This window comes from Luteimonas soli (genome assembly GCF_042648865.1).
GTDB lineage: Bacteria > Pseudomonadota > Gammaproteobacteria > Xanthomonadales > Xanthomonadaceae > Luteimonas > Luteimonas soli.
In genome coordinates this window covers 744,740-802,410 of record NZ_JBHRYA010000003.1, presented here as the reverse complement: position 1 = coordinate 802,410, position 57,671 = coordinate 744,740, and the positions used below count along the sequence as shown (strand labels likewise).

The 57,671-nt window shown below is 67.6% G+C and carries 46 protein-coding genes; 18 read left to right on the top strand and 28 right to left on the bottom strand.

The genetic code is table 11. The features are described 5' to 3' along the window. Positions 1–43: 43 nt before the first annotated feature. From ACFONC_RS06900 to ACFONC_RS06885, 4 genes are all read right to left on the bottom strand, one after another. Positions 44–589, bottom strand: coding sequence for a 1,2-dihydroxy-3-keto-5-methylthiopentene dioxygenase (locus tag ACFONC_RS06900; protein ID WP_386742970.1), 546 nt, complete (start codon positions 587–589; stop codon positions 44–46). Positions 590–759: 170 nt separating this feature from the next. Beyond that, complete coding sequence (locus tag ACFONC_RS06895; protein ID WP_386742969.1) at positions 760–1,398, bottom strand: methylthioribulose 1-phosphate dehydratase; 639 nt, start codon at positions 1,396–1,398, stop codon at positions 760–762. 65 nt (positions 1,399–1,463) lie between these two features. Then, positions 1,464–2,759 carry an amino acid permease gene (locus ACFONC_RS06890; protein ID WP_386742968.1) on the bottom strand — a complete coding sequence of 432 codons (1,296 nt, stop codon included), beginning with the start codon at positions 2,757–2,759 and terminating at the stop codon, positions 1,464–1,466. A gap of 9 nt (positions 2,760–2,768) precedes the next feature. Further along, a complete protein-coding gene (locus tag ACFONC_RS06885) occupies positions 2,769–4,241 on the bottom strand; it encodes an amino acid permease (protein WP_386742967.1) in 1,473 nt (490 codons plus the stop codon). A gap of 159 nt (positions 4,242–4,400) precedes the next feature. On the opposite strand from ACFONC_RS06885, the gene ACFONC_RS06880 reads away from it, so the two are divergent. Beyond that, a complete protein-coding gene (locus ACFONC_RS06880; protein ID WP_386743081.1) occupies positions 4,401–4,994 on the top strand; it encodes an NUDIX hydrolase in 594 nt (197 codons plus the stop codon). A 206-nt stretch (positions 4,995–5,200) separates the two neighbouring features. Here the strand turns inward: ACFONC_RS06880 and serA are convergent, their stop codons facing one another. After that, entirely contained in the window at positions 5,201–6,436 is a 1,236-nt protein-coding gene (gene serA / locus ACFONC_RS06875; RefSeq protein WP_386742966.1) for a phosphoglycerate dehydrogenase, read from the bottom strand. Between the two features lie 234 nt (positions 6,437–6,670). On the opposite strand from serA, the gene ACFONC_RS06870 reads away from it, so the two are divergent. Next, positions 6,671–8,059 (top strand): FAD-binding oxidoreductase, encoded by a 1,389-nt coding sequence (locus ACFONC_RS06870; protein WP_386742965.1) that lies wholly within the window; start codon positions 6,671–6,673, stop codon positions 8,057–8,059. Between the two features lie 54 nt (positions 8,060–8,113). On the opposite strand, the gene yeiP is transcribed toward ACFONC_RS06870, so the two are convergent. Further along, positions 8,114–8,680: an elongation factor P-like protein YeiP gene (yeiP, locus tag ACFONC_RS06865; RefSeq protein ID WP_386742964.1), complete on the bottom strand. Its 567-nt coding sequence runs from the start codon at positions 8,678–8,680 to the stop codon at positions 8,114–8,116. A gap of 374 nt (positions 8,681–9,054) precedes the next feature. Here yeiP and ACFONC_RS06860 point away from each other — a divergent pair, with 374 nt between their 5' ends. Continuing rightward, on the top strand, positions 9,055–10,551 hold the full coding sequence (locus ACFONC_RS06860; RefSeq protein ID WP_386742963.1) for an alanine/glycine:cation symporter family protein: 1,497 nt from the start codon (positions 9,055–9,057) through the stop codon (positions 10,549–10,551). A 164-nt stretch (positions 10,552–10,715) separates the two neighbouring features. On the opposite strand, the gene ACFONC_RS06855 is transcribed toward ACFONC_RS06860, so the two are convergent. The 6 genes from ACFONC_RS06855 to ACFONC_RS06830 all read right to left on the bottom strand — a co-directional run bounded on the left by ACFONC_RS06855 (position 10,716) and on the right by ACFONC_RS06830 (position 18,384). Beyond that, positions 10,716–11,486 (bottom strand): SDR family oxidoreductase, encoded by a 771-nt coding sequence (locus tag ACFONC_RS06855; protein ID WP_386742962.1) that lies wholly within the window; start codon positions 11,484–11,486, stop codon positions 10,716–10,718. A 105-nt stretch (positions 11,487–11,591) separates the two neighbouring features. Next, positions 11,592–14,177, bottom strand: a complete 2,586-nt coding sequence (locus ACFONC_RS06850; RefSeq protein WP_386742961.1) for a sensor domain-containing protein — start codon at positions 14,175–14,177, stop codon at positions 11,592–11,594. Then, entirely contained in the window at positions 14,174–15,067 is an 894-nt protein-coding gene (locus ACFONC_RS06845) for a hydroxymethylglutaryl-CoA lyase (protein ID WP_386743080.1), read from the bottom strand. The genes ACFONC_RS06850 and ACFONC_RS06845 overlap by 4 nt, the downstream gene beginning before the upstream one ends. Positions 15,068–15,075: 8 nt before the next feature. Then, positions 15,076–17,082, bottom strand: coding sequence for an acetyl/propionyl/methylcrotonyl-CoA carboxylase subunit alpha (locus tag ACFONC_RS06840; RefSeq protein WP_386742960.1), 2,007 nt, complete (start codon positions 17,080–17,082; stop codon positions 15,076–15,078). Positions 17,083–17,110: 28 nt separating this feature from the next. Beyond that, entirely contained in the window at positions 17,111–17,500 is a 390-nt protein-coding gene (locus ACFONC_RS06835) for an endonuclease domain-containing protein (RefSeq protein WP_386742959.1), read from the bottom strand. A gap of 95 nt (positions 17,501–17,595) precedes the next feature. Next, positions 17,596–18,384 (bottom strand): enoyl-CoA hydratase-related protein, encoded by a 789-nt coding sequence (locus ACFONC_RS06830; RefSeq protein WP_386742958.1) that lies wholly within the window; start codon positions 18,382–18,384, stop codon positions 17,596–17,598. Between the two features lie 129 nt (positions 18,385–18,513). On the opposite strand from ACFONC_RS06830, the gene ACFONC_RS06825 reads away from it, so the two are divergent. Further along, on the top strand, positions 18,514–20,445 hold the full coding sequence (locus tag ACFONC_RS06825) for an FTR1 family protein (protein ID WP_386742957.1): 1,932 nt from the start codon (positions 18,514–18,516) through the stop codon (positions 20,443–20,445). A 522-nt stretch (positions 20,446–20,967) separates the two neighbouring features. On the opposite strand, the gene ACFONC_RS06820 is transcribed toward ACFONC_RS06825, so the two are convergent. From ACFONC_RS06820 to ACFONC_RS06780, 9 genes are all read right to left on the bottom strand, one after another. Next, entirely contained in the window at positions 20,968–21,339 is a 372-nt protein-coding gene (locus ACFONC_RS06820) for a hypothetical protein (protein WP_386742956.1), read from the bottom strand. Continuing rightward, on the bottom strand, positions 21,336–21,881 hold the full coding sequence (locus ACFONC_RS06815) for a bactofilin family protein (RefSeq protein ID WP_386742955.1): 546 nt from the start codon (positions 21,879–21,881) through the stop codon (positions 21,336–21,338). The genes ACFONC_RS06820 and ACFONC_RS06815 overlap by 4 nt, the downstream gene beginning before the upstream one ends. A gap of 171 nt (positions 21,882–22,052) precedes the next feature. Next, a complete protein-coding gene (locus ACFONC_RS06810; protein ID WP_386742954.1) occupies positions 22,053–23,660 on the bottom strand; it encodes a carboxyl transferase domain-containing protein in 1,608 nt (535 codons plus the stop codon). Between the two features lie 120 nt (positions 23,661–23,780). After that, entirely contained in the window at positions 23,781–24,197 is a 417-nt protein-coding gene (locus ACFONC_RS06805) for a hypothetical protein (RefSeq protein WP_386742953.1), read from the bottom strand. A 137-nt stretch (positions 24,198–24,334) separates the two neighbouring features. Next, a complete protein-coding gene (locus tag ACFONC_RS06800; RefSeq protein WP_386742952.1) occupies positions 24,335–24,676 on the bottom strand; it encodes a hypothetical protein in 342 nt (113 codons plus the stop codon). A 127-nt stretch (positions 24,677–24,803) separates the two neighbouring features. Then, positions 24,804–25,979, bottom strand: coding sequence for a thiolase family protein (locus ACFONC_RS06795; RefSeq protein WP_386742951.1), 1,176 nt, complete (start codon positions 25,977–25,979; stop codon positions 24,804–24,806). A gap of 263 nt (positions 25,980–26,242) precedes the next feature. Continuing rightward, a complete protein-coding gene (locus ACFONC_RS06790; protein ID WP_386742950.1) occupies positions 26,243–27,400 on the bottom strand; it encodes an isovaleryl-CoA dehydrogenase in 1,158 nt (385 codons plus the stop codon). A gap of 81 nt (positions 27,401–27,481) precedes the next feature. Beyond that, positions 27,482–28,585, bottom strand: a complete 1,104-nt coding sequence (locus ACFONC_RS06785; protein WP_386742949.1) for a Glu/Leu/Phe/Val dehydrogenase dimerization domain-containing protein — start codon at positions 28,583–28,585, stop codon at positions 27,482–27,484. A gap of 475 nt (positions 28,586–29,060) precedes the next feature. Beyond that, positions 29,061–30,617, bottom strand: a complete 1,557-nt coding sequence (locus ACFONC_RS06780) for a phospholipase D family protein (protein WP_386742948.1) — start codon at positions 30,615–30,617, stop codon at positions 29,061–29,063. Positions 30,618–30,852: 235 nt separating this feature from the next. Here ACFONC_RS06780 and ACFONC_RS06775 point away from each other — a divergent pair, with 235 nt between their 5' ends. The 4 genes from ACFONC_RS06775 (at position 30,853) to ACFONC_RS06760 (ending at position 39,195) form a co-directional block, all read left to right on the top strand. After that, positions 30,853–32,955, top strand: coding sequence for a C1 family peptidase (locus tag ACFONC_RS06775; RefSeq protein ID WP_386742947.1), 2,103 nt, complete (start codon positions 30,853–30,855; stop codon positions 32,953–32,955). A gap of 308 nt (positions 32,956–33,263) precedes the next feature. Continuing rightward, entirely contained in the window at positions 33,264–37,109 is a 3,846-nt protein-coding gene (locus ACFONC_RS06770) for a methylmalonyl-CoA mutase family protein (RefSeq protein WP_386742946.1), read from the top strand. Between the two features lie 63 nt (positions 37,110–37,172). Next, positions 37,173–37,970: a ParA family protein gene (locus ACFONC_RS06765; protein ID WP_386742945.1), complete on the top strand. Its 798-nt coding sequence runs from the start codon at positions 37,173–37,175 to the stop codon at positions 37,968–37,970. 505 nt (positions 37,971–38,475) lie between these two features. Further along, the gene (locus ACFONC_RS06760; protein WP_386742944.1) at positions 38,476–39,195 is read left to right on the top strand and encodes a hypothetical protein; all 720 of its coding nucleotides are present in this window, start codon (positions 38,476–38,478) and stop codon (positions 39,193–39,195) included. A 374-nt stretch (positions 39,196–39,569) separates the two neighbouring features. Here ACFONC_RS06760 and ACFONC_RS06755 read toward each other — a convergent pair whose 3' ends face one another. Further along, entirely contained in the window at positions 39,570–40,568 is a 999-nt protein-coding gene (locus tag ACFONC_RS06755; RefSeq protein ID WP_386742943.1) for a transposase, read from the bottom strand. Positions 40,569–40,838: 270 nt separating this feature from the next. Between ACFONC_RS06755 and ACFONC_RS06750 the strand changes: the two genes are divergently transcribed. Beyond that, positions 40,839–41,321 (top strand): hypothetical protein, encoded by a 483-nt coding sequence (locus tag ACFONC_RS06750; RefSeq protein WP_386742942.1) that lies wholly within the window; start codon positions 40,839–40,841, stop codon positions 41,319–41,321. A 562-nt stretch (positions 41,322–41,883) separates the two neighbouring features. On the opposite strand, the gene ACFONC_RS06745 is transcribed toward ACFONC_RS06750, so the two are convergent. After that, positions 41,884–42,786 carry a LysR family transcriptional regulator gene (locus ACFONC_RS06745; RefSeq protein ID WP_386742941.1) on the bottom strand — a complete coding sequence of 301 codons (903 nt, stop codon included), beginning with the start codon at positions 42,784–42,786 and terminating at the stop codon, positions 41,884–41,886. A 112-nt stretch (positions 42,787–42,898) separates the two neighbouring features. On the opposite strand from ACFONC_RS06745, the gene ACFONC_RS06740 reads away from it, so the two are divergent. After that, positions 42,899–43,663: an SDR family NAD(P)-dependent oxidoreductase gene (locus tag ACFONC_RS06740; protein ID WP_386742940.1), complete on the top strand. Its 765-nt coding sequence runs from the start codon at positions 42,899–42,901 to the stop codon at positions 43,661–43,663. Between the two features lie 111 nt (positions 43,664–43,774). Next, positions 43,775–44,092, top strand: coding sequence for a YciI family protein (locus tag ACFONC_RS06735; protein ID WP_386742939.1), 318 nt, complete (start codon positions 43,775–43,777; stop codon positions 44,090–44,092). A 188-nt stretch (positions 44,093–44,280) separates the two neighbouring features. Here the strand turns inward: ACFONC_RS06735 and ACFONC_RS06730 are convergent, their stop codons facing one another. Beyond that, positions 44,281–45,903 (bottom strand): M20/M25/M40 family metallo-hydrolase, encoded by a 1,623-nt coding sequence (locus ACFONC_RS06730; protein WP_386742938.1) that lies wholly within the window; start codon positions 45,901–45,903, stop codon positions 44,281–44,283. Positions 45,904–46,119: 216 nt separating this feature from the next. Between ACFONC_RS06730 and ACFONC_RS06725 the strand changes: the two genes are divergently transcribed. The 3 genes from ACFONC_RS06725 (at position 46,120) to ACFONC_RS06715 (ending at position 47,563) form a co-directional block, all read left to right on the top strand. Beyond that, positions 46,120–46,389, top strand: coding sequence for a hypothetical protein (locus tag ACFONC_RS06725; RefSeq protein WP_386742937.1), 270 nt, complete (start codon positions 46,120–46,122; stop codon positions 46,387–46,389). Positions 46,390–46,534: 145 nt separating this feature from the next. After that, the gene (locus ACFONC_RS06720; RefSeq protein WP_386743079.1) at positions 46,535–47,164 is read left to right on the top strand and encodes a hypothetical protein; all 630 of its coding nucleotides are present in this window, start codon (positions 46,535–46,537) and stop codon (positions 47,162–47,164) included. 9 nt (positions 47,165–47,173) lie between these two features. Further along, positions 47,174–47,563 carry a cupin domain-containing protein gene (locus ACFONC_RS06715; protein WP_386742936.1) on the top strand — a complete coding sequence of 130 codons (390 nt, stop codon included), beginning with the start codon at positions 47,174–47,176 and terminating at the stop codon, positions 47,561–47,563. A gap of 134 nt (positions 47,564–47,697) precedes the next feature. Here ACFONC_RS06715 and ACFONC_RS06710 read toward each other — a convergent pair whose 3' ends face one another. Together ACFONC_RS06710 and ACFONC_RS06705 are read right to left on the bottom strand one after the other, a co-directional pair. Further along, a complete protein-coding gene (locus tag ACFONC_RS06710) occupies positions 47,698–48,075 on the bottom strand; it encodes a VOC family protein (protein WP_386742935.1) in 378 nt (125 codons plus the stop codon). Between the two features lie 312 nt (positions 48,076–48,387). Next, positions 48,388–50,376 (bottom strand): S9 family peptidase, encoded by a 1,989-nt coding sequence (locus tag ACFONC_RS06705; protein WP_386742934.1) that lies wholly within the window; start codon positions 50,374–50,376, stop codon positions 48,388–48,390. A gap of 213 nt (positions 50,377–50,589) precedes the next feature. On the opposite strand from ACFONC_RS06705, the gene ACFONC_RS06700 reads away from it, so the two are divergent. Together ACFONC_RS06700 and ACFONC_RS06695 are read left to right on the top strand one after the other, a co-directional pair. Next, positions 50,590–51,009 (top strand): VOC family protein, encoded by a 420-nt coding sequence (locus ACFONC_RS06700; RefSeq protein ID WP_386742933.1) that lies wholly within the window; start codon positions 50,590–50,592, stop codon positions 51,007–51,009. 77 nt (positions 51,010–51,086) lie between these two features. Beyond that, a complete protein-coding gene (locus tag ACFONC_RS06695) occupies positions 51,087–51,656 on the top strand; it encodes a DUF6151 family protein (protein ID WP_386742932.1) in 570 nt (189 codons plus the stop codon). A gap of 68 nt (positions 51,657–51,724) precedes the next feature. Here ACFONC_RS06695 and ACFONC_RS06690 read toward each other — a convergent pair whose 3' ends face one another. Next, complete coding sequence (locus ACFONC_RS06690; protein WP_386742931.1) at positions 51,725–53,749, bottom strand: serine hydrolase domain-containing protein; 2,025 nt, start codon at positions 53,747–53,749, stop codon at positions 51,725–51,727. Positions 53,750–54,127: 378 nt separating this feature from the next. Here ACFONC_RS06690 and ACFONC_RS06685 point away from each other — a divergent pair, with 378 nt between their 5' ends. Together ACFONC_RS06685 and ACFONC_RS06680 are read left to right on the top strand one after the other, a co-directional pair. Further along, positions 54,128–54,559 carry a YciI family protein gene (locus ACFONC_RS06685; RefSeq protein ID WP_386742930.1) on the top strand — a complete coding sequence of 144 codons (432 nt, stop codon included), beginning with the start codon at positions 54,128–54,130 and terminating at the stop codon, positions 54,557–54,559. A 175-nt stretch (positions 54,560–54,734) separates the two neighbouring features. Beyond that, complete coding sequence (locus ACFONC_RS06680; protein WP_386742929.1) at positions 54,735–56,027, top strand: MFS transporter; 1,293 nt, start codon at positions 54,735–54,737, stop codon at positions 56,025–56,027. Positions 56,028–56,042: 15 nt separating this feature from the next. On the opposite strand, the gene ACFONC_RS06675 is transcribed toward ACFONC_RS06680, so the two are convergent. Further along, positions 56,043–57,488, bottom strand: coding sequence for a tyrosinase family protein (locus tag ACFONC_RS06675; protein ID WP_386742928.1), 1,446 nt, complete (start codon positions 57,486–57,488; stop codon positions 56,043–56,045). Between the last annotated feature and the right edge of the window lie 183 nt (positions 57,489–57,671).

Below are 57,671 nucleotides of genomic sequence, written 5' to 3'. Positions count from 1 at the left end.
AAGCTGGAGACGGGCGGGGCGTGGATACCGCTCTTCCGAATCCCTAATCCCCGTACCGCGGGAAGCGCTGCGCGATGTCGGTGCCGGTGAAGTGGCCGACCCAGCCATCGGGCTCGGTGAAGAACCGGATCGCCACGAAGCTCGGCTCCTGGCCCATGTCGAACCAGTGCGTGGTGCCGTCCGGCACGGCGATCAGGTCGTCCTTCACGCATTCGATCTCGTAGACCTTGTCGTCCACGTGCAGGGTGAACAGCCCGGAGCCGGCCACGAAGAAGCGTACTTCGTCCTCCTTGTGGAAATGCTCGTCGAGGAACTTGGCGCGCATTTCCTCGCGCTTGGGATTGTCGGGGGCGATGCTGACCACGTCGACGCTCTTGAAACCGCGCTCGGCGACAAGGCGGTCGATGTCGGTGCGGTAGGCGTCCATCACTTCCTCGGGACTTGCGCCGGGCGCGATCGGCTGCGCCGCCTGCCAGCGTTCGAAGGTGACGCCGATCTTCGCCAGCTCGCGGGCGATGGCATCGCCGTCGCTGGTGCTGGACTCGGGCGTGTCGGGAGTGTTGTCGGCGAAGATGCGCAGGCGGCTCATGGCGGTGGCTTCAGGCGGGGAGATCCAGCCTACCAAGGCGCGACGGCGCTGGCACGCGCACGGCGGAAACGCTGAGGTGCGCGTAGGTCGGGGCTACGCCCCCGACGCCCCGCGCGCCCAAGCTGTGTGCCGGCGACCGACGTCAGCGGGCAGTCGGTGGCGCAGCCGGCCTACGCGCCGAGTTTGCGCAGTTCCAGTTCGCAGCCGAGCAGGAACTCGAAGGCCTCCAGGTGGCGCCGCGCCTCGGCCATGTCGCGGCCCCAGGCGTAGAGGCCGTGGCCGTCGATCAGGTAGCCCCACATGTCGCCGCGGTCGAGCAACGCGTCGACCTGCGCTGCCAGCGACGGCATGTCCTGGGTGTTGGGCAGCACCGGCAGGTCGAGTTCGATCTCGTGCGTGGTGTTGCCGCTGAAGGCCTTGAGCAGTTCGTAGCCTTCCAGCCGCACGTGGCCGGCGCCTGCAAACAGCCGTGAAGCCACGGTCTGCACCTGCGAGTGGGTATGCAGCACGCAGCCGACGTCGCCGAAGCGCCGGTACAGCTGGGTATGCAACAGGGTTTCGGCCGAAGGGCGATGGTCGCTGCCGACCGCCTTTCCGTCGAAGTCGACGACCATGATGTCGGCTTCGCGCAGCTTGCCCTTGTCGCGGCCGGAGACGGTGATCGCAGCAAAGCGGTCGTCGAGGCGGCGCGAGAAGTTGCTGCTGGTCGCCGGCGTCCAGCCGAGCGCGGCCAGTTCGCGGACGTTGACGATGATCTCGCCGGCCAGTTCGCACAGGCGATGGTGGTCGTAGGGCAGGGGGGTGTTCATGGCGCAAGTGTAGGGCGGGTTCCAGCCCGCCGCATCATTGTGCCGATGGCGGGTTCAAACCCGCCCTACGATGCTGTTCCCGGGGCCTTGCGGCCGAAGACCCGGTACAGGATCCAGGCCAGCACCACCATCCCGGCGGCGCCCAGCATCATCTGCACCGACGAGGACGCGAACAGCAGTGCGCATGCCACCAGGGCGCCGATGCCGAGCAGCCGGTCGCGCAGGGTCGGGCGACGCTCGCGGGTGCCCAGCACCAGGCTGAGGCCGGCCGCGGCATAGGCCAGCACGACCAGGTTGACGACGATGCTGATGATCACGCCAAACTGTTCGGACACTTGGGGCGCCAGGGTGATGAATGCGATCACCGACATCGCCGAGGCGACGATCAGCAAACCCCAGGCCGCGGCGCCGCGGCTGTTCAGCCTGCCGAAGATCGCTGGCAGGTAGCCGTGCTGCGCGGCCCGGGCGCCGGTTTCGCCGGTCACCAGCATCCAGCCGCCGAGGGTGCCGCTGGCTTTCAGCGCGGCGGCGGCGGCAATCGCGATCGCCGCCCACGGGCCGAAGATCTCCGCCGCGACCAGCGCGAACGGCGCGCTCGATGCCTCCAGCTCGGCGGCGGGGACGATGCCCATCACCAGCACCGACGACACGATGTAGACGATGCCCGCGATCAGCACGCCGCCCAGCGTCGCGCGCGGGATGTCGCGGTCCGGGTCGCGTACCAGGCCGGCGATCATCGCGCCGGTTTCCAGCCCGACGAAGGCCCAGAACACCGGCGCCAGCGATCCGAACACCACCGCAGCGTCCGATTCGCCGGAGACGTTCCATGCCGCGTTGTAGACATCGCCGTCGAAGCTGCCCCAGCCGAATACCAGGACCAGCGCCACCGGTGCCAGTCCGAACACCACGCACAGCGACTGGAACTTCGCCACAGGCTTGGGCCCGAGCAGGTTGATCGCGAACATCAGCCAGATCAGTACGACCTGGCCGGCGACCTGCACGTGCGGGTCGCCGCCGTCCAGCGGCAGCAGGGTCACCAGGTAGCCGAAGGCTGCGACGGCGATCGCGTTGTTGCCGATCCACGAGGAGACCCAGTACAGGGTCGAGGCGAGGAAGCTGGCGTCGCGGCCCAGCGACGGGCGCACGTAGTCGTCCGCCGAAGACAGGTCCGGATAGTCGCGTGCCAGTCGCGCGAACGCCCCGCCCAGCACCAGAGCCAGCATGGTGCCGGCGATCCAGCTGAAGACGGTGATCGCGCCCGAGGCCGCCAGGCTGGCCGGCAGCAGGAAGAAGCCCGAGCCGATCATGTTGTTGGCGACCACGAAGGTCGCCAGGACCGGTCCGATCTTGCGGGCGCTCATCGCAGCCGCTTACCCGTTGCCGTTGCGAAGCTTGCTGTGGCGGTAGCCGTAGAGCGCGTAGACCACCGCGCCGATGGCGATCCAGCCGATCAGCAGGTGCCAGTGCTCGCGGAACACCTGCCAGAACAGGTACATGCACGACAGGAAGCCGAGCGGGCAGATCAGCAGGAAGAACGGCACCCGGAACGGACGCGACAGGCCCGGGCGGGTGTAGCGCAGGACGAGGACGCCCAGGCTCACCACGGCGAACGCGAGCAGGGTGCCCATCGAGACGATGTCGCCGAGGAAGCCGACCGGCAGCAGGCCGGCCAGCACCGCCGCGACCACGCCCACGATCACCGTCCCCACGTGCGGGGTGCGGTGCTTCGGGTGCACCTTGGCGAACAGCTTCGGCAGCAGGCCGTCCTGCGACATCGAGTAGAAGATGCGCGGCTGCGCCATCAGCATGACCAGGATCACCGAGGCCAGGCCCGCGATCGCCGCGATCTCCACCAGCGTCTGCAGCCAGCCCAGGGCCGGATAGTTGTTCAGCGCGGTCGACACCGGTTCGGCGGTGCCGAGCAGGGCGTACGGCATCATGCCGGTGAGCACCGCGCTCATCAGGATGTACAGCAGCGTGCAGACCGCCAGCGAGCCGAGGATGCCGATCGGCATGTCGCGCTGCGGGTTTTTCGCCTCGCCGGCCGCGGTCGAGACCGCGTCGAAGCCGATGTAGGCGAAGAACACCACCGCCGAGGCCCGGATCACGCCTTCCATGCCGTACCGGGTGCCGCCTTCGTTGGCCGGGATGAAGGGCTGCCAGTTCGACGGATCGACGTACTGCAGCCCGAAGCCGATGAACAGCACGATCACGGCGACCTTGACCGCGACGATGATCGAGTTCACGAACGCCGACTGGGTGATGCCCGCGTAGCCGACCGCGCTGACCGCGGCGATGATCAGCACTGCCGGAAGGTTGATGATCTCGCCGGTGGCGACGAACTTGCCGCCCTCGTAGACATAGGGCGCCTGGGCCAGCGCGTTGGGCAGCGCGGCGCCGAAGTTGTCGAGGAAGGCGTTGAGGTAGCCCGACCAGCCGACCGCCACGGTCGAGGCCGCGAACAGGTACTCGAGCACCAGGCACCAACCGATGAACCACGCCACGCCCTCGCCGAGGGTGGCGTACGAATAGGAGTAGGCGCTGCCCGAAACCGGCAGCATGGCCGCGAACTCGGCGTAGCACAGGCCAGCGAAGGCGCAGGCGATGCCGGCGAAGACGAAGCTGAGCATCACGGCCGGCCCCGCGTACTCGGCCGCGGCCTGGCCGGTCAGCACGAAGATCCCGGCGCCGATCACCGCGCCGATGCCGAGCATGATCAACTGGGTGCCGGTGAGGGTGCGTTTGAGCGTGGGTTCGCCTTCCAGGCTGCCCTCGAACGGCTCGCCGGCATCGACGTGGCCCGTCGGCTGGACCGACTTGGTGGCGAAAAGCTGCTTGAACATCCGATTCCCCAGTTGGTTGACGGCCCGCGTTCGACGCGAGGATGCACGCCGCCGGGTGGCGCGGCGAGTGGCGGGCCACCTTACCCCACACATAATTCGGGCGGCAAGGTCCGGTCGGCACGGGGTACATGCACGCGCGACCAGCATGCGATGCCGGATATGCTTGCCGGCCCCGCTTGCCCCAGGTACGTACGACGACGCATGGAAACCACGAGTGAACCCGATGGCCTTCGCGATGAACTGGTCGATTACGCCGCGCGCCATGCCGACCAATCCGCGCTCGCTGCCGCGTTCATCGAACTGCTCGACGACCCCGATGCCTTCGAACGACGACGCCTGGCGGGCCACTTCACCGCCTCGGCCTGGCTGGTCGACGGCGCCGGGCAACGCGTGCTGCTGACCCACCACCGCAAGCTCGGTCGCTGGCTCCAGCTCGGCGGCCACGCCGACGGCGACCGCGACCTGGCGCGCAGTGCCCTGCGCGAGGCGGAGGAGGAATCGGGGCTGACCGGCTTGCGCGTGGTGCCCGGCATCTTCGACCTGGACCGCCACATGATCCCCGAGCACAAGGGCGTGCCCGCGCACTGGCATTACGACGTGCGCTACGTCGTGGTCGCCGCGGACGGCAGGGATTTCGTCGTCAGCGAAGAATCGCTCGACCTGGCCTGGCGCGACATCGCCGCCGTTGCCGAAGACACGGCCGCTGACGAATCGCTGCGGCGGATGGCCGCCAAGTGGCTCGCCCGAGCCTGACAACATCCTGTGGGAGCGGCTTCAGCCGCGAGCTTTTGGCTCCCTCCCCTGCGAAGGCAGGGGAGGGTTGGGGAGGGGTGTCTTTGGGGTCATTGCGAACCGTGAGCACCCCCTCCCAGCCTCCCCCTGCCTTCGCAGGGGGAGGGGCCAAAGCCAAAGCTCGCGGCTGAAGCTGCTCCCACAAGAGCCAATCGGTACGATGTGGCTCAGTACAGAACCCGCGTACGCAGCGTGCCCGGGATCGCCGCCAGCGCCGCGCGCAGGTCCGCCGCCTGGCGTTCTTCCGCGTCCACGTCGATCACCACGTAGCCCACGTTCGCATCCGTGCGCAGGTACTGGCCGTCGATGTTGACGCTGTGCCGGCCGAAGACTTCGTTCACCTGCGACAGCACGCCCGGCACGTTGCGGTGGATGTGCAGCAGGCGCCGGCTGCCGGCGTGGCCGGGCAGGGTGACCTCGGGGAAGTTCACCGCCGACAGCGTGCTGCCGTTGTCGCTGTAGCGCACCAGCTTGGCCGCGACCTCGACGCCGATATTGTCCTGTGCCTCCAGCGTGCTGCCGCCGACGTGCGGGGTGAGGATGACGTTGTCCAGCCCCAGCAGCGGTGATTCGAACGGGTCCTCGTTGCCCTTGGGCTCGCTGGGGAACACGTCCACGGCCGCGCCCGCCAAGTGCCCCGAGCGCAGCGCATCGGCCAACGCGTCGATGTCGACCACGCTGCCGCGCGAGGCGTTGATCAGGTGCGTGCCCGGACGCATGCGCGCGATCTGCGGCGTGCCGAACATCAGCTTCGTGGCCGGCGTTTCCGGCACGTGCAGCGTCACCACGTCGCTGCGCGCGAGCAGGTCGTCCAGGCCGGTGGCCGCGCGCGCGTTGCCCAGCGAGAGCTTGGTTTCGATGTCGTGGAACAGCACGTGCATGCCCAGCGCCTCGGCCAGCACGCCGACCTGGGTGCCGATGTGCCCGTAGCCGATGATGCCGATGGTCTTGCCGCGCGCCTCGTGGCTGCCGGCGGCGGACTTCGACCAGCCGCCGCGGTGGCACTGCGCGTTTTTCTGCGGCACGCCGCGCAGCAGCATGATCGCCTGCGCGAGCACCAGCTCGGCGACGCTGCGGGTATTGGAGTAGGGCGCGTTGAACACCGGGATGCCGGCCAGCTGTGCGGCCTCGGTGTCGACCTGGTTGGTGCCGATGCAGAAGCAGCCCACGGCGAGCAGGCGCCGCGCATCGGCCAGGACTTCGGCGGTGAGCTGGGTGCGCGAGCGGATGCCGATGAAGTGCGCGTCGGCGATGCGTTGCCGCAGTTCGTCTTCGGGCAGCGACTTGGCGTGCAGGTCGATGTTGGTGTAGCCGGCGTCGCGGAACGTGTCCACCGCGGTCTGGCTGACGCCTTCGAGCAGGAGCACGCGGATGTCCTGGCGGGGGTACGAGGTCTTCTTCATCGCTTGTGGCGGGGTGGGGACGATCCAGTGTGCCAGCAAACTGGGGAAGTTTGCTGCACTGCCGCACTGGACGGGGTGCGGCGTGGCTGGCAGGCTTCTGCTAATGCGAACCGTGGTTGCCCCCGATGCTGTCATTCTCGCGAAAGCGGGAACCCAGCGACTTTCTCCCGGCGCGCCGCGGGTGGAGCAGAGTCACTGGGTTCCCGCTTTCGCGGGAATGACGCGGAATCATTCATGACCCACCCCCAGCTTGAAGTTCTGCGCCGCAACATCCCCGGCCTGCGCCTGGAAGCCGACCCGGCCGAGCTAGAGCATTACGGCCGCGACTGGACCCGGCGCTGGACGCCGGCGCCGCTGGCGATCGCGCTGCCGGCGGACGTGGAACAGGTGCAGGCCGTCGTCCGCTGGGCCGGAGCGAACAGCGTGGCGATCGTGCCGTCGGGCGGCCGCACCGGACTGTCCGGCGGCGCCGTCGCGGCCAACGGCGAGCTGGTTCTGAGCCTTGCGCGCATGAACCGCGTGCTCGGCTTCGATCCCATCGACCGCACGCTGACGGTGCAGCCGGGCATCACCCTGCAGGCCGTGCACGAGGCGGCGGCCGGACATGGGCTGGCCTACCCGGTCGACTTCGCCGCGCGCGGCTCCTGCAGCATCGGCGGCAACATCGCCACCAACGCCGGCGGCATCCGCGTGCTGCGCCACGGCAACACCCGCGAGTGGATCGCAGGGTTGAAACTGGTTACCGGTACCGGCGAGTTGCTCGACCTCGGCCGCGGCCTGGTGAAGAATTCCAGCGGCTACGACCTGCGCCACCTGGCGATCGGCTCGGAGGGCACGCTGGGCGTGGTGGTCGAGGCCACGTTGAAACTTGCCGACCCGCCGCCGCCGACGCAGGTGATGCTGCTCGCGCTGCCGTCATTCGGCGTGTTGATGGAGGTGTTTGCGGAGCTGCGGCGGCGTTTGCGGCTGGAGGCCTTCGAGTTCTTCACCGACCGCGCGCTGCACCACGTGCTGGCGCACGGCGGGCAGGCTCCGTTTTCCGACGTGCATCCGTACTACGTGGTCGCCGAGTTCGCGATGCGCGGCGAGGCTGACGAGGTGGCGATGCTGGCCGCGTTCGAGCATTGCACCGAGCGCGCCTGGGTGGCCGACGGCGTCATTGCCCAGGGCGAGGCCCAGGCCGCACAGCTGTGGCGGCTGCGCGAGGGGATCACCGAAAGCCTGGCGCGCCATGCGCCGTACAAGAACGACGTGTCGGTGCGGGTGTCGGCGATGCCCGCGTTCCTCGCCGAGGCGCAGGCCTTGCTCGGACGCGAATACCCGGAGTTCGACGTGGTCTGGTTCGGCCACGTCGGCGACGGCAACCTGCACATCAACGTGCTGCGGCCCGGTGGCATGGACGGCGCGGAGTTCGTCGGCCGGTGCGAGCAGGTCACCAGGCTGCTGGCCGAAACGCTGCAGCGCCACGGCGGCAGCATCTCCGCCGAACACGGCATCGGGCTGGTGAAGAAGCCCTGGTTGCCATCGACGCGCAGTGAAGCGGAGATCGAGGTGATGCGCGGGATCCGGCGGGTGCTGGACCCGCGCGGGATCATGAATCCGGGGAAGCTGTTCGATCCCTGAACCCCCATGTTTGAAAGCCCTCCCCTTGAAGGGGAAGGGGAAAAACCGATCCACTCAATCGGCGCGGCCGCCGAACTCGCCCGTCGTGGTATTCACCCACACCCGCTCGCCGTTGCCGACGTATTCGGGCACCTGGATCTCGATGCCGGTGCTCAGCTTCGCCGGCTTCGGGCGCTTGGTCGCGGTGCCGCCCTTGAGCTCGGGCGGCGTGTCGACCACTTCAAGCGCCACGCTCTGCGGCAGCTGCAGCGCGACAGGCTGCTCGTCGATGATCTGCACGTAACACTCGGCCAGGCCGTCGCTGATGTAGCCGGCCGCGTCGCCGACGACGTCGGCGTCGAGCGTGTAGGGCGTGTAGTCCTCGTCGTCCATGAACACGAACGCATCGCCGTCCTTGTACGAGAACGTCACCTGCCGGCGCGTCAGCTCGACTTCCTTCAGCTCGTCGTCGCCGCCGAGGCTGAGGTCGAACTTGTTGCCGCCGGGCACCGAGTACAGGGTGAAGCGGAACTTGACGTTGCCGCCGCGGCCCTGGGGCGAGCTGCGCTCGATGTCACGCACCTGGTAGACGGTACCGCTGTGCTCGACCACGTTTCCCTTCTTGACGTCGTAGGCTTTCATGCTGGCTGGGTGGCTCCCGTGGAGTAATGGCCGTCACCGGATCGATTACGGCCGAGGTCAGGTGGAATGCTGGCGGCCTGCGCTTGAAAGCCCTCCCCTTCAAGGGGAGGGTTGGGTGGGGATGGGTTTCCGCCGCGCGGGCAACGACGCTGATTTTCCCGGTTGCGCGGCCAGTGCGCCATCCCCTGGCGGGTGACTTGCATGGGCCGCCGCTGCCGCCCCGATGGCACAGCGATGCCCCCCGATGCCTCCGCCCCGCGATTCGAGACCGGTTTTGCTGTTAGTCTCGACCCCTTGCGCAGCCCACTTTGCAGCCATCGGACACGACCGGCGCGGTGGGCTTTCTTCCGGGGCAAGAAGAAGGATCACGATACGTGGATGCATTCCTGAATTCGCTCAACGACATCATCTGGAGCATGGCGCTGGTCGGGCTGTGCCTCGGCCTGGGTCTGTATTTTTCGATCCGCACCCGCTTCATGCAGGTCTGGGGCGTGCCGGAAATGCTGCGGCTGATGTTCAACAACAAGTCGTCGAACTCGGGCGTTTCCTCGTTCCAGGCGCTGGCCGTCTCGCTTGCCGGGCGGGTGGGCACCGGCAACATCGCCGGCGTCGCCACCGCGATCGCGTTTGGCGGCCCGGGCGCGGTGTTCTGGATGTGGGCGATGGCCTTCTTCGGCGCCTCGACGTCCTACATCGAATGCACCCTGGCGCAGATCTACAAGGAGAAGGACGACCAGGGCCGTTACCGCGGCGGGCCGGCCTACTACATCGAGAAGGCGATGGGGCTGAAGTGGTACGCGTGGATATTCGCGGTGGTCACCGTGTTCGCCTGCGGCCTGCTGCTGCCGGTGGTGCAGGTCAACACCCTGGCCAGCAGCATGAACAATGCATTCGAACTGCCGCCGCTGCTGATCGCGGGCGGGATCGCGCTGCCGCTGGCGCTGATCATCTTCGGCGGCATCAAGCGCATCGCCAGCTTCGCCGAGATGGCGGTGCCGTTCATGGCCATCGCCTACATCCTCGTTGCGCTGGTGATCATGGCCCTCAACTACGAGCGCCTGCCGGCGATGTTCGAACTGATCGTGAGCAGCGCGTTCGGCCTCCACGCCGGGTTCGGCGCGATGCTCGGTCTTGCGGTGGAGTGGGGCGTGAAGCGCGGGATCTACTCCAACGAGGCCGGGCAGGGCACCGGCCCGCACGCGGCCGCTGCGGCCGAGGTGCAGCATCCGGCGCAGCAGGGCTTCGTGCAGGCGTTCGCGGTTTACGTCGACACGCTGCTCGTGTGCTCGGCAACGGCGTTCATGATCCTGGCGACCGGCATGTACAACATTCCCGACCCGTCCGCGGCGGGCGGTTTCCTGTACCAGGCGCTGCCTGGCGCCGTGGCGGGGCCGGACTTCTCGCAGGCCGCGGTGGATTCGAACTTCCCGGGCTGGGGCGCCGGCTTCGTCGCCATCGCACTGCTGTTCTTCGTGTTCACCACGGTGATGGCCTACTACTACATGGCCGAGACCAACATCGCCTACATCAACCGCAAGGTGCACCGGCCGTGGCTGATCCTGGTGCTGCGGCTGACGATGATCGGTGCGGTGTTCCTGGGCGTGCTGCGCACGACCGGTGGTGCGTGGGCGCTGGGCGACGTCGGCGTGGGGCTGATGGCCTGGCTCAACCTGGTCGCGATCGTGATCCTGCAGAAGCCGGCGCTGGCAGCGCTGCGCGACTACCAGCGGCAGCGGAAGGCAAAAGTGGCCGATTACGATTTCGATCCCGTGGCGCTTGGCATTCGTAATGCGCACTACTGGGAGCGGCGCAAGGCCGGGCTGGAGCCTGACCTGCCGAAGCCCGACGCGCCCGCGGCTGGCGATCGCTGAAGTACCCGGACGAGGCGGGGGACATCCGGGATCCACGCTGGCACAGCGGTCCCGGATGCTTTGCTTGTCCGGACCATGCGGCCCGGAAGCGGACCGGGGTTCAGGCCGGGCAGGCGATCGCCTTCGCGAATCCCCAATCCCGAATCCCCAATCCCGGCTTCACTTCACTTCGGCGCCAGCCGCACCGCGCCATCGAGGCGGATGGTCTCGCCGTTGACGTAGCGGTTGCCGAGCAGGTACGCGACCAGGTCGGCGAACTCCTCTGGCTTGCCCAGGCGCGAGGGGAACGGGATCGACGCCGACAGCGACTGCTGCACCTCGTCCGGCATGCCGTCGACCATCGGCGTCCAGAAGATGCCGGGCGCGATGGTGTTGACGCGGATGCCGAAGCGGGCCAGTTCGCGCGCCATCGGCAGGGTCATGCCGACTACGCCTCCCTTCGACGCCGAGTACGCGGCCTGGCCGATCTGGCCTTCGTAGGCGGCGACCGACGCGGTGTTGACGATCGCGCCGCGCTCGCCGTCCTCGCCCGCCTCGTTGTGCTGCATCTGCGCCGCGGCGGCCTTGGCGACGTTGAAGCTGCCGACCAGGTTGACCATCACCGTGGCCGAGAAATTCTTCAGCGGCATCGGCGCCTCGCGGCCGAGCACGCGGCCGGCGCCGAGGATGCCGGCGCAGTTGATGGTGGCGTTGAGCCCGCCGAGGAACTCCTTCGCCGCGGCGACGTTGGCGACCACGCCGTCCTCGTCGGTGACGTCGGTCCTGAAATAGCGGGCGTTGGCCTCGCCCAGCGCGGCGACGGCCGCCGCGCCCTTGTCGTCGTTGACGTCGAACAACGCGACCTTGCCGCCGTCGGCGACGATGCGCGTGGCCACGGCCAGGCCGAGGCCGGAGACGCCGCCGGTGACGACGGCACGGATCGAATCGGGTTGCATGCGGAATCCCGGAAAGCGGAAACCGGGGATTTTAACCGTGATGGCCACGTGTCCGGGCGAGGTCCTCGGGATTCCGGGTTCTTCGTGGGAGCGGATGGCCCCGGCTTACGTCGTGTCGCCGACGGGCTGGTTGGACTTCAGGCGGCGCGCGAACTCGTCCGGCCGCAGGCCCGGTGCGAACAGGAAGCCCTGGCCGACCGGGACGCCCAGCTCCAGCAGGAACCGGCGCTGCTGCTCGGACTCCACGCCCTCGGCCACCAGCCCCAGCCCGAGGCTGCGGGCGATGCCGGCGACGGCCTGGCAGACTGCGACGTCGGACTTGTTGTCCGGCACGCCCTCGACGAACAGCTGGCTCAGCTTCAGGCCGTGGATCGGCAGCCGCCGCAGGTAGTTGAGCGCGCTGTAGCCTTCGCCGAAATCGTCGATGGTCAGCACCACGCCCTGTTCGCGCAGGCGCGCGAAGGTGCGCAGCGTGTCCGGCGCGTCCTCGATCAGCACGCGTTCGGTGAACTCCAGTTCCAGCGCGGTGCCGGGCAGGTCGAACTCGGCCAGCACGCCGTGCACGTTGTCGGCCAGGTCGTCACCGAGGAACTGGCGGTAGGACACGTTGACCGCCACGCGCACGATGCCCAGCCCTTCGTCGCGCCACTGCGCCGCCTGCCTGCAGGCTTCGCGCAGTACCCAGCTGCCGATGCGCACGATGTCGCCGGTGGTCTCGGCGTGGCCGATGAAGTGGTCGGGCCGCATCTCACCCAGCTGCCGGTTCTGCCAGCGGATCAGGGCCTCGGCGGCGATGATGCGGCCGCCCTTGAGGTCGACTTGCGGCTGGTAGACCAGGTGGAACTCGTTGTTGTCGGTGGCCCGGCGCAGGTGGGTCTCGACGCGAAGCCGGTCCTGCTGCGTCTGCGCCAGCGCCGGCGTGAATACCTGCCAGCCGTTGCGGATGCGGCGCTTGCTGTCGTACATCGCCGCGTCGGCGCTGTGGATCAGGGTCTGCGGCCGCTCGCCATGCTCGGGCGCGCGCGCGATGCCGATGCTGGCGGTGATCGCGAATTCCTCCTTCTCGAACCGGAAGCTGTCGCTGAAGGCGTCGAGGATCGAGTCGGCGACGCGCTCGGGCCGATCCTCGTCATCCTCGGTGCTGCACACGACCAGGAATTCGTCGCCGCCGAAGCGCGCGATCAGGCCCTCGGTGCCCACCGCGCGCACGATCCGGCGCGCGGCATTCATCAGCAGCTCGTCGCCGGCGTTGTGGCCGAGCACGTCGTTGACCACCTTGAAGCGGTCCAGGTCGATGTAGAGCACGGCCACGCGCGATTGCGCCGGATCGGCCAGGCGCGCGCTGATCTCGCCGAGGATCGCGTCCCGGTTCATCAGCCCGGTGAGCGGGTCGCTGCGCGCCTGCACGCGCAGCGTTTCCTCGCCGTGCTTGAGCTCGGTGATGTCCTGCAGGGTGCCGGTCAGGTGCGAGGTGGCCGGGTCGCCCGGCACGCCGCCGCCGATCACGCGCACCCAGAATGCATGGCCGTCGGCGCGCGCGCCCTGCAGCTCGAGGTCGAAGTCGCGGCCTTCCCGGATCACGTGGTCCAGCGCCGCGCGCATGCGCAGGCGGTCGCCGGGGGCAAGGCAGTCGATCATCCCCGGCATCGTCGCCGGCGGCGTGTCCTGGGCGAGGATGCGCGCCGATTCGTCGGTGAGGTAGAGCTGGTCGCTGGTGCAGTCCCACTCCCAGCCGCCGATGTGCGCCAGCGCCTGCACGCGGTCGAACAGGGCGCTGTCGCGCTTGAGTTCGGTGACGTCGCTGAACATCGACAGCACCTGGTGCGGGCGGTCGGCGTCGGCCGCGTACTGCGGCACCACCGTGACCGACAGCCAGCTCAGCTGGCGCCGCTGGCGGTGGTAGAGGCCGAGCAGGGTGCTCTCGATGATCCTGCCGTCGCGCATCGCGCGTACCGCCGGGTACTCGGTTTCGGGCATCACCGTGCCGTCCTCGCGGACCAGCATCCAGGCCTCCAGCCGCATCGCGTCGTCGAGCGATTCGTCGCCGCCGACGCCCAGCAGGCGTAGCGCGGCCGAGTTGCCGTAGGTGAAGTTCAGGTGTTCGTCCTGGACCACGATGCCCTTGTCGATCACCTCCATCAGCTCGCGGTAGCGCAGCTCGGCGTCGTGGCGGCCGCTGAGGTCGCGCGCCACCGCCACCAGGCACTTGCGGCCGTCGTGCTGGAAACCCGCCGAATGCACCTCGACCGGGAACCGGGTGCCGTCGGCGCGCATGTTGGTCACTTCGATGACGTAGGTGCGGCCACGGTTGATGGTGTCCCAGACCGGGCCGAGGTGGCCCTTGGGCAGGTCCGGGTTCAGCACTTCGATCGGCTGGCCGATGATCTCCTCGCGCGGGCGCCGGTAGGCAGCCATGCCGGCCTTGTTGAGGTCGAGCACGATGCCGCGCTCGTCGAGGATGCTGACCGGGTCGGGCACCGCGTCGAACAGGGCGTGATAGCGCAGGCGCGCGGTTTCCGCATCGCTGCTGGCCGCGTGCAGCGCGTCGCGGGCCTGGGCGAGCAGGAGGCGGACGTCCGGGGCGAGCGACGGGTCGCTGCTGGCCGCGTCCAGGGCCGTGGCGATCTGCGCAGTGCCATCGTTGGCCGACAGCCGCGAGGTTTCCTCCGGCAGCCGTCGGCTGGTGCTCATGAGGCGGCGCGCGCCCGGGTGACCTTGCTGCCGGTGTCGCGGCTCAGGAGCGCCGCCAGCCAGCGGCCGGTATCGCTGAGCGCGTCCAGGTCGATGCCGGTCTCGATGCCCATGCCGCGCAGCATATACGCCACGTCCTCGCTGGCAACGTTGCCGGTCGCACCTTTCGCATACGGGCAGCCGCCGGTGCCGGAGACGGCCGCGTCGACCACCGCCACGCCTTCCTCCAGGCAGGCCAGGATGTTCGCCAGCGCCTGGCCGTAGGTGTCGTGGAAGTGCACTGCCAGCGCCGGCATCGGGATCGCCTCGGCCACCGCCAGCAGCATCGCGCGCGCCTTGCCAGGCGTGCCGACGCCGATCGTGTCGCCCAGCGAGATCTCGTAGCAGCCCATCTGGTGCAACGCACGCGCCACGTGCACCACGCCGGCGACCGGCACCTCGCCCTGGTAGGGGCAGCCGAGCACGGTGGAGACGTAGCCGCGCACCGGTACGCCGTCGGCCTTCGCGCGTTCGAGCACCGGTGCGAAGCGCTCCAGCGACTCGTCGATGCTCGCGTTGATGTTGGCCTTGTTGAACGCCTCCGACGCCGCGGTGAACACCGCGACCTCGTCCGCGCCTGCAGCGCGCGCGCGTTCGTAGCCGCGTTCGTTGGGCACCAGCACCGGGTAGCGCACGCCCGGCCTGCGCGCGATGCCGGCGTAGACTTCGGCGGCATCGGCCAGCTGCGGCACCCACTTCGGGCTGACGAAGCTGGTGGCTTCGACCGTCCGCAAACCGGTGGCCGAGAGGCGGTCGATCAGCTCGATCTTCGCCGCGGTGGGAATGATGGCCTTCTCGTTCTGCAGGCCATCGCGGGGACCGACTTCGACGATGCGGACGCTGGAGGGCAGGGCCATGCTCAGGTTTCCAGCGTGACCAGGCTGGCGTCTGCGTCGACGAACTCGCCTTCCGCCGCGCGCACCTGCGCGACCACGCCGTCGCGCGGGGCCTTCAGGGAAAGCTCCATCTTCATCGCTTCCATCACCAGCAATTCCTGCCCCTGTTCCACGCTGTCGCCACCGGCCACGCGGACCAGCACGATGCGGCCCGGCATTGGCGCGACCAGCTGGTCGCCGCTGCCGTCCGCGCCCGCATGTTCGGCCTGGTAGGCCGGCACGCGCTCGTAGCGCCAGCGCCGTTCACCGTCGTGCAACAAAATCCGGCGCGCATCGGCATCGATGCGGAAACGCCAGCCCCGTTCGTCGAAACGGGCGCTGAGGCCGGTTTCGGCCAGATGCGGGCCTGCCAGGCGGGCGCCGGCCACCACCGTGGCGTTGCCGTCGTGCTCGATGCGGTACTCGCCACCGGCGCCGTGCGCGGTGATGTCGTGGCGGGTGTCGGCCCGGCGCAGTACCAGCCGGCGCTGTCCGGCGTGGCCCAGGCGCCAGCCGTCGGCGATGCCCCAGGGCGAAGACGGGTCGCCGCTGCGCGCGGTGGCGTCGCGCGTGGCGGCCTCTTCCTGCAGCAGGGCGACGGCGGCCGCGGCGGCGATCGGGCCGGCGTCGTCGCCGCTGCCGATGAAGTCGTCGAGGTGGCGGTCGAGGTAGCCGGTGTCGATGCTGGCTTCGACGATGGCCGGATGCCGCACCAGGCGCTCAAGGAAGGCGATGTTGGACTTCGGTCCTTCGATCGAGCACTGCGCCAGCGCCTCGCGCAGTCGGGCGAGGGCGCGTGGGCGGTCTTCGTCCCACACGATCAGCTTGGCGATCATCGGGTCGTAGAAGATCGTCACCGTGTCGCCCTCGACCACGCCCGAGTCGATGCGCACGTGCGCCGAAGGCGGCGGCAGCCGCAGGCGTTCGAGCCGGCCCGAGCCGGGCAGGAAGCCCGCGTCGGGGTCCTCCGCGTACAGCCGTACCTCGATGGCGTGGCCGTTGCGCGCGATGTCGTCCTGCGCCAGTGGCAGCGGCTGGCCGGCGGCGATGCGCAGCTGCCATTCGACCAGGTCCAGGCCGGTCACGCATTCGGTGACCGGGTGTTCCACCTGCAGCCGGGTGTTGATCTCCATGAAGAAGAACTCGCCCGACGGCGCGACGATGAACTCCACCGTGCCCGCATTGGCGTAGTCGATCGCATGCGCGGCCTGCACCGCGGCGGCGCCCATCGCCGCGCGCAGCTCCGGCGTGACGAAGGGCGAGGGCGATTCCTCCAGCACCTTCTGGTAGCGGCGCTGCGCCGAGCACTCGCGTTCGCCCAGGTGGATGGCATTGCCGTGGCTGTCGCCGAAGACCTGGATCTCGATGTGGCGCGGGGATTCGATGTAGCGTTCGAGCAGCACGCGGTCGCGGCCGAATGCGCTTTTCGCCTCGCGCTGGCAGCTTTCGAGGTTGGGCAGGAACTCCCCGGCGCTGCGCACGATGCGCATGCCCTTGCCACCGCCGCCGTGCGCGGCCTTGATCATCAGCGGGAAGCCGATGCGCTCCGCCTCGCGGGCGAGCAGGTCGGGCGACTGGTCTTCGCCGGTGTAGCCGGGCACCACGGGCACGCCGGCTGCGGCCATCAGGTCCTTGGCGCCGGCCTTGCTGCCCATCCTGCGCATCGAGTCTCCGGACGGCCCGATGAAGGCCAGCCCGGCCGCCTTGACCGCATCGGCGAAGTCCGCGTTCTCGCTGAGGAAGCCGTAGCCGGGATGGATCGCCTGCGCGCCGGATTGTTTGGCGGCTTCCAGGATCGCGTCGCCGCGCAGATAGCTGTCCTGCGGCCGCGGCCCGCCGATCGGCCAGGCCTCGTCGGCCAGGCGCACGTGCTGCGCATTGGCGTCGGCTTCCGAGTACACCGCGACGGTGGCGATGCCGAGGCGACGCGCGGTGCGGATGACCCGGCAGGCGATTTCGCCGCGGTTGGCGATGAGGATCTTGTTGAACATGCCTGTCTTTGCTCTGAAGCCCTCCCCTTCAAGGGGAGGGTTTGGGTGGGGATGGTTTTGCGCGCGCCCGCAGTGTTCGCAGGATCACGTCCAGCACGCCATCCATGTTGTCGAAGACGTCATTGTTCCAGAAGCGCAGGACAATGAACCCACTGTTTTCCAGCACAGCTGTCCGACGCGCGTCGTATGTTGTTGAATCGGCGTGTTGGCTACCATCCAGCTCAACGACGAGATTTCGTTCAAGACAGGCGAAATCAAGGATGAAGTCGAGGAACGGATGCTGTCGCCTGAATTTGCATCCCGCCAGTTGCCTGCCACGCAACTGCCACCAAAGCAGGGCTTCTGCATCGGTCGGGGCGTTGCGGAGCTTGCGTTGGAGTTTTCCACGCAGGATCTTCCTGTTTGTCTGGCCTTGCATCGGGACGCTCCTTGTCCACTGGTTCGAATCATCGGTCGGGACACCATCCCCACCCAACCCTCCCCTTGAAGGGGAGGGCTTGACCGGCTGCCTGGTTACTTCGTCTCCGTCCATGCCGCTGCGCGCTTGTCCAGGAACGCCGACAGGCCTTCCTGCCCTTCCGGCGACACCCGCAGCCGTGCGATCAGTGCGGCGTTGTCCGCATCGATGGCATCCCGGTCGCGGCGCCCGGCGATGTCGCGCACCAGCGCCTTCGCCTGCGCCGAGGCCACCGGCCCGGCCTTGAGCAGCAGGCCGACCTGGCGCTCGACTGCCGAATCCAGCGCGTCGGCAGCCACGACTTCGTGCAGCAGCCCGATCCGCTGCGCCTGCGCGGCATCGAACACTTCCGCCGTGGCGAACCAGCGCCGCGCCTGGCGCGCGCCGATCGCGGCGATCACGTAGGGCGAGATCACCGCCGGCAGCAATCCGAGCTTGCTCTCGGTCAGGCCGAACTTCGCGCCCTCGGCGCCGATGGCGATGTCGCAGCAGGCCACCAGCCCGACGCCGCCGCCGAAGGCCGCTCCGTGGACGCGGGCGATCGTGGGCTTGGGCAACTCGTCCAGCACGCGCATCAGGCGGGCGAGGGCGAGGGAGTCGTCGCGGTTCTCGGCTTCGCTGGCGGCGGCCATGCCGCGCATCCAGTTGAGGTCGGCGCCGGCCGAGAACGAGGCGCCGGCGCCCTCGAGCACGACCACGCGCACGCCGTCGTCGTTGGCCAGCCGCTCCAGTTCACCGATCAGCGCCGCGATCAGGGCGGCGTCGAAGGCGTTGTGCAGGTCCGGGCGGTGCAGGCGCAGGCGCGCCACCGCGCCGTCGCGCTCGGTCAGCAGTGCATCTGTCACTCGTGCGCTCCCTGGGCGTGGATCGACATGATAAGCGCCGCCGGCGAGGCGGGCCCGTGGGGTGGAGGCCAAATGCGATTCATTCTCGTTCCCTGTAGAATGCGCCGGTCCTCATTCCGGGTTGCGTCCATGCGCACGTTCCGCCTGCTGTCCATGCTGTTGCTGCTCGCCGTGGCCGGCGCCGCTTTCGCCAACCCCCAGGCGCAAACCCTGTGGCGGCTGCTGGACTACATCGCGGTGGACTACCCGGCGGCGGTCAGCGACGGCAAGGTGGTCAGCGAACTCGAGTACGGCGAGATGACCGAGTTCTCGGCGACCGTGCGCGAAGGGCTGGCGCAGCTGCCGGCGCACCCTTCGGCCCCGGCGCTGGACGCGCAGGCCGGCGCCCTGCAGGACGCGATCGCCGCCAAGGCCTCCCCGACGGAGGTCGAGCGCCAGGCACGCGCGCTGGCCGAGGCGCTGCTGGAGGCGTATCCGGTGCCGCGCGGCCCTGACCACGTGCCGGACCTGTCCGCCGCGGCCGCGCTGTACCAGCAGAACTGCGCAAGCTGCCATGGCGCCACCGGCGCCGGCGACGGCCCGATCAGCGCCGGCATGGACCCGCCGCCGATCGACTTCACCGATCCCGAGCGCGCGCGCCAGCGCAGCGTGTTCGCGCTCCAGCAGGTCATCGACCAGGGCCTGGAAGGCACCACGATGGTCAGCTACGCGCACCTGCCGGAGGAGCAGCGCTGGGCGCTGGCGTTCTACGTCGGCCAGTTCGCGTTCCCGAAAGACGGCGTCGCGCGCGGCGAGGGGCTCTGGCGCGACAACGCCGAGGTGCGGGCCGCGATTCCCGACCTGACCGCGCTCGTACAGGTCCGGCCCGCGGGCCTCGGCGGCCTGGACCAGGCGGCCGCGGATGACCTCAGCGCCTACCTGCGCCGCCAGCCACAGTCTGCGATGGAGATTGCCCAGGCCGACCAGGGCGGTGGCGCACTTGCGCTCGCCCGCACCCGCCTGCGCGAAGGCGTCGCGGCCTACGGCGACGGCGACGCCGGCCTGGCCCGCGACAAGGTGCTGTCCGCCTACCTGGACGGCGTGGAGCCGGCCGAGCCGCTGATCGGCACGCGCGACACGGCGCTGCTGCGGGAACTGGAAACCGCGATGGCCAGCGTGCGCGCCGCCATCGGCAACGGCGCCGACGCGGCCGAAGTGCAGGCACGTGCGAAGACGGCCGAAGCGCTGCTCGACCGTGCCGAGGCCACGATCAGCGACAACGCCAGCGCCGGCGCCACCACTGCCTTCGTCGGTGCCCTCGTCATCCTGCTTCGCGAAGGACTCGAGGCGCTGCTGATCGTCATCGCGATGATGGCGTTCCTGCGCAAGGCCGGACGCACCGAGGCCATGCCGTACGTGCACGGCGGCTGGATCGGGGCGCTGGTCGCTGGCGGGGCCACGTGGCTCGCCGCCACCTACCTGATCGACATCAGCGGCGCGAGCCGCGAGCTGACCGAGGGCTTCGCCGCGCTGTTCGCCGCCGCGGTGCTGGTGTCGGTCGGTATCTGGATGCACGGCAAGAGCCAGGCCAATGCCTGGCAGCGCTACATCCGCGACAAGCTCTCGCACGCGCTCTCGCGCGGGTCGATGTGGTTCCTGTTCCTGCTCGCCTTCGTGGTGGTGTACCGCGAGGCTTTCGAGACGGTGCTGTTCTACGCCGCGCTGTGGAGCCAGGGCCACCACGGCGCGATCCTGGCCGGTGCGGCCGCCGCGGTGGCCGCGCTGGCGGTGATCGCGTGGCTGATGCTGCGCTACAGCCGCAGGATGCCGTTCGGGGCGTTCTTCGCCGTCAGCGCGGCGCTGGTCGCTGTGCTGGCGGTGGTGCTGGCCGGCAAGGGTATCGCGGCGCTGCAGGAAGCCGGCTGGGTGCCGATGGCGATGTTCGACGGGCCGCGGATCGACCTGCTGGGCATCCATCCGACCGTCCAGGGCATCACGGTGCAGCTGGCGGTGCTGGCGGTGCTGGTGATCGGCTTCGTCTGGAACACCCGGAACGCGCGCGCGGCGGTGACTGCGCGCTGAGGGTGCTCGCCTTCCGGGCCGTAGGTCGGGGTTACGCCCCCGACGTGCTTTTCGCGTTACAGCCGCGGATTCGTCGTAGGGCGGGTCTTGACCCGCCTGCTGTTTGGTCGACATCGAATCAAGAGCTTTAGATCAAAAGCTTTCGCGCCGTGACGGCGCGAGCCACCTTTCTTTGCTTGTGCAAAGAAACCTGGCGCAAAGAAACACACCCCGCCTTCGCGCCCGACGCTACGCGCCGGGTCCGCGGAGCCGGCGGGATTTTCCGAGGGGGCATCCTGCCCCCGCGGAAAATCCCGCACATCCATGTGCGGCGCCCTTTGGGTCTGATCCGCCGCCACCGCCGCTACGGAGGGGCCCCGAAGATCAAGATCAACGGCAACGGCAACGGCAACGGCAACGGCAACGGCAACGGCAACGGCAACGGCAAGCAATGGCAACCCTGCTTGGTTGCCTGTTCTTGTCTCGGCACAAGAAAAAGGACGCCGGGGCGCCCTTTCTTTCGTGCTCCAGACTGGCGGCCCGTCAGTGCTTCAGGCCGCGCTTGCCGGGCCGGCGCATGTCGTTGGTCGGCATCACTTCCACGGCGAGGCTGAAGGTGCGCTCCTCGCCCGGATGCATCGCGCCGACGCCGACTACCTGGTGGGCGATCTCGTTGCCTTCGTCGTCACGGATGGTCAGCACCACCGAGTATTCCCAGGCGCCGCCTTCGGACGGATGGCGGATCTTGCCTTCGACGTTGAGCGGGGTGATGGTCTTCGACGGCTGCGCGTCCGGAGAATCGAAGCGCAGGTAATGCCTGCACGACGGACAGACGCTCGAGCTTTCGAGGATCGTCGTCTTGCAGTGCGGGCAGGTGCGCGTGGCACCTGCCGTGCCCGGGCGGGCGTTGCTCACGAAGCGAGTTCGCGTTCCGCCTTGTCGGACTTGCCGTTGGACTTCGGTGCGTCCTTGTCACCCCAACCGCATTCGACGTGGCCGCGGATGCGCGAACCTGCGGCGACGGTGAGCGTGCCGGCCTTGATGTCGCCGCTGAGCGCGCCCGATTCGAGCAGCTCCACGCGCGAGGCCGATTCGATGTTGCCGTCCAGCTCGCCGGCCACCATCACCTTCTTGGCCTTGACGCCGCCGCTGAGCTTGGCGCCCTTCTCGATGGTCAGGTCGCCCTGCACGTTGACGTCACCCTTGAACTTGCCGGCGATGCGGACGTGGCCGGCGCCTTCGATCTTGCCTTCGATGGTCAGGTCGGCGGCGATCAGCGATTCCTTGGCCGGGGCTTCCGCCGCGGCGCGCGGCGGCGCGGCCTGGGTCGGGCTGAAATCGGCGGCGGCCGGGGCCTCGCGGATCGGGGTCGGGGCCGCCGGGGGATTCGGCGCGGCATCGTTGGCGAACGACGGCACGTCTTTCTTGGCGGGGCTTTGCTGGTTGAAAATGGCCATGGAGCAACTTCCTCGGACAGGACTGAACGGCTGGGGGGAACGGCGAGACTAGCACGCGGAACCCTTCACATGGCTGTGACGCGGCTCACCAAATCCGCCTTCCGCCAAGGGTTTGCAGCGCGATTGGCAGGTCTTGCACGAACAAGTGACAAGCCGGTGTCGCTCGGCCGGTCACATCCGGAACACCCCGAACCGGGCCGGTTCGACCGGGGCGTTCAGCGAGGCCGAGATCCCCAGCCCGAGCACGCGGCGGGTATCGGCCGGGTCGATGATGCCGTCGTCCCACAGCCGGGCGGTGGCGTACCACGGGCTGCCCTGGTGCTCGTACTGTTCGCGGATCGGGGCCTTGAAGGCTTCTTCCTCTTCCGCGGACCAGTCGCCGCCGCGGGCCTCGATGCCGTCGCGGCGCACGGTGGCCAGCACGCCGGCGGCCTGCTCGCCGCCCATCACGCTGATGCGCGCGTTGGGCCACATCCACAGGAAGCGTGCGCCGTAGGCGCGCCCGCACATCGCGTAGTTGCCGGCGCCGAAGCTGCCGCCGATCACCACGGTGAACTTCGGCACCGACGAACAGGCCACCGCGGTGACCATCTTCGCCCCGTCCTTGGCGATGCCGGCGTTCTCGTACTTGCGGCCGACCATGAAGCCGGTGATGTTCTGCAGGAACACCAGCGGGATGCCGCGCTGGTTGCACAGCTCGATGAAGTGCGCGCCCTTGAGCGCGCTCTCGGAAAACAGGATGCCGTTGTTGGCCACGATGCCAACCGGGTAGCCGTGCAGGTGGGCGAAGCCGGTGACCAGGGTCTTGCCGTAGCGCGCCTTGAACTCGTCGAACTCGCTGCCGTCGACCACGCGCGCGATCACCTCCCGTACATCGAACGGACGCCGCGTGTCCTTCGGCACGATGCCGTACAGTTCGCGCGCCGGGTACAGCGGCTCGCGCGCCTCGCGCACCGCCAGCTGCACCGCCTTGCGGCGGTTGAGGTTGCCGACCAGGTTGCGCGCGATTTCCAGCGCGTGGCGGTCGTCCTGCGCGAAGTGGTCGGCCACGCCGGACACGGACGTGTGCACGTCGGCGCCACCGAGCGCCTCGGCGTCGACGACTTCGCCGGTGGCCGCCTTCACCAGCGGCGGGCCGCCGAGGAAGATCGTGCCCTGTTCCTTGACGATCACCGATTCGTCGCTCATCGCCGGAACGTATGCGCCGCCCGCGGTGCAGCTGCCCATCACCACCGCCAGTTGCGGGATGTTCTCCGCGCTCATCCGCGCCTGGTTGTAGAAGATGCGGCCGAAGTGCTCCCTGTCCGGGAACACCTCGTCCTGCAGCGGCAGGAACGCGCCGCCCGAATCGACCAGGTACACGCAGGGCAGGTGGTTCTCGCGCGCGATCTCCTGCGCGCGCAGGTGCTTCTTCACCGTCATCGGGAAGTAGGTGCCGCCCTTGACCGTGGCGTCGTTGGCGACCACCACGACCTCCTGCCCGAGCACCCGGCCGATGCCGCAGACCATGCCTGCGGCGGGCGCGGCATCGTCGTACATCTCCTCGGCGGCGAGCGGCGCGATTTCGAGGAACGGCGAACCCGGGTCGAGCAGGGCGGTGATCCGGTCGCGTACCGGCAGCTTGCCGCGTGCGACGTGCTTTGCGCGCGCCTTCTCGCCGCCGCCTTCGGCCGCGCGCGCGAGGCGCCGGTCGAGTTCGCGCGACAGCTCCTCGTGGTAGGCGACGTTGTCGGCGAACGATTGCTCGCGTGTATCCAGGTCGGAACGAAGGACGGGCATGGCGGACCGGGGCAGGGCAGGGAATGCCAAAGGATAACCGCAGCCCCGCCCGCGCCGGGCTCCGGAAACACGAAGACCCGCCGAAGCGGGTCCCGTGTGGTGTTGCCTTGTGCGCCGGATTCAGTCGTTCGCGGCTTCTTCGGCGGCAGCCTTGGCGTCGTTGGCGGCATCGCGCACCGCATCCTTGGCGGACTGCGTGGCGTCGGTGACGGCCTGCTCGGCCTTGTCGGCGGCGTCGCTGGTGGCGGCAGCCGCATCGGTCGCGGCGGCATCGGTCGCGGCGGCGGCGTCAGCAGCGGCGGCCTGGGTTGCGTCGGCGGCTTCGGAATAGGCTTCGCCCGTTGCTGCCGCGGCGGCGTCGGCGCCTTCGGCGATCGCGTCACCGGCGTCGGACATCGCGTTGGCGGCGGAGTCGCCAGCCTGCTCCATGGCCGACTGCGCTTCGGCGGCTTCCTGCTGCGCGGTCGGGGTTTCGTTCTTGCATGCGGACAGTGCCAGGACGCTGGCGGCCAGCAGGACGACAATCTGGGTCTTCATGAGTGCGTGTACTCCCTAAGGTTTCCGTTTCCAGCGATCGGAAGCGCGCGCAATGCGATAACGCTCCCCCTTGACGGAAAAAGTCGCTGGCGAACCAGCGACTTTTCCCTTGTTACTGCACGTCGTTCGGAAGCCGATTACTGCTGGGCTTCTTCCGCGGCGTCCTTGGCCTGGTCGGCAGCGTCGGCGGCCGCGTCGGCGGCGTCGGCGGCAGCGTCGGCGGCTTCGTCGGTCACGGCACCGGCGGCGTCGGCAGCGGAGTCGCTGGCGGCGGCGGCGGCGTCGGCGGCCGTGTCGGCGGCGTCCTGCGCAACGTCGGCGGTCATGCTGCCGGCAGCGGAAGCTTCGTCGGCGGCGGTCTGCGCGGCGGCAGCGGCGTCGGCGGCATCGGCAGCCGAGTTATCGGCCTGCTGTTGGTTGCTGCATGCGGCCAGGGCGAAACCCATGGCCAGGGCGAGCAGCGCCTTGTTGATCGTCATGTCAATCTTCCTCGTCGTTAAAAAATGGTCGGCAACGCGCGGTAGCGCGCCCGCCAACATGATGACAAGCCCGTTTCCACTGTCAAGCGTTTGAACGATTTTTTTTGTAAAGAACCCATTAAAACATTCACGCCATCTCGACGGCGATTGCGGTTGCTTCGCCGCCGCCGATGCACAGGGAAGCCACCCCGCGCTTGCCGCCACGGGCCTTCAGGGCATTCAACAGGGTGACCACCAGGCGCGCGCCGCTGGCACCGATCGGGTGGCCCAGGGCGCATGCGCCGCCGTGGACGTTCAGCCGGTCGTGGGGAATGCCCAGGTCCTTCATCGGCGCCATGGCGACGCAGGCGAAGGCTTCGTTGACTTCGAACAGGTCCACCTCGTCGATTTTCCAGCCCGCCTTGTCGAGTACGTTGGAAATCGCTTTCACCGGCGCCGTGGTGAACCACTCGGGCGCCTGCGAATGGGTGGCGTGGGCGACGATCCGCGCGATCGGCTGCAACCCGCGCTTGCCGGCTTCCTCGGCCGACATCAGCACGGTGGCGGCGGCGCCGTCGGAGATCGACGACGAGGACGCGGCGGTGAGCACGCCGTCCTTGCCGAACGCCGGGCGCAGGGTCGGGATCTTGGCGGTGTCGATCCGGCCGGGCTGTTCGTCGGTATCGACGACCACGTCGCCCTTGCGGGTCTTGATCGTCACCGGGACGATCTCGTCCTTGAAGATGCCATCGGCGATGGTTTTCTTGGCGCGGTTGGCGCTTTCGGTGGAATAGGCGTCGACATCCTCGCGGCCGAAGCCGTACTTGGCGCAGGCCGCGTCGCCGAACACGCCCATCGCCTTGCCGTCGTCGGGGTTGGTCAGGCCGTCCCAGGCCATGTGGTCGAGCATTTCGGTGCTGCCGTACTTGATGCCGGTGCGCGAACCGTTGAGCAGGTGCGGCGCGTTGGTCATCGATTCCATGCCGCCGGCGACCACGACACTGGCCGAGCCGGCCTTGATCAGGTCGTGGCCGAACATGATCGCCTTCATGCCCGAGCCGCACACCTTGTTGATGGTGGTGGCGCCGGCTGCGTCGGGAATGCCCGCGGCGCGCGATGCCTGGCGGGCCGGCGCCTGGCCGAGGCCGGCGGGCAGCACGCAACCCATGATCACCTCGTCGACCTGGTCGGCGGCGAGGTTGGCATGCGCAAGTGCGCCTTCGATGGCGGTGGCGCCGAGCGCCGGCGTCGGGACGCCGGTGAACTGGCCGAGGAAAGAACCGATGGCGGTGCGCTTGGCACCGACGATGACGATGTCGGACATGGGGAGGGCTCCGTTCTGCGGGCCGGCCGCCGGGGCCGGGATCCCCCGATTATGCTGCCGGATGCTGCGCTGCGGCAAACCGCGGCTGCGGGGGCGCAAAGGCTCGCTCAAGCATGGCGGGCGGGGGCATCGGCCACGGCCTGGCGGTTCAATGCTCCGCGCAGGCTTCGTAGGAGCGGCGGGAGCCGCGAGCTCTTCCTGCAGCCGGAACGCGGTCGCGGCTTCCGCCGCTCCTACATGAATCCGGGCCCCCGGGCTCCCCGTCAGCTGTTGCCTTCGAACAGCTCCCGTCCGATCAGCATGCGGCGGATCTCGTTGGTGCCGGCGCCGATGGCATAGAGCTTGGCGTCGCGCAGGATCCGGCCGGTCGGGTATTCATTGATATAACCGTTGCCGCCCAGTGCCTGGATGCCCTCCAGCGCCACCTGCACCGCCGCCTCGGAGGCGTGCAGCAGGCAGCTGGCGGCGTCGATGCGCGACTTGTGCCCGGCGTCGTAGTCGCGTGCGACCTGGTAGGCAAACGCGCGGCTGGACTGCAGCGCGGTGTACATGTCGGCGATCTTGCCCTGCATCAGGCCGAAGGTGCCGATCGCGCGGTCGAACTGCCTGCGCTCGCGCACGTAGGGCAGGGCGGCGTCGAGCGCGGCCTGCATCAGGCCCAGCGGGCCGCCGCTGAGCACCAGGCGCTCGGTGTTGAGGCCGGACATCAGCACGCGCACGCCGTGGTTCGCTTCGCCCAGCACGTTTTCCGCCGGGATCTCGCAATCCTCGAACACCAGCTCGCAGGTGTTCGAGCCGCGCATGCCGAGCTTGTCGAGCTTCTGTGCGGTGGTGAAACCTTTCATCCCCTTCTCGACGATGAAGGCGGTCATGCACTTGCTGCCCGCCTCCTTGCCGGCGGTGCGCATGTAGACCACCAGCACGTCGGCCTCGGGGCCGTTGGTGATCCACATCTTGTTGCCGTTGGCCACCCACGTGTCGCCGCGCAGTTCGGCACGGCACGACATCGAGCCGACCACGTCCGAACCCGCGCCCGGCTCGCTCATCGCCAGCGCGCCCTTCCACTCGCCGCTGCACAGCTTGGGCAGGTACTTCGCGCGCTGCGCGTCGTTGCCGTTGGCATAAAGATTGTTGACGCACAGGTTCGAGTGCGCGCCGTAGCTCAGTCCCACCGAGCCCGATGCCCGCGAGATTTCCTCCATCGCCACCAGGTGGGCGAGGTAGCCCATTTCACTGCCACCGAACTCCGCGGGCACCGTCATCCCCAGCAGGCCCATCTCGCCGAGCTTCGGCCAAAGGTCCTGCGGGAAGGCGTTGTCGTGGTCGATGGCTTCGGCGCGCGGTGCGATCTCGGCGTCCGCGAACCGGCGCACGGCCTCGCGCAGCGCGTCGATGTCTTCACCCAGCGGGAAAGGGCGCATGCAAGCTCCTTGGTTCTTACTGTTCCTGAAAAGACAACGGGGCGCGCAGGCCCCGTCGTCCATCACGCGTTACGACGCAGTTTACGCGCCGCCGCGGATGCGGCCCTGGAAACGCGGGGTGGTGCGGCCCAGCGGAAGCTTGAGCTTGCCCATCACCATGATGCGCTCCTCGGCCATGCGGTCGGCCGCCCGGTAGGTCGGGATGCCGTCGCGTTCGGCGATCTCGTAGATGCGCGCCAGGTTGTGGTAGATCGTGCGCATCTGGCGCATCGCGCGCTCGCGGTTGTAGCCGGTGATCTCCAGCGCCACGTTCATCACGCCGCCGGCGTTGACCGCGTAGTCGGGCGCGTAGAGGATGCCGCGCTTTTCCAGCTCGTCGCCGATCTCGTTGCTGGCCATCTGGTTGTTGGCCGGGCCGCAGATGACCTTGAACTTGAAGCGCGGCAGCGTCTGCTCGTTGAGCGTGCCGCCCAGCGCGCAGGGCGAATACACGTCGGCGTTGACGTCGTAGATCTCGTCGGTGCCCACGGCCTCGGCGCCGTATTCGTTGACGGCCTTGTCGACCAGGGTCTTGTTGATGTCGGTGACGAAGATCTTGGCGCCGCGCTCCTTGAGCAGCTTCACGTACTCCATGCCCACGTGGCCCAGGCCCTGCACGGCGTAGGTGTACTTGCCGACTTCCTCGTCGCCGAACTTCCGGTTGAGCGTGGCCATCAGGCCCTGGAGCGCGCCGTAGGCGGTGAACGGCGACGGGTCGCCCGAGCCACCGTGCACCTGGTGCACGCCGGTGACGAACTCGGTCTCGCGGTAGACCAGTTCCATGTCGTTGACGTCGATGCCCACGTCCTCGGCGGTGATGTAGCGGCCGCCCAGCGACTGCACGAACTGGCCGAACGCGCGGAACAGCGCCTCGGACTTGTCGGTCGACGGGTCGCCGATGATCACCGCCTTGCCGCCGCCGATGTCCAGGCCCGCGACCGCGTTCTTGTAGGTCATGCCGCGCGACAGGCGCAGCACGTCGTTGAGCGCCTCGGCCTCGGACTTGTACGGCCACATGCGGGTGCCGCCCAGCGCCGGGCCCAGCACGGTGTTGTGGATCGCGATGATGGCCTTCAGGCCCGCGTCCTTGTTGTGGCAGAAGACGACCTGTTCGTGGCCGAAGGTGTCCAGGTGTTCGAAAATCATCGACAAACTCCGTTGCATGGCGCGGACCGCTTGCGCGGGACGCCGGCAATGTAGGGATATTGAGTAGGGTGCGCTGCGGGCAGCGGTCGGACGGGCGGGAGCCTCTCCGGCGGCGCGGCATTCTACGCGTCCCCGGCGGCAAAAGCCCGTCCGAGCCGGTATGGCGGCCGCGGGCGCCTCGCCGCCGCGGGAAGCTGAATGGGGGCGCCGTAGGGCGGGTCTTGACCCGCCGCCCCTCGCACAAGACGCCTCGAGGCGGTTGGCGGGTCAAGACCCTTTTGATGGCGGAGGTTCGGAATTGGGGATTGGAGAGCAGACCCGAAGCAAATCCCCCATACCCCCTTTATCAAAGGGGGCAAAGGCAAGAGCATTTCCCGAATCCCGAATCCCGAATCCCGAATCCCGAATCCCGAATCCCGAATCCCGAATCCCGAATCCCGAATCCCGAATCCCGAATCCCGAATCCACGCCACCCCTACAACTGCGACTCGATCGGCAGCCAGCCGATCGCCCGCGCCGTGGCGCGCTGCAGGAAGGTGGTCTGCGGCTCCTTGTGCAGCACCAGCGGCGGGTCCTTGCTGCGGTCGAGCCAGCACAGCTCGCCGGCTTCGTCGCGGGATACCTCGTAGCTCAGCGCCGGGCCCGCCAGGAACAGGTACTCCTCGCGCAAGGCCCGGGCGATGTCGCCGTCCTCGAACAGCACGCCCATCTCGGTGTTGAGGTAGGCCGAGCGCGGGTCGAGGTTGAACGAGCCAATGAAGCCGCCCGTGCCGTCGATCACGAAGGCCTTGGTGTGCAGGCTGGCGCCGCTGCTGCCGAACAGGCCGTGGATCTCGCCCGACCCCTGCGCGCGCAGTTCGTACAGCTCGACGCCGCCGTCGAGCAGCTGCCCGCGATAAGACGCATAGCCGGCGTGCACGGCGGGCACGTCGTTGGCCGCCAGCGAATTGGTGACCACGCCCACCGCCACGTCCTTGCGCACCAGGTCCACCAGGCGCGAAGCCAGCGTCTCGCCGGGCACGAAGTAGGGCGAGATCAGCAGCGCTTCGCGCTTCGCGCCGAAGATCTGCGCGGCCAGCTTGTTGACCAGCCAGCCGCTGCGGTCGTCCTGCTTCCATTTCAGCGGCGGGTCGGAGGCGACCTCGATGCGGTGGCTCCAGTGCGGCGCGAGTTCGCCGCGGAAGTAGCCGCGCACCGTCTCGGACGCTTCCATGCGCCGGTAATAGCGCTTCGCCGAATCGCCCTGCGCCTCCGCCTTCGCCCGCGCGATCGCACTGGCCAGCTCCTCGGGCGAGGCGTCGCCGAGCGCGGAGATCGGCAGCGCCGCCTCGCTGTTCCAGAACGCGTCGAAGATCGCACTGGCCTGCACGACCTTCGGCCCGAACAGCACCACGTCCAGGTCGCGGAAGTTGGTCTTGGTGGAGGCGTCGAAGTATTCCTGCCCGATGTTGCGCCCGCCCAGCACGGCGACCCGGCCGTCGGCGATCCACGCCTTGTTGTGCATCCGGTGGTTGACGCTGAAGAAGCGCTGCACCAGTTCCAGCACGCGCAGCGGCCCGCTGCGGTTGCGGAACGGGTTGTAGACCCGGATCTCGATGTTGGGGTGGGCGTCGAACGCCAGCAGGTCCGTGTCGTCACCCTGGGTGTTCAGGTCGTCGAGCAGGATGCGCACGCGCACCCCGCGCTCGGCGGCCTTCCACGCCTCGTGCGCCAGCAGGCGGCCGGTGGGGTCGTTGTGCCAGATGTAGTACTGCAGGTCGAGGCTGCGCCCGGCCTTGCGCGCCGACAGCGCGCGCGCCGCGAACGCGTCGAGCCCGTCGGGCACCAGGATGATCCCGGTCTGGCCACCGTGGCGCGCCACCAGCGGCGCGATCTCGCGGTCGAGTTCGGTCTGCGCCGCCCGCAGCGGCAGCGCATGACTGGGCACGCCGAACGCACGCGGCGTCAGGTGGTCGGCCAGCAGCCAGCCGCTGAGCACCAGCAGCACGAGGGAGAACAGGCCCCAGGCGAAGATGCGCTGGATTCGTGACATGCAGACAGACCCCTGTGAGCCGTGCAGGAGCGCACTTGGGCGCGATCCGCGATGAGGTTGCGCCCAAGTGCGCTCCTGCGGGCGTTGGGCCGAGTATCCCGGCGCCGTTGCCACCCCGCAAGCCGCTTTGCCGCGGCGGTCGCGGTTTTGGCGACCATGACCGGGCATGCTCGGGGCATGGCGGCACGCTGGCCTTGCCCGCGCTGCGCCGCCGTTCTCCCGCAGGAGGAAACAGATGGCCACGACGAAGACTGCATCGAACAATCGCTCGACCGGCAACCCGGCGATCGAAGGCATGCGCCTGCTCGACGCCCGCCCCGACACTGCTGACTTCCGCGACCGCATGTTCGAGCCGACCCTGGTCGAGGTGCCCACGCACGTGCCGCTGCAGCGTTACCTGGACCTCGACGTGCCCATCCTCGACCAGCGCGACGAAGGCGCCTGCACCGCGTTCGGCCTGGCCACCGTTGCCCACACCCTGCTGCGCACGCGCAGCTCCGGCCCCGACACCACGCGCGTGAGCACGCGCATGCTCTACGACATGGCGCGCCGCTACGACGAGTGGCAGGGCGAGAGCTATTCGGGCTCCAGCTGCCGCGGCGCGATGAAGGGCTGGCACCGGCACGGCGTGTGCTCGCAGGAGGCCTGGCCGGACACCGACGACGACAAGCGCGACTGCTACACCGACGCCCGCGCCCGCGCCGCCCTGCGCAATCCGCTCGGCGCCTATTTCCGCGTCAACCACAAGGACCTCGTCGCCATGCACGCCGCGTTCGCCGAAGTCGGCGTGCTGTACGCGTCCGGCGGCGTGCACGAGGGCTGGATCAACCCGCCGGCCAGCGGTCGCATCGCCTGGAAGCAGCAGCCGGCGATGGGCTACCACGCCTTCGCCATCGTCGCCTACGACGGCGACGGTTTCTGGCTGCAGAACTCCTGGGGCGACACGTGGGGCCGCAAGGGCTTCGCCCGCATCAGCTACGACGAATGGCTCGAACGCGGCACCGACGTCTGGGTCGCGCGCCTGGCCGTGCCCGTGCACCTGCAGCGCGCGCAATCGGCGGCGGTGAGCAATTCGGCGATCGGGCGGCAGTCGGTCGGCTACTCGCAGGCCGACCTGCGCCCGCACGTCATCAGCCTCGGCAACGACGGCCGCCTGCGCGCCACCGGCCGTTTCGGCACCAGTGCCGAAGACGTGCGCAACCTCGTGCGCGATGACATGCGCGAGGCCACGAAAGGCTGGAAGCACAAGCGCGTCCTGCTCTACGCCCACGGCGGCCTGGTGCCCGAGGAAAGCGCGATCCAGCGCGTGGCCGACTACCGCGAAGCCATGCTCGCGCAGCAGATCTACCCGCTGTGCTTCGTCTGGAAGACCGGCTTCTGGACCACGCTCGGCAACATCCTCAAGGACGCCGCGCGCCCGCGCAGCGAGGGCCTGATCGAGAAGGCCAAGGACCTGCTGCTCGACCGCCTCGACGACACCCTCGAACCGCTCGCCCGCGCCATCGGCGGCAAGGCGGTATGGGACGAGATGAAGGAGAACGCGCTGCTGTCCACCACCGCCGTCGCGCGCAGCACCGACGGGCGCCTGGTCGAAAGCGGCGGCGCGGCGCAGGTCGCGCGCCTGCTGGACGAGTGGGCAGGGCAGGACAGCGCGGTGGAACTGCACCTGGCCGCCCACAGCGCCGGTTCGATCCTGCTCGCACCGCTGCTGCAGCTGCTCACCTCGAAGGGACAGATCATCGGCGGCCCCGCGCACGGCATGCTTGGCATGGACCGCAAGATCGCCAGCATCAACCTGTGGGCGCCGGCGATCACCATGGACATGTTCCTGATGAGCTACGTGCCCGCGATCGAAGCGCGCATGGTCGACCGCGCCTGCCTGTTCACCCTCACCGACAAGGCCGAGCAGGACGACAGCTGCGCCGGCATCTACAACAAGTCGCTGCTGTACCTGGTCGCGCACGCATTCGAACAGCAGGCGCGCAGCTGGATCGACCGCCGCCTGTCGCAGGGCACCCCCATCGCCGGCATGGCCCGCTTCATCGCCGCCAGGACCGTTGCCGACCAGGCCTACGGCTTCGAGCGCGTGCACGCACTGCTCAAGTCTGGTCGCCTGGACTGGGTGCAATCGCCCGCCGCCGGCCAGCCCCCCGGCTCACCCAACGGCGCCAACGCCACCACCCACGGCGGCTTCGACGACGATCGCGCCACGCTGGAAGCCACCATCGCCCGCATCCTCGGCAAACGGAGCAGCCAGCCGGTGGAATTCGACCTGCACCACTCCGACGCCGGCATGCGCGCCAGGCGCGAAGCCCTCTGCCGCGCATTGGGGTCCTGACTGTAGGGGCGGCTGAAGCCGCGAGCGCTCCCCTGCGAAGGCAGGGGGTGAGGAGGTGCGCTTGCGAGCCATAGGCTCGCGCACCGACGAACGCACGCCAGCTGTGCTGGCGGGCCGGACGGGTTGGGGAGGGGTGTCTTTCAGATCAGCCCGAACCGTGACCACCCCCTCCCAACCTCCCCCTGCCGCCGCAGGGGGAGGGGCAAGGCAAAAGCTCGCGGCTGAAGCCGCTCCCACCAGGGCAGGGCGGGGCGGGGAAGCCCCCACGGTACAATCGGCCGCATCCATATCTACTGTTGGAGCGCGCCATGAGCACGCCAGCCACCAGCGCCATCGAAGGCGCCAACCCCGCCGCCCAGCCCGACGCCACCCCGCTGCGCTTCGTCACCGCCGCCAGCCTGTTCGACGGCCACGACGCCGCGATCAACATCATGCGGCGCCTGATCCAGTCGCAGGGCGCGGAAGTCATCCACCTCGGCCACAACCGCTCGGTCGAGGACGTCGTCCGCGCCGCCCTGCAGGAAGACGCCGACGCCATCGCCCTGTCCAGCTACCAGGGCGGCCACGTCGAGTACATGAAGTACATGGTCGACATGCTCCGCGAGCGCGGCGCCGAACACATCCGCGTGGTCGGCGGCGGCGGCGGCACCATCACCCCCGAAGAGATCCGCGAACTCGAAGCCTACGGCGTCGAACGCATCTACCACCCCAACGACGGCATGAAGCTGGGCCTGGTGGAAATGATCGAGGACGTCGTCAAGCGCGTGGAAAAAGCCCGCGACGAACGCGTAGGGCGGGTCTCGACCCGCCACCCGGGCGACGGGGCCGAAGCCGGCGGCGGGGCCAAGGCCGAAGGCGGGTCAAGACCCGCCCTACAGGATGAGATCGGTATCGGCCGCGTCCTCTCGGCCATCGAAGACGGCGACTACGCCGACTCCGAACTGGCCACCCTGCGCAAGCAGTGGCAGCTGGCCGGCGGCAAGACCCCCGTCATCGGCATCACCGGCACCGGCGGCGCCGGCAAGTCCTCGGTCACCGACGAACTGCTCAACCGCTTCCTCGCCAGCTTCCCGCAGATGCGCATCGCGGTGATCAGCGTCGACCCCACCCGCCGCCGCACCGGCGGCGCGCTGCTGGGCGACCGCATCCGCATGAACTCCCTGCGCAGCCACCGCGTCTACATGCGCTCCATGGCCACCCGCCGCCAGCACGCAGCCACTAACCTCGTGCTCAAGGACGGCATCGCCTTCCTCAAGTCGCTGGGCTACGACCTGGTGATCGTCGAGACCGCCGGCATCGGCCAGTCCGACTCGGAGATCGTCGACCTCGTCGACTTCCCCATGTACGTCATGACCAGCGACTACGGCGCGGCCAGCCAGCTCGAAAAGATCGACATGATCGACTTCGCCGAACTGATCGTGCTCAACAAGTACGACCGCCGCGGCGCCGAAGACGCCCTGCGCGACATCCGCAAGCAGTGGAAGCGCAACCGCGTCGCCTTCCAGGTCAAGGACGAGGACGTCCCCGTCTACCCGACCATCGCCAGCCAGTTCAACGACCCCGGCATCAGCTGGATGTTCGTCAACCTGTGCCGATTGCTGCGCGAGAAGTTGCACCTTGGCGCAACCCCATCCCCACCCAACCCTCCCCTTGAAGGGGAGGGCTCTAAAGCCTTGGAACCCTCCCCTTCAAGGAGGGGCGACAACAAGGAACCCTCCCCTTCAAGGGGAGGGCAGGGTGGGGATGGGGTTCCCCAAAGCCGCTGCAACTTCAACCCCACCCTCGACACCACCCTTAAGGAACCCCGCGCCACCGTCCTCATCCCCGGCGCCCGCATCCGCTACCTCGCCGAGATCGCCGAACAGGGCCGCGCCATCAACGCCGCCATCGACAAGCAGGCCGAAGCCGCCGACCGCGCCCAGGCCTGCTGGCAGGCCCTGCAGGAGCTCGGCGACGACAAGCTGCCGAAGCAACTCGACCTCTACCACGCCGACGACCTCACCCCGGCCACGAACCCCGTGGGAGCGGCTTCAGACCTCGTAGGGCGGGTCTCGACCCGCCGTCCCGACGACATCGGAACCCATGGCGAATCAAGCCACGCAGACGGCGGGTCAAGACCCGCCCTACAGGCCGACCGCTCCCTCCTGACCCTCCGCCAGCGCTACAACGACGCCCTCCAGTCCCTCACCTCGGAGAACCTCAAGCTCCTCCGCGACTGGCCCCAGCGCCTCAAATCCATCACCGACGACACCACCGCCTACGAAGTCCGCGGCAAGCAGATCAAGGTCGACAACTACCGCGAATCCCTCAGCCACCAGAAGGTCCCCAAGATCGCCGCCCCCACCTACAAGTCCTGGGGCGAGCTGCTCACCTTCCTCGGCAAGGAAAACCTGCCCGGCAGCTACCCCTACACCGGCGGCGTGTACCCCTACCGCCGCACCGGCGAAGACCCCATCCGCATGTTCGCCGGCGAAGGCACGCCCGAGCGCACCAACCGCCGCTTCCACTACCTGTCCGTCGGCCAGCCCGCCGCGCGCCTGTCCACCGCCTTCGACAGCGTCACGCTCTACGGCGAAGACCCCGCGCCGCGCCCGGACATCTACGGCAAGATCGGCAACTCCGGCGTCAACATCCCCACGCTGGACGATATGAAGAAGCTCTACTCCGGCTTCGACCTGTGCGCGCCCACCACCAGCGTGTCGATGACCATCAACGGCCCCGCGCCGATGATCCTGGCGATGTTCATGAACACCGCCGTCGACCAGCAGGTGGAGAAGTACCTCAAGGAAGACGACGCCCGCTGGGCCGACGCGCAGAAAAAGATCGACAGGTTCTTCGAAGGCCGCCAGCGCCCGCAGTATTCCGGCGAACTGCCGCCCACCAACGACGGCCTCGGCCTGGGCCTGCTCGGCATCACCGGCGACCAGCTCGTCGACGCCGACACCTACACCCGCATCAAGGCGCAGACCCTCAAGACCGTGCGCGGCACCGTGCAGGCCGACATCCTCAAGGAGGACCAGGCCCAGAACACCTGCATCTTCAGCACCGAGTTCGCGCTGCGGATGATGGGTGACATCCAGCAGTACTTCGTCGATCACGGCGTGCGCAACTTCTACTCCGTGTCGATCTCCGGCTACCACATCGCCGAAGCCGGCGCGAACCCGATCAGCCAGCTCGCCTTCACCCTGAGCAACGGTTTCACCATCGTCGAGTACTACCTCGCCCGCGGCATGAAGATCGACGACTTCGCGCCCAACCTGTCGTTCTTCTTCTCCAACGGCATGGACCCCGAATACACCGTCATCGGCCGCGTCGCCCGCCGCATCTGGGCAAGAGCGATGCGCGAACGCTACGGCGCCAACGAGCGCAGCCAGATGATGAAGTACCACATCCAGACCAGCGGCCGCTCCCTGCACGCGCAGGAGATCCAGTTCAACGACATCCGCACCACGCTGCAGGCCCTGTACGCCCTGTTCGACAACTGCAACAGCCTGCACACCAACGCCTACGACGAGGCCATCACCACGCCCACCGAAGAGAGCGTGCGCCGCGCCGTCGCCATCCAGATGATCATCAACAAGGAGCTGGGGCTGAACTTCAACGAGAACCCCTGGCAGGGCAGCTTCGCCGTCGAGTACCTCACCGACATCGTCGAGGAAGCCGTCTACAAGGAGTTCGAAGCCATCAGCGACCGCGGCGGCGTCCTCGGCGCCATGGACACCATGTACCAGCGCGGCAAGATCCAGGAAGAGAGCCTGTACTACGAGCACAAGAAGCACGACGGCTCGCTGCCGCTGGTGGGCGTCAACACCTTCCTGCCCAAGGAGCATGCGGGCGAGGTCGCTACCGAGATCGAGCTGATCCGCTCGACGGAAGAAGAGAAGGGGCAGCAGATCGAGAACGTGCGCGGCTGGCAGGCCTCACGCAACCGCCTGGCCCCGAAGGGCGAAACCGGCCACCACCACGTCATCGACGGCGATGCCGAAGCGGCCGCCGAGCCGCACGACGGGCATGGGCTGGCCTACCTGCAGAGCACGGCGCGGGAGCGGAAGAACGTATTCGAGGCGCTGATGGAGGCAGTGAAGACGCATAGCTTGGGGCAGATCAGCCATGCGTTGTATGACGTGGGTGGGGAGTATCGGCGGAATATGTGATTCGCTTTAAGCGGAATCCTATTGGAGTTAATGCTAATGGCTAGGCGTGCATCGGTAGTTTCGTTGATAAATCTCAAGGGTGGCGTCGGGAAGACGACGCTTGCTGTTGGGATGGCATGTGAATTGGCAAAGAACTACGACGTACTGCTTGTTGATATAGATCCTCAGTTCAATGCGACTCAATGGATCGTTCCGGCTGAAACCTATCTGGATTGGATAGAAAATAAGAAGACAGTTTTCGATATTTTTCAGCCCAGCGAAGGTGACACGCTTGCCGCGCGCCGTAGAAATGCGGCGAGCCTTTCGAATGCGGTGATCACCGTCACGCCTGGTGGCTATGATTTGGATATCGTTCCATCGACGCTTGATCTTATAAAGTTAGATCATGCACCTCGCGGAACGGAGAATCGGCTGCGTGTGTTTCTAGAGCCGGCGCGGCAGAAATACGATTACATTCTCATTGACTGTCCACCCACCGCCTCAATCTTCAGTTACAGCGCGTTTTTGGCTTCAGATGCCTATCTAGTGCCGGTGAAGCCTGATCCTCTATCTGTTCTTGGATTGCCACTACTTGAGCGGGCAATGGGGGATTATGAGGATCGATCTGGGCAAGGTCTCATGAGGCTGGGATTGATATTTACGCAAGTTAGACAGACCGAAGCTATGAGAAAGACCATGGCTCAAGTTCGACGCGACTACCCTGATGAAGTGTTTAACAGTCACCTCGTCCAAACAACGGGTGTTGCGGAGGCAGTAGACGCAGGAAAGCCGCCACAAGATTTCCATAAATCAAGGCCAAAGCTGATGCATGATTTGGAGGACATTTGCCAGGAGTTTATCGAAAGGGTTGATAATCTATGAATCAGAATGTCCGAAAAAACAGGATGCGGTTGCTCTCTAGTTTCTATGAACTCGCGTCCAGGTTCACTGAAAAAGAACTAATCGAAGTTCGTGATGATTTGGGGGGTGAGCAAATCTCCAAGGATATTGCTTCATTGGTCTTGGCATTAAATGCAGTTGAAGAGCCTCATATTGCGCGACGCGCGACGAGTTCCAAATCTGTTCAACCTTCTGGTCGAGAGAGCATCTCAACTCCTAGGAGGAGAGAGGCGGCGCTGAGAGAGATTCTTAACTCAAAGGAACTGTTCTCAAGTCCGCGTGACATTGCTAAGAGCGTTCCTGGATCTCCAACTCTTCGTCAAAAGGAGTCGCGGCAGAAGTACATTAATCGCATTCTTATTAACTTTCGCTCATTGTCCGCGTTCGAGCAAGTAGAGTTTACAAGTGCGTTACAGAAAAGAATGGAGGCTAAGGGTGGGAGTAATTTCGTTTCGCGTTGGTCGCGCCTAATCCGAGAGCTCTGACCATGGCGGGTCCTGTATCTGATGTTACAAGGAAAGTAAGTAACGATTTCAAAGGTATTTGGGATTCGCACGATCGCACTCGCGTTGGTTCTGAGCAAAGGCAGCGTGATTTGCTCAGGAGTACTCACCGATTTGCTTATTGCATTTCTCTTTTCGCTAAGGCTGCCACTGCTTTGGAAGAGCACAGGCGTGTATTTCTCCAGGAACTCGCCTCGGATGCATTGCATCTTGTGCACGTTCTAATGGCCGGGGACGGGCGCGCCGGAAGCTTCTATCTGCGAAGCTTGATTGAGAACTTCTGGCGTCATCATTACTTCAAAGATCATTTTGTTGAGTACGAGTGGCTTACTTCTCGCAGAAAGTATTACATGACCCTTAAGGACCTAAGGGACTACTGCTCTTGGTTGACAGTTTTCTCTGGAAAGCTCGGTGATTCATTGCGCGCGCTGGAGACCAAGTATGCTGACCTTTCAAAGCAAGTACATAGCACCTCCGTCCGAACTCTCGTCCTTCGAGACAGCCTTGAGCAGATTAAGTTGAGTTCGGCGCAAGCCACAGAGCTTGCACCTGTGCTTCGTGAAGTTTTTCGAGATGTTATCGCACTCCTTGCTTTTGCAAATCGCGATCTGTTCGATGGTATGCATGTCAATTCCCAAGATTTCATAAAGGCATCGTTAGATGTTAAGCGCAGAGAGCGCTTGCAGGCGGACTTGGCACGCTAAGGGAAAAACGGGGTCAGGTTCACTTATTCGGCCGGGATAGGTTTGCGCGGGCGATGTGCAGGGCGGATGCCGGCGAAACGCCGGGTCTTGGTCTCGACCATCGCCCTGAAGGAACCAAAACTGGCAAAACGGGGTCAGGTTCACTTATTCGGTCGCAGAACGGGGTCAGGTTCTGAGGTTTCCCCACGTTTCCCCAAGCAGGATCAGGCACTTGCGGCTCGATCGAGTGGAAGAAAATGCGCGCATGGTGCAGCCTTCAAGGTGACTAAGCCAAAGAAGGACTGACGGCCATGCGCGCCAGCCAAGTATTGCAGAAGTGTCTGCCCGGCTCACTTTCCGACATGCACGCCTTGCAAGAACGGGGTCAGGTGTACTTATTTCGCTTCGTTCGGCTTTTGGCGTGGGCGATGCGCAGGGCGGGCAGAAGCGAAGCGTCGGGTCTTTGCTTCGACCATGGCCTTGAAGGCATCGCGGCCCAGCGCGCGTTGTTGTTGGAGATAGAGGCGAATCTCTGCCAATTGCTCCGGCGGCGGGGCTTCGTCGAGGATCCGGCGCCAGGCTTCCTGACGTTCGGCCTGGTTGCCGCCGAGGCCTTGCCAGGCCGGATGTTCGCAGAGGCTGGAAGCGGGGCGTTGGCCCAAGTAGGCCTGGCAAGAACGGGGCCAGGTGTACTTATTTCGCTTCGTTCGGCTTTTGGCGTGGGCGATGCGCAGGGCGGGCAGAAGCGAAGCGTCGGGTCTTTGCTTCGACCATGGCCTTGAAGGCATCGCGGCCCAGCGCGCGTTGTTGTTGGAGATAGAGGCGAATCTCTGCCAATTGCTCCGGCGGCAGGGCTTCGTCGAGGATCCGGCGCAGGCTTCCTGACGTTCGGCCTGGTTGCCGCCGAGGCTTTGCCAGGCCGGATGTTCGCGGAGACTGGAAGCGGGGCGTTGGCCCAAGTAGGCCGGGCAGCTGGACCAGCGATAGGTTGCCGGATCGTCGGTCAAGCGGGCGCGGACAGGGTTGAGCTCGATGTAGCGATGGCAGCGCAACACGTAGTCCTCGCTGTCGACAAGGCAAGCCTTGTATCGGCCCTCCCACAGGCTTCCGGTACGGCCATGCCGCGCATTGAACAGGCCTACATAGTTCGTTCCGAGCCGTTGCATCAAACGGCCAACGTTGCCAGCGTTGGCTGGTGTCACGAGGAGGTGGACATGGTTGTCCATCAGGACGTAGGCATGCAGGCTGCAATGCGTCGTGGCCAACGACTCCCGCAGAAGCTGCAGGTAGCGCAATCGATCGCCGTCGTCGAGGAAGCAGGGCAGGCGATTGTTGCCCCGCTGAACTACGTGCTGCGGGATGCCGGGAAGATCGATACGGGTGAGGCGGGCCATGCCTGTGAGCATGCCCGCGCGGGTGGCTGGCTGCAGTCCTTGCAAGCCCACCGCGCGCCTCGGATATCGCCGTGAAGCGATGTAGGGAAAGTTCACCTGGCCCCGTTAGCCCATACCGATCTTACCGGGGTGGGATGGTCACTCCAGCTGCATTAGGAAAATTCCTACAAACAATCGCGCCATCCCCCGACTGACACGCCCCGCGCGCTCCCGCATCGTGCCCACCGCCGCGGCAATCCCGTCGCGGCATTCATGCATATGGAGTTGCACATGTCGCAAAACATGGTGTCGCTGATGGTCAGCGAAGAACAGGCGAGCTCGGCCACGGCCGCGATTGCGCAGTTGGGTCAGGCGCTGCCTGGCTTGATCTCGCTCACGCCCGACGACCGCAAGGGGCTGCTGTACATGGGCCCGCGGTCGGAGGTGTTCTGCGAGCAGGTGGTCCGGGTGCTGGGGCAGAACCCGCAGATCGTCCCGCCGCGGATGGACCTTGCCGAGGCGCTGGCCGACATGGACGCGCTCAACCGGCTGCGGCCGATCCAGGACCAGCTGCGCCAGCTGCAGTCGCGCGTGGACGACACCGTCACGGCGCTGGGCAGCGACCTGATGGACTTCTCGCTGGAGGGCTACGCACAGCTCAAGCTGTCCGGCGCGGCGGAGGGGCTGGAGGAACTGCGACGCGAGATCGGCGGCCGTTTCTCCCGCCGCCGCCGCAAGGCCGCCACGCCGGAGTCGGGGCCGGAGGCCGCATAGCCGCGCCGGCCACCACGTTGCACCACGAAGCCGCCCGCGAGGGCGGCTTCTTTTTTTGGCTGGCCGCGGCCGGGCAGGCCGGAGATGGGGTCCGGGACCCCAACGTTGCGGCGCCGGAGGTCATCGTCGGGGTCGCGGAGGTCACCGATGGGCTCCCGGACCCCACCGTTGGGGTTCCGAAGGTCATCGATGAGGTCGCGGAGGCCATCGATGGGGTTCCGGACCCCATCACATGGGGTTCCGGAGGCGATCGATGGGGTCGCGGAGGCCATCGACGGGGTTCCGGACCCCATCGGTGGGGTTTCGGAGGTGAACGATGGGGTCGCGGAGGTCATCGATCGGGTTCCGGACTCCATCGTTGGGGTTCCGGAGGTGAGCGATGGGGCCGCGGAGGCCATTGATGGGGTTCCGGCCCCCATCGTTCGGGTTCCGGAGGCGATCGGTCGGCTCGCGGAGGCCAGGGGAAGTTCACCTGGCCCCGCTATTCACCACCTGGCCCCGTTACTCGGGGAAAGTTCACCTGGCCCCGTTATTCACCCCGGGCTCCGACCCTGCTTTCCGCTTACGGAAGCAACGACGGCGCCAGCAATTCCGCCACCCAGTCCATGAAGGCGCGCACGCGGTGGGGCAGGTTGCGGCGCTGGGGATACAACAATGTGACCGGCATCGGTTCGGAGGCAAACTGCGGAAGCACTTCGACGAGGCTTCCTTCGTCCAGCAGGTGGGCGACGCCGGTGCGGGGCGCCTGGATCAGGCCAAGCCCGGCCAGGCAGCCGGCGACGTAGGCATCGGCACTGTTGACGGTGAGCGCGCCGGCCATGGGCCGGGTGCGGTAACCATCGCCGTCGGGGTATTCGAAGCCCGGCGGGCGGGCGCCCAGGGTGGAGACGTAATGCACCAGCCGGTGCGCGTCGAGGTCGTCCAGCGTTTGCGGCGTGCCGTGGCGCGCCAGGTAGGCGGGGCTGGCGCAGTTGACCACCGGCAACGCGCCGAGCCTGCGTGCGACCAGTGTGCTGTCTTCGACCGCGCCGACGCGCAGCACGCAATCGAAGCCCTCCCGCACCACGTCGACGCGGCGGTCGGTGTTGCCGAGTTCGATTTCCAGCTGCGGATGCCGGTCGAGGAACCCGGGCAACCCCGGCAGCACGAAGTGCCGCGCGAGGCCGCTGGACATGTCCACGCGCAGGCGGCCGCGCAGCATCTGCGGGCCGCGCTGGAACATCGACTGCAGTTCCTCGACGTCGTCCAGCACGTCCTTGCAGCGCTCGTAGAACGCCTGGCCGTCGGCGGTCAGGTGGACGCGCCGCGTGGTCCGGTGCAGCAGCTGGGTGCCGAGCAGCGTCTCCAGCTTGCGCACCGCGGTCGAGGCACTGGCCTTGGGCAGGCCGAGGCTGTCGGCGGCGCGGCTGAAGCTGGACAGTTCGGCCACCCGGATGAAGGTCTGCATGACGTCGAGCGGGTTCATGGGGGAATTATTGTTCGCATGAAGTGAACATTCAAATCAGTTCCATGTGGTTTATCGCGAAAGCTGCGACCAATAGATTGGCGTTCGTCCGATCCATTCCAAGGAGAACACCATGAACACCTCCACCCCCATCGCCCTGGTCACCGGCGGCAGCCGCGGCCTCGGCCGCGACATGGCGCTGAAGCTGGCCGCGCAGGGCACCGACGTGATGGTCACCTACCGCAGCCGTCGGGAAGACGCTATGGCCGTGGTCGCTGCGATCGAGGCCACCGGCCGCCGCGCGGCCGCGTTGCCGCTGGACGTCGGCGACAGTGCGGGCTTCGACGCGTTCGTCGCGCAGGTCGCGCAGACGCTGCGCACGCACTGGCAGCGCGAGCGGTTCGACTTTCTGGTCAACAACGCCGGTATCGGCGTGCGTGCGCCGTTCGTCGAGATCGACCAGGCGCAGTTCGACCTGCTCGTGAACGTGCACCTGAAGGGCCCGTTCTTCCTCACCCAGAAACTGCTGCCGCTGATGGCCGACGGCGGGCGGATCCTCAATGTCTCCAGTGGCCTGGTCCGCTTCGCCTTGCCCGGCTATTCCGCGTACGCGGCGATGAAGGGTGCGGTCGAGGTGCTGACCCGCTACCAGGCCAAGGAGCTGGGCGCACGCGGCATTACCGTCAACGTGCTGGCGCCGGGCGCGATCGAGACCGACTTCGGCGGCGGTGCGGTGCGCGACAACGCCGAGCTCAATGCCTTCATCGCCGCCAACACCGCGTTGGGCCGCGCCGGCCTGCCGGAAGACATCGGCGCCGCTGCTGCCGCGTTGCTCGGCCCCGGGGGGCGCTGGATCAACGGTCAGCGCATCGAAGCTTCGGGCGGAATGTTCCTGTAGCCGCACACGGGGATCGGTCGTCGGGTCGGTGCCCGCGCTCCCCAGCGCAACACGGCAGCGCTCATGCCCACACAGCCCGTGCATTCCGCACAACCATCAGGAGAATCCATCATGGCCAGGACTTTCGCCGTCATGTATTTCTACAGCCCAGACGTGGCGCTCCAGGACGCCACGCGTCCCGCACACCTTGCGCACCTGCGCGGCCTTGTCGACGCCGGCAAGCTCGTCGCTTCCGGACCTTGGGGTCCGGGCGACGTGCGTGGCGGCTTGCTGATCTTTCGCGTGGATGATCAAGCGGACGTCCAGGCAATCGTGGACAGGGATCCGTTCATCACCCAAGGCGTCGTAGCCACCAGCGAGATCCGCGAGTGGGTGCCCCTGCTTGGCCCCGCCGCCCAGGCACTCGCCGCCGAGAAAACCGCGAACTGAAAGCCGGTAATGATAACGGGGCCAGGTCTACCTATCTCCAGAGGAGGCTGACCTGGCCCCGTTCCTGGGAGAATTCCTGGCCGCAGCCGCGCCAGTCCCCGAATGGGCCGAAGTAACGTTTCTCAGTGCCCGGGCCACAGAGATGCTGGCGTTGCTGGCGCAGGCGGATGGCCGCACAGTCCCCGTCCTCAGTCTTCGGCCAACACCTTCCGCGGCATCTTCTGCTCGCGCATGGCGGCGTGGTAGACCACGCTGGCGACGATCGCAGCGGCCTGCTTCAGGTCCTGCGCCGAGGTGTGGTCGTAGGTGTCCAGGTTGGTGTGGTGGACGTTGGTGCCGTAGTCGAGCCGGTCCTGTACGAACTGGAAGCCCGGCAGGCCGACCCGGTCGAAGGAGATGTGGTCGGTGCTGCCGGTATTGCGCGACACCACCACGGTGGCCCCGACGTCGGCGAACGGCTTCATCCACGCCTCGAAGATCGGCATCGCCGCCAGGTTTTCCTGCGCGTAGACGCCGCGGATCTTGCCCGAGCCGTTGTCGAGGTTGAAGTAGGCCGAGAATTTGTCGTACGCCGGCTTGCGCTGCAGCGGGCCGCGGTCCTCGCGCAGGAACGAAGGCAGCGCCTTCTGCTCCGGATCGGTGGGCTCCGGGTACGAAGCGAACGTGCGCGCCACGTAGTCGCCGGAACCGATCAGGCCCTGCTCCTCGCCGCTCCACAGCGCGATGCGGATGGTGCGGTGCGGCTTGGCGCCGATCTTCTTGAGGATGCGCACGGCCTCCATCATCACCGCCACGCCGGCACCGTTGTCGGCCGCGCCGGTGCCGGTGTGCCAGGAGTCCATGTGCGCGCCCAGCATCACCACTTCCTTGGCCTTGGACCCGGTGCCCGGGATCTCGGCGATGGTGTTGTAGCCGTCGCGGTCGTCGTCGGTGGTGAAGCGCGAATCGACGTCGACGCGCAGGCGCACGGTCTGCCCGTCGTCCAGCGCGCGCATCACCTGGTTGTAGTGCTCGGCGATCATGCCCAGCTCCGGCACGCCGACCGGCTCGCCGGCCTTGCGCGAACCGCCGCCGGTGGAACGCACGATGCCGTTGTCGCGGTCGCTGATGCTGAAGGAAGCCAGCACGCCTTCCTCCACAAGGAACTTGCGCACCTGTTCGGCCAGTTCGCGGCGCTCCATGTACTTCTTGATGCGCTCGGCGCGCTCGTCGTCGCGGTCGGCCGGCACCGAGAACTCCTGCAGGCCTTCGAGCGTCGCTTCGTCGTGGCGCTGGAAGTCGGGTTCGGTGCCGGGCTTGTATTCGCGCTCCGGGTCCAGGAACACGATCTTGCCGCGCAGCTTGCCTTTGTGCTTCTCGATGTCGGCCTTGCTCTTGAATTCGATCGCGATCGCCTCGCCCTCGACCGGGCCGTCGGTCCCCGGCGTCCAGGCCTTGGGCAGCGCGAACAGCGGCAGCGCGCGCGGCGCCAGCAGTTCGACCTTGGCCTTGCTGAACTCCCAGCCGCGGCCGAAATCGGCGAAGGCGTCGTCATGCACGTTGACCAGGCCCCAGCCCGACAGCTTGGCCTTCGCCCAGGCATTGGCCTTGTCCATGTTCGGCGAGTTGGTCAGGCGCGGACCCACGTCCTCGGTCAGTTCGGCCAGGGTCTGCATGACCTGGGAATGATGGAACGCCTCCTGGCGGATGCGGCTGACCATGTCCAGGTCGACCGGTTCGGCGCGCTGGGCGGATTGCGCGAAGGCAGGCTGGGCGGCAGCGCTGCCCAACGTGGCCAGCGCAGCGGCGATGGCCAGGAGATAGTGCTTCAAGGTGGTTCCCCAGGGTGGTTCGATGGTTCGAGTCTAAGCGACGGGCAACGCCTGCTCCCGGACCTTTGGTCATGGTCGGCGGCCGGCAGCAGGCTGGTCGTGCCGCCTCACATGGTTCACAAGCCATCTACGTAGTCCAACCCCAGCTGAACGCAATCGGTGGCTCCGGCAGGAAGGCCGCTATATTCCGAACTCCCCCGACGAAGGAGAACTCGCATGTCCCTGTCCAAACAACAAGTGGTGATGGCACGAACGCTTGGCCTGGCGGCCGTCCTCACCCTGGGCCTTGGCGCCTGCGCCACCTACGATGACGACTTCGCGCGGGTGAACTCGCGCCTCGACCAGCTCGACTCGCGGGTGCAGGGTGCGGCGCAGAGCGCCGAGTCCGCCAACCAGTCCGCGCAGCAGGCCAACCAGCGGCTGGACCAGCTGGAAGGCCGCGTCCAGCAGCTCGAAACGGCGCCGGGCCGCAAGCCGCGCGGTTAGTCGCTCTTGCACGATTCGCAACGAACGGCTTGAACCGGGACCGGTGGCCCTTGCTGGCCACCGGTCTCCGGTCTTCACCAGTCTTTACGAGGAATTGTCCATCCGCACCTGCACACACCCCGCGATCCGGGCCGCTTCCGTTGCGCTGGCGCTGGCGTTCGCGAGCGTCGGGGTGGCCAGCGCCAAGGATGCCGACGCGCCGCCGGCCTCCGCCGTCGACCAGCTTCCGCCTGGCCAGGAGGTCTCCAGCACGGTGACCGATCTCGCCGGCTGGGTGGTCGCCGCCAAGGACAACCTGGGCTATCCGTTCGCGGTCATCGACAAGGCCGCCGCACAGATCCTGGTGTTCGGCGGCGACGGCCGGCTTCGCGGCGCGGCGCCCGGGCTGTTCGGCTCCGCGGTCGGCGATCATTCCGCGCCCGGCGTCGCCGGGCTGGCGCTTCGCGAGATCCCGGGCCGCGATCGCACGACGCCGGCCGGCCGCTTCGTCGGCGGCTTTGGCCCGTCGATCGACGCCGGGCGCGTGCTGTGGGTGGACTACGATTCCGCGGTCTCCATCCACCCGACCGCCACCGGCGTCCCGGCCGAGCGGCGCGTCGAGCGCCTGGCCTCGCCTTCGCCGGACGACAACCGCGTCACCCACGGCTGCATCAACGTCTCGCCCGAGTTCTACGAGCAGGTCGTCCGCCCGACGTTCGAGCGGGGCGGGGTGTTCTACATCCTGCCGGACAAGGCGTCGATCGAGGAGACGTTCCCGGACTTCGCGCGGAAGTAGCGCGACTGTATGCCACGCCAAGATTTCGACCCTGCCACGGTGAAGCCGGATGGGCGCCCTGCGGCGCGAGCCACGCTGTTCGATCCGGCTGCCGAAGTCCCGTGGCGCGGGTCCATCGACGGAATCGCCATCGGTGGACCGGTCACCGTGCTGGCATACGGCACCGACACGCCTGGCGTAGGGCCGCGCCTCCACGTCCATCCCTACGACGAGACGTTCATCGTCGTCCAGGGCAACGCCAGGTTCTTTGTCGGCGACATGACCCTCGACGCCTCGGCCGGCGAGGTTGTCCTCGGCCCCGCGGGCGTGCCGCACCGTTTCGAGAATCTCGGGCCGGGCCGCCTGCAGACGATCGACATCCATCACTCGCCGCGCTGGATCCAGACCGACCTGGAGTAGGCGAAGGGCGGCGTAGCATCCGCATCGGACCTGGTTGCGCAATTCCTGGCGCCGGCATCGCCGTCGAAAATGCCGACGGCAAGCACGCCCCTGTCCGGACTGTCCCTGACACCACTCCGGGGAGAGGGGAGGGGTTACATGCTGTGGACGTGCAGGATGTTGCCGTCGGGGTCCTTGAACCAGATGCCCGCGAAGCCGTCGCTCCTGTGCACGCCGCGGTCGATGTCCATGCCCATGTCGGGATATTCTTCCAGGGTCACGCCTTTCGCGCGCAGGTCTTCGGCGATGGCCTCGACGTCATTCCCGCCGCTCCAGGCCACCGCGTTTCCCGTTCCCGGCCGGACGCCCTCGGACCGATAGACCGCGAGTGACGAGTTGCCCGTCCGGTATTCCAGCACGCCCTCCACGCCGCCGCCGCGAGGTTCAAGGCCCAGCGTGTCGGTGTAGAAATTCCGCGCGCGCTCAAGGTCGCTGACGGCGACGATGGCGTTTGAAGTCTTGTCCTTCAACATCGGTCTCTCCGCTTCACGAATGCGCCGCACGCCGTGCGGCGACAGGAGCGACGACCTTGCGCGGACCGGCGTTGGAGGGGCGTCAAGTTGGCGTTAACGCGGTGAATGGGCTGGGCTATCCTCCGGATCGGGGACAACACAGGGGAAGGCACGTGGCCGTATCGATCCGGGGAGCGCTCGTCGGCGCCGCGTTGTTCATGACTTGCCTGGCGGCTGCCGCCAATGACGATCGCGGTACTCCTTTTCGGGAAGCCTCAGCGCAGGATTCGTGGAGCGCGGCGGCTTCCAGCAGCGGAGCTGGTCAACCCGTCTTCAGTCAGCTGGTTGCGGGGGCTGCTCCGCGGTCCCCATGTGCGTGCCCAGGAACTTCACATAGGCTTCCGACGCCGCGATGCGGTTCTCGCGCTTGGTGAAGCCGTGGCCCTCGTCATCGAACAGCACGTATTCCACCGGCACGCCGTTGGCGCGCACGGCGGCGACGATCTCGTCGCTTTCCGCCTGCAGTACGCGCGGGTCGTTGGCGCCCTGCACGACCAGCAGCGGCACCTTGATGTTCTCCGCGTGGAACAGCGGCGAGATCCGGCGGTGGCGTTCGGCGTCGGTCGCGGGGTCGCCCATCTCGTCGTACAGCGCTTCCTTGAACGACGCCCACCACGGCGGGATGCTCTCGAGCGTGCGCACCCAGTTCATGACGCCGAAAATGTCGATGCCGACGTCGAACGCTTCAGGCTCGAACGCGAGCGCGGCGCCCACCATGTAGCCGCCGTAGGAGCCGCCGATGATGCCGATGCGGTCGGGGTCGACCCAGTTGAGCGAGGCGAGGTACTGCTTGGCATGGACGATGTCCTGCAGGTCCACTTCGCCGTGCTTCCTGTCGTCCATGTGGAAGAAGGTCTTGCCGTAGCCCGACGAGCCGCGGTTGTTCGCCGCGAGCACCGCGTAGCCGTGGTTCACCAGGTGCTGGATGGTGGCGGAGTAACCGGTGCGGCTCTGGCCGCCGGGGCCGCCGTGCACCCACACGAGTGCCGGCACCTTGTGAGTCGCCGATGCGCCCTTGGGCCGGTACTGGATCGCGGGGATATCGAGATCGTCGAAGCTCGGATAACGGACGACTTCCGACGCAACGAGGTTGGCCTCGTCGATCGCCGGGTTCAGCGCCTTGGTCAGGCGCTTGCTGTCGCCAGCCGCGAGGTCGACCGTGTAGACGTCGCGCGGCGACGTGTCGGAGCTCACCATGAGTGCGAGCCGGCTTTCATCGCGTGAGAAGCGGACCTGCGCGAGATCGCCCGGCGGCAGGCCGCCCAGTTCGATCTCCTTGCCCGTCTGCGTGTCGAGGATCGCGACGGCCGTGCGCGCGTCCGCGTTCGTGCCCGACACGCGGTAGCGGCCCGAATCGGAGTACGTCACGAAGGCCACGTCCCACTCGGCGGAGACCAGGGGTTCGGACTTGCCGGTGCCGAGGTCGTAGGTCCACGCCTGCTGGAACTCGCCGTGCTGGTCGGTCGAGTACACGAGCTTGCCGCTGTCGGGCGTGAACTCGTGGACGCCGTACGAGATGTTGCCCTCGTGCGGGGTGATGAGCTTCGGCCCGGCGCCCGCGGTCCTGGTGTCGAGGATGTAGAGATCGGAGTCGGCGCTGGTGCGCGACTTGACCATGGCGACCGTGTTGCCATCGGGCGATACCGCGGCGATGGCGAGCGCGTCGTCGTTGCGGAACACCAGCGTGCGTTCGTAACCGTCGGTCGCGTAGCGGTACAGGTCGAAGGCGGCGGGGTCGCGCTCGTTGGTTTCCACATAGAAGGACTTGCCGTCCTTCGACCAGCCCATGAAGCCGGCCTTGACCTTCTCGCCCGGGGTCAGGTCCTGCGTGGTGCCGTCCTCTTCGCGCACGTACAGGTGGTCGAGTTCGTTGCCGCCCTTGTCCGCGGCGAACAGCACGCGGGCGTCGTCGGGGAACCAGGAAACGGCGAACGTCGAATCGGTCGTCGACGTGGTCAACGGCGTCGCTGTGCCGTCGCCGGCGTCGAGCGCGTAGGCGTTGAAGATCCCGGTCGCGTCCGAACTGACAAGCAGCCTGCCGTCGTCCGGCGACCAGACGTGACCACCGGCGAGGGAGTACGTCGTCGTGGTGAAGAAGGCTTTGGCGTCGTAGCGCTCCGGAAGCGCCGGCTCGGCCGCCGCATCGGCCGCATCGGTTGCCGCGGCGGCATTCCGACCGTCCCCGTTGCCGGAGCTGCAGGCAGCAAGGAGAAGCGCCGTCCCCCCGGCGATCGTCATGAAGCGCAGGTGCAATCCGGGCATTTGGGGCCTCCCCTCGTTGTTTGGCGAGCCATCATAGTCCTGCGGCGCCGGGACATGGCAAGCCATCCGCGCGGCCGGATGTTCCCCTTGTCGACGTGGCGGCATCGCGGGGTCGGCCCTTCGCACCGCGCCCCGCGGGCGGCGTGACGCCCGCTTTAACCAGGACCATGGCAACCTGCGCCTCCCACCCCGGCCAATGCCAGCAGGAGTGCCATGAAGATCGTCACCAGTCTCAGCTTCCGCGGCCAGTGCCGCGAGGCATTCGAGTTCTACGCAAAGGTGCTCGGCGGCAGGATCACCGCCGCCTTTCCCTACGGCGACGGCCCGCCGGACATGCCGGTCGACCCCAAGTACAAGGACTGGCTGATGCACTGCTGGTTGGAGGTCGGCGACCAGGCCCTGATGGGCGCGGACATGGACGAGCAGTGGGCGCCGAATGTCGGCAAGCCGAAGAACGGATTCGACGTGACCCTGCACACCGACGACGCCGACCAGGCGCGCCGCTGGTTCGACGCGCTGAAGGAGGGCGGCACGGTGGTGATGGATTTCGCCGAGACCTTCTGGTCGCCCGGCTACGGCAGCCTGGTGGACCGCTTCGGCGTGCCGTGGATGGTGAACACCAACGGCAAGTGACGCCTCGCGGAGCGGCCCAGGGTTGCGGGGCCGACGCGGGTAGAGGCAGGCTTGCCGCACAACCACGGGAGCACGTGATGTCGATTCCCCTCCGCTGCCGCTGCGGCCAGGTGCAAGGCGAAGTCGGTACCGGACGCACCTATGCCCGCGCGAGCTGCTACTGCAAGGACTGCCGCGCCTACGCGCAATGGCTGGGCGCGCCCGGGCTGCTGGACGATGCCGGCGGCGTGGACATCGTGGCAGTGGCGCCTTCGCAGGTGCGCTTCACCGCGGGCGAGGAGCAGATCGCCTGCATGTCGTGGAGCGAACGCGGTATCTACCGCTGGTACGCCGCCTGCTGCCGCACGCCGCTGGGCAATACGCCGCGCGATCCGGCCGTGCACTACGCAGGCATGTCGCCTGCGTGCATGGAAGGGGCGGGCGAGGCGGTCGACGAGGCATTCGGGCCGCCGCGGCGCTGCCTGGTCGGCACCGGCTCGGCCACGGCGCCGGTGCGCGTGAACCGGCTTGCGCAGGTGTCCGGCATCGGCCGGGTGATGCTGGGCCTGCTCGTCGCCCGCCTGCGCAAGCGCCGCGAATCCCCGTTCTTCGATCCGGCGACGGGCAAGCCAATCCGGACGCCGGAGATCGTCGGCCGCAGCCAGTGACCGGCCGCGGACGGTAGCTCATCCGGAACGGGACCGGCCGGATCCGGCCCCGCTGCCCGTCGCTTCGCTTATCCCTCCGCTTCGGCGAACGCGTACTCGTGCTGCGCGTCGCGCAGTACCAGCGAACGCGCGCCATCCTTGTCGGCGACCACGAACTCGAAGCCGTCCTCGCCCGGCGAGATGGTGATGAACGAGGTCGTGCCGTCGTCGTTCCTGCGCGACGCCACCTCGCTCTTCCAGCCACCGAAGTCGAACCAGGTCGCGTCGCCCTTGCGCGAAACGGCGATGTCGCCGAGTTCGTCGCTGCGGTAGTGCGCGGCCAGCGCGTCCACGGCTGCGGCGTCGGCGGGGGCGGTCAGGCGCTTGCGTTCGGCGGCCCGGCTTTCCTCAAGACGCCTGGCCTGCGAGGCCACGTTCTCGACCGCCTCGGGCTTGCCGTCGAACAGCACCTCGAGCAGCCGGCGCTGGAACGGCCCGCGGATGAAGACGCCCGGGTCCGAGTTGGTCAGGATCACCGCGCCGACGTTGTGCTCGGGCAGCCACATCATGTCGGAGTGGAAGCCGAGCATGTCGCCGCCGTGGTGCACCACCGGGATGCCCCAGGTGCGGTCGACCATCAGCCCCATGCCGTAGCTGGCGTCGTTGCCGAGCGCGACCTGCTGCTTGCGGCGCTCCAGCAGTGGCGCCTCGTCGATGTAGCGCGTGCCGTCGGGCAGCAGGCCCTTGTCGAGTTCCATCTGCACGTAGCGCAGCACGTCGTTGACGGTGCTCCACACCGCGCCCGCGGGACGCGCGGGGATGATGGTGTGGTTGAGGTCCATGCTCGCGGGCACCGTATTGCCGTCCACGTCCAGTCCGTGTGGCATGGCGTAATTGCCGCGCATCGCCGCATCGTAGTCGAAGGTCGTCGACTTCATGCCCAGCGGGCCGAACACCTGCGACTGCATCGCCGCGTCATAGGCCGCGCCAAGCTCCTTGTCCGGATACAGCACGTGCCCGCCTGCGAACCCGGCCGCCGCGGCCATCGGGTTGGAGTACTGGAACAGCTCGCCGAACTTGCTGGTCGGCTGCATCGTGGCCAGCGTCGCCATCACCGATTCCGGCGTCGCGCCTTCGCTCTCGAACAGCCATTCCATGTCCTGCCGCGGCAGCCCGGTGCAGGCGCAGATCAGGTGTTCGACCAGTACCTGGCGGGTGGTATCCGCATCACCGAGCTTGAACTCGGACAGGAGCTGCGTGACCGGCGTCTTCCAGCCAAACTTCCCGTCCGCGACCAGCTTCGCGAGCATCAGCGTGGTCATCGCCTTGGTGTTGGACGCGATCATGAACCGCGTGTCGCCGTCGACCTTCTCCGGCTTGCCGAGCGCGCGCACGCCGAAGCCGTCGGCGAACACCACCTTGCCGTCCTGCACGATGCCGATCGCCACGCCCGGCACGTCCAGCGTCTGGCGTGCGTCCTCGACGAACTTCGTCAGCTGCGCCAGGCGCGCATCGTCGAGCTTGTGCGCGGTCTTGCCGGCGAAGGACTCGCGGTTGTAGCCCTTGGGCATCAGCCGGTCGAAGATCAGCGAGACCTGTGCGCCGCGCTTCTCGCCGACGGCGTGGGCCATGTCGTAGATCGCGACCGTCCAGCGCCCGCCGTGTTTGAGGGCCGCCGCCCCCACGCTGCGCCGGTCGTTGGCTGACGTTTCATAGTCGTAGTTGCGGATCTGCTCCCAGCCATCGCGCGCTGGCCGGTCAGTCGCCAGCTTGAGCGGCCACTTCGCGTCGGCGTCGTAGGCTTGCCACGCTGCAGCGACCGCGGCATCCGCGTCCTCGCCGGCGACGTCCACCAGCGCGATGCGGGAACCGCCTTCCGGCGGCGTCAGGAGTATGGCCGGCCCTTTCGTTTCCAGCGTCCAGCCTTCGGGTGCCACGAACGGGTTGCCGTCGACGGTGGTGCGCGGCGTGTCGGTGGCCAGGGTCTCGGGTTCGGCTGGAGCGGACGCATTCGCGGCTGGAGCCTGCGTGGTGGCGGGGGAATCGGAAGCCGGCTTGCAGCCGCCGAGCAGCAGCGCCAGTGCGCCGAATGCAACCAGGGGAAGACGCTTCATGATCGGTTCCTTGGTCCGGTTGGAGGAAGGGGAAACCTGCGGGCCTCCACTACGCACGTTCCTGGCAAACGACGCAACTGTCGGATGGCATGGAGGCCTGGGCCCGGAGTCGGCTTCCGGCAGGGCGTGTCTCGACCCGCGATGGGGGCCATCGGCAAGCATCACGTGGACGACAACGCCTTCCTCGCTTCGATCCGGTCGGGCATTCGCCGAAGTCCGGGACGCAGACCCGGCGCGTGCTGGATCGCGTCACCGGGCAGTCGGGGCCGCTGCCAGGCGTCGGATGGGCGCCGCGTGTTCAGGTCGATGTCGATTCCGCGCTTGCAGCTTCGTCGTCTGGAATGAAGGCCATGCCGGCCACGACGAAGGAGAAGAACGATGCGCGTGATGGTATTCGTGAAGGCGACCGAGGACAGCGAGCGCGGCCTGCCGCCTGCCGCCGAGATGACCGAAATGTTCGAGGCGATGGGGAAGTTCAACGAGGAACTGGTGAAGGCCGGGGTGATGATCGACGGCGACGGGCTCAAGCCTTCGTCGGCGGGCAAGCGGATCGCCTTCGATGGCGCGAGCCGGACGGTGATCGACGGCCCCTTCGCCGAGGCGCGCGAACTGGTCGCGGGTTACTGGGTCTGGGAGGTCAAGGACATGGACGAAGCCGTCGCCTGGGCGAAGCGCTGCCCCAATCCGATGCCCGGGCCGAGCGAGCTCGAAATCCGCCCCTTCTATGAAATGAAGGATTTCGGCGACGCGGTGACCCCGGAGGTCGCTGAGCGGGAGCAGCGGCTGCGCGAGCGGCTCGGCAGCGATTGAAAACGCGATAGGGCGGGTCTTGACCCGCCATAGGGGATCGTCCGCGGCAGTGGCGGGTCAAGACCCGCCCTACGGGTGGACTGCGCATGCCGTTCGCGGCCATCGCGTTAGCATGGTGCCCCGGTTGCTTCGGCGGCCACGTTCCGACTGAGGCGCCAGGCACGCTTTGAGCAGCATGTTCCACTCGCTCCGGAGCTATAACTACCGGCTCTGGGCCGGGGGCGCGCTGGTGTCCAACGTGGGCACGTGGATGCAGCGCATCGGGCAGGACTGGCTGGTGCTGACCGTGCTCACCGACCACAACGCCACGGCGGTGGGGACGGTGATGGCGCTGCAGTTCGGGCCGCCGCTGCTTCTGTTGCCGCTGACCGGATTCGCCGCCGACCATCTCGATCGCCGCAAGCTGCTGTTGTTCACCCAGGCCGCAGCCGGCGTGCTGGCACTGGGCCTGGGCCTGCTGACCCTGTCCGGCGCAGTGCAGCTTTGGCATGTGTACGGATTCGCATTCCTGCTGGGCTGCGTCACCGCGTTCGACGCGCCGGCGCGGCAGGCGTTCGTGTCGGACCTGGTCAGCGATGACGACCTGGCCAATGCGGTGGCGCTGAACTCGGCTTCCTTCAATGCCGCGAGGATGCTCGGTCCCGCCGTGGCGGGCGTGCTGATCGCGGCGATCGGCGAGGGCTGGCTGTTCGTGGTCAATGCGGGTTCGTACGCGGCGGTGCTGGTCTCGCTGTGGCTGCTCCGGGTGCACGAGCTGCATACCGAAGCCTTGCCCGAACGCACGCGCGGCAGCCTGCTGGCGGGATTCCGCTACGTGTGGAACCGGCCGGACCTGATGGCGGTGCTGGTGATGCTGTTCCTGCTCGGGACATTCGGCTTCAATTTCGCGATCTTCATTTCCACCATGTCGGTCACCGAGTTCCAGGGCGATGCCAGCCAGTACGGCCTGCTGACCTCGGCGATGGCGGTGGGCACGATGAGCGGTGCGCTGCTGTCGGCACGCCGCCCGGTGCCCGGGATGGTGCTGATGGCGGTATCGGCGGGCGGCTTCGGCCTCAGCGTGGCGGTGGCGGCGCTGATGCCCGGGCCGTTGCTGTTCGGCATCGTGCTGTTCTTCGTCGGCCTCGCCGCGCTGACCTTCATGACCGCCAGCAACTCGATGATGCAGCTGACCACCGAGCGCACGATGCGCGGCCGGGTGCTGGCGCTGCGGATCGCCGTGGTAATGGGCGGCACGCCGCTGGGAGCGCCGCTGGTCGGATGGGTGGTCGACCGCTTCGGCGCGCGCTGGGCGCTGGGCGTGGGCGCGCTGTCGGGGATCGCGGCGGCCGCGGTGGCGGTCGGCTATCTGGTCAGGCACCGCGGCCTGCATCTGGCGCGGGATGCAGGACGGCTGCGCCTGGTGATCCAGGCCGCGCCGGCCGACGAGACGGACGTGCGCGTGGCGGCGGGCGAACGCGTGACGTGACCCGTCGGCGCTCCCTCAGCGGGATGCGGCTGCGATTCCCAGGCCCATTCCCTCGACATGGAACAGGGTCGCCTGTCCGCCATCGTCGATGGGCCGGTTCTTGCGATCGACCAGCCCCCGGCGCACGAACACGACCGCGATGTCGCCCTTGCTCCCGGCGAGCAGGCGCATGGCGTCTTCGCTCAGGGGCAACGCGATGGACGGCGCCCCGGTTGCGCCGACGGTGGCGTGGTGCCGCGCATGGTCCGCCGGCATGGACAGGTCGAAGCTGCTGAAGCTGCCGGCGTGGCGGGCGCTGTCCGTTTTGCCCGAACGCATCGCGTCGACGGGGGCGATCCATGCGTCGATGAAGAACCCGCCCTTGCGTGCGGCATCGGTCGTCTTCACGCCATGCAGCACGATCGCGGCGGAGGTGCCCTTGGCATCCAGGATTGCCTTGGCAAGGCCTGCCTTCTGCAGGTCGGACTGCGCCAGCACGAACGCCACGGGTAGCGCGGTGATCTCGAAGGGTTCGGTAGTGATGGCGGGACGCCATGGCCAGGGATCCGGTTCCGGGATCGGGCGCGGACGCACGCGCAGCTTCAGGTAGCGCAGCTCGCGCAGCAGGTCCAGCAGGGCCGGGTTGATCAAGCGCCCGCACGGAAGGTTGTCGTACGTGTAGCCGAGATTCGCGGTCCTGCCGGCGTCGCCGGCTCGCGCGTCGCGATGGCCGGTGACGGTGCGGAACGGGAACGTCTGTCCCGACCAGGATCCGTCGGGGTTGCTGCCGCCCTTGCGTGACCAGCACTCCCAGTAGCGGTCGATGTTGCAATGGTGCAGGTAGAAGACCGGGTCGCGCGCGGCCGTGGGGACGGAGCCCATGTTGCCGCTCACTTGCCCATGCACTGCCGAGTGCGGGTTGCCGTAGAGGATCCCCGAGAAGCCGGGGAACTGGGCTTCGTCCAGGGCATCGAGATTCATTCCGGACAAGCCGGCGGTGCCGTTGTTGAGCGCAGCGATGCGGGTGCCGTCATAGAGCGGGTTGTTCCCGTCCGGGGTCTGGCGGAGCGGATCGGGCAGGAAGCCGTCGGCCAGGTAGTCCCAGTATGGGAGCGCGAAGCTGCAGTAGCCCGACATCTGCCGCATGATTTCCTCGATGAACAGCAGTTCCCAGCGGTGCCAGCTGAGGAAGTGCAGGCCGAAGTGCACGCACTGGTTCCAGTAGGTTGCGGCATCGGGTACGCCGGCGCTGTCCGCCGCCGGCGCGCCGTGCACGCCGGCCTGGTAGAGCCAGGCGTGCAAGTCGGCCTTGGGCAGGGCCCGCATTGCCTGCACGCCTGCCTTCAGTGCGTCGATGTCGGCCTCGGGGAGCGTGCGGATCTCGCGCCGCACGCGCAGTGCCTGGGCCAACGCCAACGGCGTCGCCAGTGCGACGGCGACCGACGACATGAGGAGGGTGAACTCGCGCCTGCTGATCTGCATGATGATCTCCGCCGTGCATCGGCGGACCGGGGGCGGCCCTGCGATCCGGGGATCGCGGGTCCTCCATTGGTGCCTGATGCGGACACCCCCTGCAGTGGTGGCAACGCACCGGCGACCATGTACCGGCCAGCGTGGGCCGCCGGGGTCCGGTATTCGGCATGTCACCGGGACTTCACGCCGGCC

Bases quoted from the DNA above. Each gene is read 5' to 3' on its own strand.
- ACFONC_RS06795 (WP_386742951.1), bottom strand. From the start codon at position 25,979: ATGTCCGACATCGTCATCGTCGGTGCCAAGCGCACCGCCATCGGTTCT.
- ACFONC_RS06745 (WP_386742941.1), bottom strand. From the start codon at position 42,786: ATGAACCCGCTCGACGTCATGCAGACCTTCATCCGGGTGGCCGAACTG.
- ACFONC_RS06695 (WP_386742932.1), top strand. From the start codon at position 51,087: ATGTCGATTCCCCTCCGCTGCCGCTGCGGCCAGGTGCAAGGCGAAGTC.
- ACFONC_RS06885 (WP_386742967.1), bottom strand. From the start codon at position 4,241: ATGTTCAAGCAGCTTTTCGCCACCAAGTCGGTCCAGCCGACGGGCCAC.
- ACFONC_RS06825 (WP_386742957.1), top strand. From the start codon at position 18,514: ATGCGCACGTTCCGCCTGCTGTCCATGCTGTTGCTGCTCGCCGTGGCC.
- ACFONC_RS06710 (WP_386742935.1), bottom strand. From the start codon at position 48,075: ATGTTGAAGGACAAGACTTCAAACGCCATCGTCGCCGTCAGCGACCTT.
- ACFONC_RS06760 (WP_386742944.1), top strand. From the start codon at position 38,476: ATGGCGGGTCCTGTATCTGATGTTACAAGGAAAGTAAGTAACGATTTC.
- ACFONC_RS06785 (WP_386742949.1), bottom strand. From the start codon at position 28,585: ATGATTTTCGAACACCTGGACACCTTCGGCCACGAACAGGTCGTCTTC.
- ACFONC_RS06740 (WP_386742940.1), top strand. From the start codon at position 42,899: ATGAACACCTCCACCCCCATCGCCCTGGTCACCGGCGGCAGCCGCGGC.
- ACFONC_RS06850 (WP_386742961.1), bottom strand. From the start codon at position 14,177: ATGAGCACCAGCCGACGGCTGCCGGAGGAAACCTCGCGGCTGTCGGCC.
- ACFONC_RS06855 (WP_386742962.1), bottom strand. From the start codon at position 11,486: ATGCAACCCGATTCGATCCGTGCCGTCGTCACCGGCGGCGTCTCCGGC.
- ACFONC_RS06810 (WP_386742954.1), bottom strand. From the start codon at position 23,660: ATGCCCGTCCTTCGTTCCGACCTGGATACACGCGAGCAATCGTTCGCC.
- ACFONC_RS06700 (WP_386742933.1), top strand. From the start codon at position 50,590: ATGAAGATCGTCACCAGTCTCAGCTTCCGCGGCCAGTGCCGCGAGGCA.
- ACFONC_RS06735 (WP_386742939.1), top strand. From the start codon at position 43,775: ATGGCCAGGACTTTCGCCGTCATGTATTTCTACAGCCCAGACGTGGCG.
- ACFONC_RS06685 (WP_386742930.1), top strand. From the start codon at position 54,128: ATGCGCGTGATGGTATTCGTGAAGGCGACCGAGGACAGCGAGCGCGGC.
- ACFONC_RS06705 (WP_386742934.1), bottom strand. From the start codon at position 50,376: ATGCCCGGATTGCACCTGCGCTTCATGACGATCGCCGGGGGGACGGCG.
- ACFONC_RS06790 (WP_386742950.1), bottom strand. From the start codon at position 27,400: ATGCGCCCTTTCCCGCTGGGTGAAGACATCGACGCGCTGCGCGAGGCC.
- ACFONC_RS06840 (WP_386742960.1), bottom strand. From the start codon at position 17,082: ATGTTCAACAAGATCCTCATCGCCAACCGCGGCGAAATCGCCTGCCGG.
- ACFONC_RS06725 (WP_386742937.1), top strand. From the start codon at position 46,120: ATGTCCCTGTCCAAACAACAAGTGGTGATGGCACGAACGCTTGGCCTG.
- ACFONC_RS06800 (WP_386742952.1), bottom strand. From the start codon at position 24,676: ATGACGATCAACAAGGCGCTGCTCGCCCTGGCCATGGGTTTCGCCCTG.
- ACFONC_RS06780 (WP_386742948.1), bottom strand. From the start codon at position 30,617: ATGTCACGAATCCAGCGCATCTTCGCCTGGGGCCTGTTCTCCCTCGTG.
- ACFONC_RS06690 (WP_386742931.1), bottom strand. From the start codon at position 53,749: ATGAAGCGTCTTCCCCTGGTTGCATTCGGCGCACTGGCGCTGCTGCTC.
- ACFONC_RS06770 (WP_386742946.1), top strand. From the start codon at position 33,264: ATGAGCACGCCAGCCACCAGCGCCATCGAAGGCGCCAACCCCGCCGCC.
- ACFONC_RS06750 (WP_386742942.1), top strand. From the start codon at position 40,839: ATGTCGCAAAACATGGTGTCGCTGATGGTCAGCGAAGAACAGGCGAGC.
- yeiP (WP_386742964.1), bottom strand. From the start codon at position 8,680: ATGAAAGCCTACGACGTCAAGAAGGGAAACGTGGTCGAGCACAGCGGT.
- ACFONC_RS06675 (WP_386742928.1), bottom strand. From the start codon at position 57,488: ATGCAGATCAGCAGGCGCGAGTTCACCCTCCTCATGTCGTCGGTCGCC.
- ACFONC_RS06775 (WP_386742947.1), top strand. From the start codon at position 30,853: ATGGCCACGACGAAGACTGCATCGAACAATCGCTCGACCGGCAACCCG.
- ACFONC_RS06835 (WP_386742959.1), bottom strand. From the start codon at position 17,500: ATGCAAGGCCAGACAAACAGGAAGATCCTGCGTGGAAAACTCCAACGC.
- ACFONC_RS06890 (WP_386742968.1), bottom strand. From the start codon at position 2,759: ATGAGCGCCCGCAAGATCGGACCGGTCCTGGCGACCTTCGTGGTCGCC.
- ACFONC_RS06715 (WP_386742936.1), top strand. From the start codon at position 47,174: ATGCCACGCCAAGATTTCGACCCTGCCACGGTGAAGCCGGATGGGCGC.
- ACFONC_RS06900 (WP_386742970.1), bottom strand. From the start codon at position 589: ATGAGCCGCCTGCGCATCTTCGCCGACAACACTCCCGACACGCCCGAG.
- ACFONC_RS06680 (WP_386742929.1), top strand. From the start codon at position 54,735: ATGTTCCACTCGCTCCGGAGCTATAACTACCGGCTCTGGGCCGGGGGC.
- ACFONC_RS06755 (WP_386742943.1), bottom strand. From the start codon at position 40,568: ATGGCCCGCCTCACCCGTATCGATCTTCCCGGCATCCCGCAGCACGTA.
- serA (WP_386742966.1), bottom strand. From the start codon at position 6,436: ATGAAGAAGACCTCGTACCCCCGCCAGGACATCCGCGTGCTCCTGCTC.
- ACFONC_RS06805 (WP_386742953.1), bottom strand. From the start codon at position 24,197: ATGAAGACCCAGATTGTCGTCCTGCTGGCCGCCAGCGTCCTGGCACTG.
- ACFONC_RS06815 (WP_386742955.1), bottom strand. From the start codon at position 21,881: ATGGCCATTTTCAACCAGCAAAGCCCCGCCAAGAAAGACGTGCCGTCG.
- ACFONC_RS06870 (WP_386742965.1), top strand. From the start codon at position 6,671: ATGACCCACCCCCAGCTTGAAGTTCTGCGCCGCAACATCCCCGGCCTG.
- ACFONC_RS06895 (WP_386742969.1), bottom strand. From the start codon at position 1,398: ATGAACACCCCCCTGCCCTACGACCACCATCGCCTGTGCGAACTGGCC.
- ACFONC_RS06880 (WP_386743081.1), top strand. From the start codon at position 4,401: ATGCTTGCCGGCCCCGCTTGCCCCAGGTACGTACGACGACGCATGGAA.